Raw genomic sequence first — 52,984 nt, 5'->3', positions numbered from 1 at the left:
AGTTTGCCATCTTTAATAACAAATATCCTATCTGCATCAACAATTGTCTTTAACCTATGAGCGATTATGATTAAAGTTTTACCCTTAACTAGATTTGCCAAGGCGTTTTGTATGAGAGCTTCATTTTCAGGATCTATATAAGAAGTTGCTTCATCTAAAATTACGATTGGTGCATTCTTTAGCATGGCACGAGCAATAGATATTCTTTGTCTTTCTCCTCCAGATAGATGACCTCCACCTTCTCCAACTCTTGTATCATAACCGTTAGATAGATTCATAATAAAATCATGGCAGGCAGATTTTTTACATACATCTATAATTTCTTCGTTAGAGGCATTCTTATTTCCAAGCCTAATATTTTCCTTTATAGTCATATCAAAGAGGAAATTGTCTTGGGATACAAAAGAAATAAGTGAAGACAAGTTTTCGAGCGACACATCTTTTGTTTCTACTCCGCCAATTTTAATAGATCCCTTATCTACATTCCAAAATCCAGCAATAAGTTTTGCTATTGTGGACTTGCCTGACCCAGAAGGACCAACGAGTGCTGAAACATTAGATTCTTTTATTTCCATAGAAAGATTATCAATGACTTTCTTTTTTCCATCGTAAGAAAAGTCTACGTCTTGAAGTTCTATATTATAGGATTCTATTTTTTCTCCCTTGTCGATATTTTCTAACTCTCTTGAATCTAAAATCTTTCCTATTTCAGAAGTTATAGTTGATATTCTTGACATATCATCCATATAGTTCATGATTTTTAAAATGCTAGAAACCGTAGCAAAGGATAAGACGATTAAGGTAATTAAATTTCCTAAATCAATACTTCCATTTATATAAAATAAAATCCCAAAGGGTATGATTGTAATAATTCCCATAGGAGAAAGTAATCTACCTATGGCAACCCTATTCATAGATTCACCCATCCAGTTATAATAAAAGCTTGCATTGTCATAAACTGCATCAGCATATTTTTTATAAGATGATTCGCTTTGATTAAAGGTCTTGATTACTTCTATCCCATTTATATACTCAACAATAGAATTATTCATATGTTGACCAATGGCAACTGACTTTCCAAACATTTCCTTATAATGAGCATTCATAACAGACATCATGGTAGCCATTCCTACCACAAATGGAATTAGTGATAGCAAGGTCAATCGCCAATCTAGTGTAAACATGTAAATAAACAATAGAATAGGTCCTACTAAATTTGCCGTAAATTCTGGCACTAAGTGGGCAAGGGATGTTTCCATAGAATCAACTTGCTCAACTATAATATTTTTTAATTCTCCAGATGTTCTTGAAAGAACATCTCCCAGTGGCATCTTAAAAAGTTTCTTAGAAATATCATTTCTAATTTCTCCTAATGAATTAAAGGTTGCGGTATGGGAAATACTTGTTGATATTCCTGCCGCCACTTCTTTAATAACAAATGTTATTAAAATACTTATGCAAAGTGGAGTGTATAAGCTCATATCATTTGCACCATTAATCAAATTTACAATAATTTTTGCCATGTATATATAAGAAAAAAGCCCAGCCACTACCCCTACTATTGCAAGTAGTACAGAAATAAAATATGAGCCTTTTCTTTTATTTACATATTCTTTTACTAAATTCACTTTAAAACCTCCTTTAGTAATATTTTTAAATAGTTTATTATATTTTTTTTATTTCAGAGGGCATTCTATTAAGCTCTCCAATCATCATTGCTATTCCAGCTAAAATCATAATTAAATCTACAAGAGGTTCAGCAAACCATACTGCCTTAACTCCAAATGTCATTGGTAGAATAATCATGGCAGGTACGAATAAAAATAACTGTCTTAGCATTACTATTATGCCGGCTTTTTTAGCGTTTCCTATTGATTGGAAGAATGTTATAGTCATTACCATTACGCCATATAGGATAAAGATAGAATAAAATAGTCTAAAGTTTCCTATTCCCTGAGTTATAATACTTTCTTCTACTCCAAATAAAGAAAGAATATTCTTTGAAAATGCTAATGCTGGTATCCAAAATATTGATGCAAGAACTAATCCTCCGATAGAAAATACTTTCATAGCTTCTTTTACTCTGTCGTATTTTTTCGCTCCAAAATTTGTACCAACTACAGGTTGTAAACCTTGACTCATTCCCCAAAGTGGAATGAAGGAAAAGGCATATATTCTAAGTGTTGCTGCCATCAAGATAGCATTTGTATCTCCGCCATATTTAAATGACATTTTATATAGCATTGTTTGTTGAATCATAAATAAAATTTGCATCATCATAGCAGATGACCCTACGCCAAACATTTCTTTTTTTATTTCCTGATCAGGTTTGATTTTATTTATTTTTACTGCTTTACTTTTATATTTGAAGTAATGGAGTGTTATTATCGCTTGAACAAATTGTGCTGTAACAGTTGCAAGTGCAGCCCCTTCTATTGCGTATTTTCCCATTAATTTCATTAGAATTGGATCAAGAATTATGTTTAAAAAAGCCCCTAGCCCCATAATGAGCATTGCTTTTTTCATTAATCCTTCTCCACGCATAACCATGTTTGCTGATTGAGTAAAGTTTACAAATAAAGAACCAATGAAAATTACTCGTAAATATCTGATACCATATTCTTTAATTTCTCCACTTGCTCCAACCATATCTAAAAAATGTGGTGCAAGTAAAATTCCGCCTATTGTAATAATTGATGAGAATAGAATAACCCAAAAGATTAAATTCCCCATAATTTTATCAACTGTTTTTTGGTCACCCTTTCCTATAGCTCTTGATAAAACTGATGCTGAACCTACACCTATGAGTGTAGATACTCCACTATTAAAAAAGGTAAGTGGCATAGCTACACCACAAGCTGTCATTGCAGTTTGTCCTATAATATTTCCTGCAAAAATTCCATCCATTAATGGATAAAGACCTATTACTATCATTCCTATTACAGCAGGAATAGATAATTGAAAAAGTAGTTCTATAGGTCTTTTGCTTAATAATTGTTCTTTCATATCTTGTTTCAAAAAATCAACTCCTTACACAATCAGTCCAGCTTTAATAAATTTCAAAATTTCTTTTTCATGTCCCTGAACATATACTTTCTTATATCCATCTTCTTCAAGCATTAACACAGAATTACAAACTTTAAAAATAAGTTCTATATCATGAGTTATTATGGCAAAAGGATATATTTTTGAATATCTTTTTATTATTTCAGAAATATCATTCATTCTCTTGTAATCTAAACCTGACGTAGGTTCATCTAGAATTATTAGTTTTCTACCACTTAAACAAGCAGTTAATAGAGCAAGTCTTTGTTTTTGTCCACCAGATAGATTTTGTGGATGGTCATACCTATTTTCCCAAAGGTCAATATGTTTTAATTCGTTTCTAAGTCTATTTAAATATCCAACGTCATTAATTCTATCTTTTTGTAAAAGCTCATTTTCCACCGTATCAAAAAATATTTGGTATTCTACATCTTGCATCATATAATAAGAGTTTCTTAATCTTTCTTTTTTATTTCTCCCAAAGCTTGTTTTGCCTTTAAAGTTTAATAAACCAGCTAAAGATCTTGCAAGAGTCGTTTTACCTACTCCATTTTTACCTATAATCGCCATTATCTCATTTTCACATAAGCTTATATTTAAATTTTTTATTAATTCTTTTTTACCAATAGAAATACCAACTCCTCTTATATCCTCAACTACATTTTTGCAATTATCAATATTTTCAGATAGCAAAAAATTATAGTTAGTTGTTCTTAAAGAGTAATTTTTACAATCCTCTTCTGTTAATTCATCTTTTTTAAAAACTTTTTCGATTTTACCATCTTTCATATACAAAAAACGATCATATAAATCATTTAAATAGAACAATCTATGCTCAGATATTATTATCGTTTTTCCTAAGGATTTTAATTTTTCAAGAATATTCTTAAGTTCGACTATTCCCCTATAGTCTAAATTTGATGATGGTTCATCAAAGAAAATTATTTTAGTATCATAAACAAGAGTAGATGAGATAGCAACTTTTTGCTTTTGTCCACCTGATAAAGAATTGATATTTCTATATTTTAAATTTTCAATTCCCATCACACTCAAAGAGTCATCAACTCTTTTCTTTAATTCTGAAAGATCCATTCCTAAATTTTCTCCAACAAAGGCAAGCTCATCCTCAACAATATTTGCGAAAAACTGATCTGTTGGATTTTGAAATACATTTCCTATATATTTTGCCAATTCTCCATTGTTATATTGCGAAATATTTTTTCCTAAAATAGATACTTGTCCATATAATTGTCCTTGATAATGATTCGGAATTAAACCATTTAATATTCTTGTTAGCGTAGTTTTTCCACAACCAGATAAACCACTTATAACAACAAGTTCCCCTTCTTTAATATTTAGCTCTATATCTTTTAAAATTACCTTATCATTTCCGTCATAAGAGAATTTTTTAATATCTGCTTCTATTACATTCATATTGACCTCCACAATAAGAAAATAGCTAAAAGTAAGAATACGATATCAAAAAATTTAAAAGTTATTTTATGATAATTAGTCCTTTCCCCTCTATATTCTGCTCCTTTAGATATAATAGATGAAGTCAAAGTTTCACTCACTTGCAAACATTTATAGATAAGAGGGATGAAGTAAAGTTCAAAAGACCTAATAGGATGGAGGGGACTTAATCTTAGTCCCCTTACCTTCATGCCATTCTTTATTTCTTTAAGCCTTAACCCCATTTCTGATATAAACTTCATTCCTATCACTATGCTTAGAGCAAAAACATTTGGAATGTGTAAAAACTTAAGTGAACTCATCATTTTAAGTGGTGATGTATTCACAAGAATACCGCCAATAATAAATATCGGAAAGAGTTTTAATACGATTTCTACAAGACCTAAAATTGCATTTCCACCTATTCCTAAGTCTATAATAGTTAATGTTTTGCCAACAATTAACAAGATAAGAACTGTTGCTAGTTGTTTAATAAATTGTTTTAAGGAAAAAGTTAAGGTTAGAAACATTGATATTCCTATCATAGTATAGTAACCAATATCATCTGTTATAAATAATATAATCGAAAACGCTAAAATTAAAACAAATAAGATTATAGGATTTACAAGACAGTTGTCATCTCTCCTTATGTTTTCCATTACAATATTCCTGATTTTTTACTCTTTTTAAAAAACTTATTATTTATATATAATCCAAATCTTCCTGCTATTAATACCAAGACGATATTAATGCCTATTGAGATTAGCATTGCCTTTGGTGTAAAAAAGGCATCCATAAAGGCAGCCTGTTCTTTTGTAAATACGCTAAAAACTTCAACAATTTTTTCTGGTCCAAGTAGTCTTACAAATGTCATTGCGTGCATTGAAATAACAAACATTCCAGCAGATAATGCTAAGGCAACTCTATTATCATTTTTATAGTTACCTATAATTAATTCTGCTACAATAGCTGCGATGGCATTTACTATAAGCATTGGCCAATATCCACTTAATGCATAAAATACACCCAGCAACATAAAAAATATAAAAGCTATTCCCCTTTTTTGTAATTTTTTAGCCATAATTATAAATGGCGGAGCTACTACAAAGGAAGAAAATCCTGCCGCTATATATAAGGATAAAGTTCCTAACATTCCTGTGGCCGTTGATACAGCCATGTTTAATATAAACGCCACTACTGTAAAAATTGTAACTTGTACGATATCTTTTAATTTCATATAAACCTCCAATTTAAGATATGTTTTTTCTTTCTAAGTAAACCCTAAGATTTACTTAGCATTATTATCTAAGATAATTCCTATCATTTTTTTTAATGCAAGTTTGTTCTTCACAAAATTTTCTCTTGCATTTAGAACTTCACAACCTAGAATAAATGTGTTAATAAAATCAGTTATTAATTCAATAGCTTCACTTAATTCACCTCTTACATCTTCATCAAATAACATTAAAATACTATCAGATGATGATTTTTTTAGTTTCTTATATAAGTCTTTTAACTTATCGTCATGATTTAATTCCTGCAAAAACATTGCATAAATTGAAACATAGTCACTCTGATATAGCATTTTTTCTAAAATAATCTCAGATAAAACTTCGCTAAAATCCTGACTTGTTTTATTCATCTCATCATAGATTATCTTCTCTCTGTATTTATTTCCTTCTAACATAATGTCGTATAAGATTTCATGCGTAGAACCATAATGATGATACAAGCCACCTCTAGAAAGCCCAGTAGCTTCCATAATGTCATTCATAACGGTATTTCTAAATCCCTTATCCAAAAAAACTTTAATAGCTGCTTGTCTAATCTGCTTTTTTCTTTCATCAGCTTCCATTTTCATTTCATAAATAACCTCCAAACCGACATACTTGTCGGTATTATTGTATCAACTCTGATAATCATTGTCAATAGCTTCGCTTATACTTCTTTATTAATTTCTTTAAATGCGGTATAATTAACAGAAATTAATAAACGCTTAACGCTTATAACTTTAATAGCAAGCACAGTAAGTGAGTACCCACTTACGAAAAATTGATGAAGCAGAACCTTTATGGACTGCTTCTTTTTTTATCAATTTTACCTTGTTAGGGAGAGCCCTAAGACCCTAATAATTTATGATAAGGAGATATACTATGGATAATAGAAAAAGAAATAATCAACTAAAAATATATTTAACAGATGAAGAAAAGGAGGTTTTTGAAAAGAAAATGAAACTTACAAACTGCAAAACTATGTCCCACTTTCTTAGGAAATGTGTATTAGAAAAAGAGATTTATGTTGTAGATTTAGAACCATTTAGAAACCTACAATGGCTACTTTCGAATGCAACAAATAACATAAACCAGATTGCAAAAGCAACTAATACAACTGGTGTTATTTACAAAAATGAAATTGAATCAATTAATAAACAGATAGAAAAATTATCAAGAGAAATATGGCAGATCCATTCCCTACTTCTAAATAAATCAAAAGAAAGTTCTGGTGATTAGTATGGCAATTACAAAAATACATCCTATAAAATCAACTCTAAATTTGGCAATAGATTATATAACTAAGAGTGAAAAAACTGATGAAAAAATCTTAGTATCTTCATTCAAATGTCATCCATCTACTGCCCATATTCAATTTATAAAAACACGAGAAGACAATGATACTAAAGGTACAGTTTTAGCTAGACATTTAATCCAATCTTTTCTACCAGGAGAGGTTGATCCTATAAAAGCTCACGAGATAGGAATGGAATTGTGTAAGAAAATTTTAAAAGAAGATTATGAATTTGTTCTTGCAACTCATATAGATAGAGGGCATATCCATAACCATATTATTTTTAATAATGTTAATTACAAGACTGGTAAATGCTACCAATCTAACAAAAAATCTTACCACAAAATTAGGTATCAAAGTGATGAATTATGTAAAGAAAATAAGCTTTCAGTCATTGATGAATATTATGAAGCTTACAAAAGAAAATATAAAACTGCTGGTAAATCTTGGTATGAGTATGACCAAAACAAGAAAGGAAATTCTTGGAAATCTAAATTGCAATTTGATATAGATAGAATGATTAATAAGTCTAAATCGTGGGAAGAGTTTTTAGAAAATATGAAATCTCTTGATTATGAAATTAAGTTTGGTAAACACATTGCTTTTCGCCATAAAGATAAGCAAAGATTTACAAGAGCAAAGACTATCGGAGAAGATTATACCGAAGAAAAAATCAAAGAAAGAATAGATTTAGCTATTAAAAACAAAGCTAATCCTACTAAAAAGCGTGTAGGAAATGTTATTGATATATCTACTAATAAAAAAGCTCAATCCTCTAAAGGTTACGAAGTCTGGGCAAGAAAACATAATATAAAAACAATGGCTGACTCGATAATTAAGCTTAGAGAACAAGGAATTAAATCAATTACACAGCTCGATGACCTGATCAAAAAATCTGCTGATGATAGACAAGATTTGTTAGATAAAATAAAGAAAATTGAAAATGAGATGAAGAGTTTATCCCAAGATATGGAAAATATAAATACTATAAATAAGTATCGTGAAATCTATAAAATCCATAAGAAAAATCCTGATTATAAGCAATTTGCAGAAGAATATTATAGTGAACTTTCCGTCTATAAAATAGCCGCTAAAGAGATCTTAGAAAATTATAAAAAACTACCAAACACAAAAGAAATATTAACGAAACTCGATGAATTGCAAGAAAAAAAGAACACCCTTATGCAAGAGTATTCTTTGAATAAAGAGCAATTTTCCAACCTTGTTCAGTATAGGAAAAACTATGAAAATTATTATGGGAAGGAAGTGGAGAGATAAAAAGCTATAAGCGAATAAGCCTATAGCTTTTTTAAGATTATTTACAAAATTTTACTCTAAACTTATTATCTTACTTAAAGAAATCCTACTAGATGACTAGCAAACATTACTATAGGAAGTAATAAGATCAAAAGGACATTTAACGCCATAAAAAACTTATCCTTTTCCTTTACCCCAAATATTAAACCAACCACAACATTTTATGTTTTTTAGCAAGATATCTTATAATTCATTTATATTGTCAGTTATGGACATCTTATTAATTCTCTTAATAGGTTTATAAGTTGAAAGAATTACTGAAATCAATATAAATCCTATCGAAATCATTGCTGGCAAAATTGGAAACTGCCAAACAGCATAGGAAAAGTGATTTTCTATCAGTTTTGTGAAGATAATTTTATTCAGTAAAACACCAACTATAATCCCTATAAAACAGCCAAAGAAACCATAGGTTGCTGATTCAACTTTAATCATTCGCTTAATTTGAAGATTGTCCATACCAACTGCACGCATCATTCCATATTGTTTTATTTTTGATGATACGCTTATGGATATGCTGTTGATACTATTTAATAGACTTACAAGACCGATAATCGCTATGAAACCATATACAAAAAACATAAATGCCATATATGTTCCTGTTGTCTTTTGTTCTCTACGATCATTTATTGTATTCTTGTTCCCCATAATCTTTTGAACTTCATTTATACTTTCATTTGAAAAATTCTCATCAGTCTGTAACATGACTAAGTTATATCCATTTTCATTTGTTATCTGTTTGAATGTTTCATTTGAAGTTATTATTGTAGTTTTACCTCCAGTTTCACCATCGCTAGTAAATGGATCATATTTCAATAGTCCAGCTATTTCAAAATCTTCTCCTTTAATTTTTATTTTATCTCCAATTTTATTATTGCTATCTCTATCCCAAGTAGATAAAACACAATGGCTATTGCCAAATACATTCGATAAATCACTTTTTCTCTTTAGGGCTTTATCTTTTTTTAGACTTTTTAAATCAAAATCATCATATGAGATAATATCTATTTTTTCTCTACGGTTAGATTCAGATTCTAAAATTGCATTTACATCAAAAGCGCTTCTTCTACCATATACATTTTTTACTCCATCTACTTCTTTTAATTTATTCAACAAATTTGGATCAATATTATTTGAAATATCCTTACTTGTAATTTCTATATCCGCCCTGGCAGAAGATTGTGGCATGATATAATTTACAAATTGTCCGAAAACTATAAATGTTAGAAACAAGATAATACTTAATGCAAAGGAAGCTGACATTAGAAATAAATTCTTTTTATTTTCTATAGCATGATTTATTCCTAGTGATTTTTCAATATGAAAGAATCTATTATTTACTAACTGTTCATTTCCTATATTAGATTCTGTATTTCCAGAAAGAGCCGCAATTGGAGAAATCCTAGAGGCTTCTTTCGCAGGTTTTTGTGCGGCAATTAAAACACTTGCAAGTCCTACCAGAACACCTGCTAGAATACCAGTTACACTTATTGTAAAAATAGGTATGTTAGAAAATTCTTCTCCAACTATATATCTTAGTCCACCACAAAGAATCCAAGTTGAAACAACACCTATTAACGTACCAATGGGAATAGCTGTTTTGCACCAATTTAGTGACTCTAACCTTACAAACTTTTTAATCTGACCTTTGCTCATCCCAAGAGAGCGCATCATCCCAAAAAACTTAGTTCTTTGAGCAACACTATTATTAATACTTCCAGAAATCATTAAAGCACCAGCTACAAGTATCAAAATAAATAATAACATAGCTACAGGAATTAAAGTTTGCCCCAAGTTACTTTTTAATACATCGTTGAAACTAAAACCAGTATGCTTTAACTTCAATCTATCAATTTCCATTCGTAAGCCAATTTCAGCCATACTAAAAATTGCTGTTACCAAAAATACTGAAATAGCTATGCACATTATAGTTAAATGATTCTGTTTTTTACGAATTTTAGCTGATATTGGAATTAAACTAAGATAACTTTTCATTTGTAACACTTCCCTGATCAACTAGTATTCCATCTGAAACTCTTAAAACTCTATCTGCTGCTTGAGCTATCGAACGGCTATGTGTAATCATAATTATAGTTTGTTCATATTTCTGTGAAGATTCTTTTAGTAAACTAATAACCTCTGAACTATTTTTAGAATCTAGGTTTCCCGTTGGTTCATCCGCTAGAATTAGAGAAGGTCTTGTTATAAGTGCTCTACCTATAGCAACCCTCTGTTGCTGACCACCAGAAAGTTCACTTGGCAAGTGATTCTTTCTCTCTTGTAGTCCTAATATATTTAATAGTTCTTCAAGATACTTTCTATCTGGTTTCTTGTAATCCAATAAAACTGGAAAGATTATGTTTTGTTCCACAGTTAACTCTGGAATCAAATTAAATCCCTGAAAAACAAAACCTATACTTCTGCGACGAAATACTGTAAGCTCGCTATCTTTCATTGAAAACAAATCTTTATTATTAATAATAACCTTACCTTCAGTAGGAGTATCTAGCGCACCTATTATATTCAGTAGGGTACTTTTCCCAGAACCTGACTCTCCTACTATCGCTATATATTCTCCTTTATCTACAGAAAATTTAATATCTTTTAAAGCATGCACTGCATTGTTGCCTTTTCCATATATTTTAGAAACAGATTTAACTTCTAATAAACTCATAAAACACCTCGATCTTATTCTATTTATTAAAGAATAACACTCCATTCCTACAATTAAATTACTAAAATCCTACAATTTTGTAGGATTTCTAAAAGTTAATATAAAAGTAGTCCCATAACCTAATTCACTAGAAACTTCAATTGTGCCTCCATGTCCTTCGATGATAGACTTTGCTAAAGGTAGTCCTAAGCCTATCCCTTGCGAATCTGTTAAATGTCTACTTCTATAGAAACGCTTGAAAATATGGTAAAGATCATCCTCATGTATACCAAAGCCATTATCAGTAATTTTTATCTGTAAAATCGACGAGAATTGTTCCCATTCAATTTTAATTACATCACCGCTTTTAGTATGGTCAAAAGCGTTTTTGACAATATTATTTATTGCTTCCAATAACCAATCTCTATCACAAATAAGATTTATTTTTTCATCTCCAGAAATTTGTAGATGTTTTTTTTCACTTTTTGCACGGTATGTAAAGTGGAGTTCTACATCTTTAATCATTGCATACACATTTTCATTCAATTTTTCAAGAACAATAACACCTGCATCAAACTTAGCTAACTTCAAAAGGTTTTGTATTAATGTATTCATTCGATTAAGCTCATGGTCTGACGCTTCACATAAATCTTTAATTGGATAATCTTTATCAACCTCATTAAAAATAAGTTCATTATATATGTTTAAAGCTGCTAATGGTGTCTTTAGTTGATGAGATATATCAGATATAATATCTCTTAGAAATTTCTTCTCTTTTGTTTCATTCTTGGCTCGGGCATTTAATATTGAAGCCATCTGATTTATGGAATTAAATAATCTGTAAATTGTCCCTTCTTTGTCAGAATCAATCTGAACATTATGATTGCCTTCAAGATACATATTGATTTGTGCTTCTGCATTTTCTATAATTTCTTCTTGGCGTTTTAAATAAAGATAAAATATACCAGGTGTCAAAAAAATAAAAATAAGACTTATAAAAATTGAAGGAGTAGAAATAGTTTTAAATTGTCTCCAAATAAATATTTGCACCAATAAAGCATATAAAAAATTAACAATAAATATATACTTGAAATATCTTTTATTGTTTTCGTCTGAAAATACTGACATCATTGTTTACCTCAACAAGAAACGTTCCACCTATATCCCAGACCTCTAATAGTTTGTATCATTTTGGGATGGCTAGGATTGTCTTCAATTTTCACTCTAAGTCTGCGAATATATACAGTTACGGAATTATTGTCTATATAATTATCATTAATATCCCATAATTTCTCTAAAATTTGATCTTTAGATAGGACAATATTGGGATTTTCCATTAAGAAGCAAAGTAACTTATATTCGCCACTCGTAAGATCTAAAGCGTGACCATTTTTATAAGCAACACTTTCTGATAAATGAATTTTTATACCATTTGATTCGATATTTTGGTTATTATATTTTTCTGTTCTCCTAAGAAGTGCATTTATTCTTGAGATTAAAATACTTAATCTAAATGGCTTAGTTATATAGTCATCTCCACCAATATCCAGACCCATAATTACACTTGTTTCTTCGTCAGAGGCTGTTAGAAAAATAATAGGTACATCAGAGTTTTCTCTGACTTTTCTGCAAAATTCAAACCCTGATCCATCAGGAAGAGATACATCTAAAATTAATAATTCATATTTGTTTTTTGACCATAAATCTAAAGCTTCGCTTATAGTTCTAGCTATATCAGCGTCAAACCCTTGCTTTTCAAAAGAAAATGACAACCCATAAATAAGGCTCTTGTCATCTTCTAATAGTAATATCTTGTTCATATAAAATCTCCTAAAAATCATTAAATCTATGTTAGATTATACATTATAAGTACAAAAATACACTCTATTTTATAATATCACCATTTTCAGTATAAGTAAAAACAGACCCATTACGGATCTGCTATTTGTCGATATCAATTTCAATTTCAGACTTGAATATTACTTTAAGCATTTCATCATAAACCACTATCTTATCCACTAGTTTCCTTACCAATTCTTCATCATAGCTTTCTATTTCTAATTCTTGATTGTCTAAAAACTCTTCTAATTCCATTAGTCTGCTTTGTTCATTCTTCTCTTCCGCCATTTCAATGAGTATCTTTTCTTTTTCATTTCTTAACTCTTCTACTCTGTCTGCAAGGTCTGTGTAGTCTTTCTTGGCATTAGCTACTTTTAAAAGTTCTTCTTGCACTTTCAACATTGCTTGGTCTATTTCTTCTATTCCACTACTTCCATAACCTGTGATGACTTTTTCAATATTCTCTTTTATTATTTCTTTTAATTCACTGCTTTCAGATATAAGTTGATTAATGGCTTCTACGGCTGCCTCTTGTAGGTTTTCTTCTCTTATGGTTCTTGCTTCACATGCTTCTGGTCCATGGGTTACTCTTGTACAGCATCTCCAAACGGTGTACTTTTTCCCTCTGTTGTTCCAAGCAATTCTCCTGTAAATATCCCCGCATTTAGAAAGGTATTTTAGAGCATCTTGTAAATCTTGTGCTGTTTCTTGTTAATATTCTTCAATTAACATCTCGAGTTTTTTGTTACTTCATTTTTTAATTCTTCTGATTCAACAACTCGTAAATTTTCATAATTTTTAACTGGATTTGCTTCGCACGGAGTTTCCATAGGAAAAAGAGTTCATAGGAACTATGTTCAAAATCAACACACATGATGAAATAGTATCTATTATTTTTTTCAACATTAAATCTTCTTCACTTTCTATTTTATTTTTCAATTATAATAAGTTAGCAAGATATTCAATCTCCATTTTTATACCTAAGAGGATTCTTATAATTTATATTCGTGTCTCCTTGTAACCCTAATTTATTAAGCTCTTATTTAATTGCATGAGTAAATACTGCAAACTTAAATAAAATCAAAAAATTTTAACAAAATCTCTTTGTTTTAAACTCTCTAAATCTTTTTTCTTATTTCCATAAGCTGAAAAATTGGTATAAATTTTATTCCCATCGTCATCTTTTTCTAAGTCCATGGTTGTTTAACATTATTCCTGTTATCAGGTAAGTTATAATCTTTTATTTGTTTTTCAACTTGCTATACTCACCTCCACACCCTATGCCCAAAAACATAGAACCGATTATCCATGCATACTCTGTTTTTCCTGTTTTATATGACATGTATATTGATAATATAAGTGTAATAAATGAGATTATTGCTAATATAAGCCATAAGTTCTTTTTGTCCATTTTATTCCTCCAAGATTTTTAACTCATCATTTCTATTCTTATTCTATATTCTTTTGACTTCAACTTCAGCTAACTTTTGTGAATATTATTTATTATCTTTGCTATATAATTTTTAGTCATTGAAAATACTCCATCACTTATTCTTTGAATTCCTTGTTCAAGAAAAATTATTACTATAATACTATTTTAACTTTTCTTTTACTTTAGAAATTGCTCTTTACTTCAATCTTATGTAAAACTCAGATAATGATACCCCTAAATGAATCAAAGAATGTTAAGCATGTCTTTATCTTAGTTAGCCTGATATTTTTGTTCTTCTTTTGATGATCTAATTAAAAAATCTGCTGATGATAGACAAGACTTATTGGATAAAATAAAGAAAATTGAAACTGAAATGAAGAGTTTATCCCAAAATATGGAAAATATAAATACTATAAACAAGTATCGTGAAATCTATAAATACCATAAGAAAAATCCTGAAGACAAGCAATTTGCAGAAGAATATTATAGTGAGCTTTCAGTCTATAAAATAGCGGCTAAAGAAATTTTAGAAAACTATAATAAGCTACCAAATACAAAAGAAATACTATCCAAGCTCGATAAATTGCAAGAAAAAAAGAACACCCTTATGCAAGAGTATTCTTTGAATAAAGAACAATTTTCCGACCTTGTTCAGTATAGGAAAAACTATGAGAATTATTATGGAAATGAAGTGGAGAGGTAGGACTGCTTAACTACCTCTTTTACATTTATTACTTTTCCCACTCGAATAAAATATTTAGTTCATTATATTCTTCTGAATATTTTTCTTTGTCCATGATTACTCCTCAATATATTTTATCAATGATTCATTGTCTACAGTTTTAGCTATTACAATCTCAATAATTGCCGCTAATACATGAATTAATATTAGATAAGCCAACACATATATTAAGTTAAAATTATATTCGAACTTCAATACCATATCTCCGATTATATCTATCAATGTTTTCCCTATTATCCCCCCTAGTATAATTGAAATAATATTAGATATTACTATTATTATTTGTGTTTCAAATATTCTTGATAGTATAAAATGTGATTTTTTCATCCCTAGTGCCATCATAGTTCCTATTTGATTTTTTCTTTCAATAAATGTGGTTATGGATAAATTAATGACATTAAACAAAGCAAATATCAAAAAAACACACGTAAATATCAGTGATGCTAACAAAATTGTTTTGTATTGCTTGTTAAGCTCTTTTACATAATCATCAACTTTATTGAATTCAAGTAATTTATTTTCTGACAAGATGTTTCGAACTTTATCCTCTATAATATTCATTTTTTTCTTATTTATAGAGTCCTTTAATTTTAATGAAATAGAATTGTTAATGTTATAGTCGCATAATTCTTCTAATTTTTTTTCTGGAATACCAAATATATATTCTGAACTTGTATCGTTTAAAATAGCGGATATAGTAAAATCTTTTTCATCAATATGTCCATCTTTCCCTCTAAATTTTAACCTAATAGTGTCCCCTAACTTTGGACTTAGTTTATACACATCTTCAAAAACATTGTTAGCATTATTAACAATCAAATCATTCTCATCTTTTATATCTCCCAATACTAATTTAGTCTTTAATTTATCAATATCAGTTTCTTTATATCCCACAATAGTTGTAACCTGATTGCGTATATCATTCTTTTCTATATCAAAATTTACCGTAGTAGCTTTTTCAATATTAATACGATCAATCTCATCTATTTCCTTAATTTTTGATATTAATTTTTCATCAATTGGATTGTTTTCGGCTTGTGTAAAAGCTTTTTTATAATTGCTTGCATTTATATCATCTGGTTTATACTCCATAAATTTAAATGTGATATTATATTCACCTAATTTGAATTTAGTATTTTTAGCTATATCTTCAGTCGAAATAGAAGAAAAAACACCTATCATAGCAATAAATATTACACTACATAACGCTAAAGATATTAACGTAAATATAGAACGCTTTTTATTCCTTTTAGCATTTAACATACCTAGATATAAAGGAGTAACTTTTTTAGAGCTATGCCTTGGAGCTATAACATCAGTATAAGAAGTATAACTCATTGCTTCAACTGGAGAAATTTTAGATGCGTAATTTGCAGGTCTTAATGTAGAAATACAAGCAATTGTGAATACAAAGATGACTGTTGCAATAAAAATCAAACCATGTATCTTGAAATCAAAAGTTCCTGGTCTAATCAATATATTTACCAAAATTCCCAATAATCCACCCACTATTCCTGAAGGAATTGCAATAAACTGAGCCTGTCTTATTATTAATTTTTTTAAATCTTTACGCTTTAAACCTAGCGCTCTTAATTTACCAAGTTCATTGATGCTTCTATTTATAGATATATAATATATTGAATATAAAACTAATGAAGTTGTAATTGAAAGCAATAGCAAAATAAGCGTAAGTTCTATACTAGCATCACTAATTTTTTGATTATTGGAATAAGTAAAAAACTCATTGTAAATATTAATGTTTTCTTTAGGAATTTCAAACTTATCTCTTATTTCATTAGCTTTACTATAAGCAAACTTCTCTGACTTATCTTTCAAAAATATCATAGAGGAACTTACTTTTACTTTTGAATTCTTAAAATAATTTTCCGATACGTATAAATTAGCCTGACTCACTTCCATATCCCTATATGCTATAGATGATATAGTAAATGTTTTTTCTCCAGAATTATCATCGACTTTTATTTCATCTCCGATTTTCAAACCATATTTGTCTGAAATAGATTTTTCTATCATAATTTCATGTGAATCTATTGGCAATTCACCTTTTATTGAATCGAAATAATTATTATTGTCTAAATAAATTACATTAGTTGGAGATCCTTGAAATTTTACTTGATCAATAATATTTAACGTAACAATTTTATCTATGCTTCTATCTGATTTTATATCATTAATTTTATCAGATTTATTTAATACTGTTATTTGAGGCATGTATTTTGTAGTCTTATGTATGCCAATTTGATTTGATGCAGAAAAAGAAAGTGTCAATGACAAAATAAATGCGGAAAAGATTATTGTTAAACCTATAAGGAAATTTTTATTTTCTCCTCTTATATACTTAGTTGCCAATCTACTAATATAATTCATTATTTTGATAACCTCCCATCTTCAAGACGCACTATACTTGCATATTTATTCTCCAATAAATACTCAACTATATTTTGATCATGGGTAATTAAAATAATTGTTTGGTTAAAATTTCTATTAGTTGAAACAAGTAAATCAATAACATTTTTACTATTTTTGCTGTCTAGATTCCCAGTAGGTTCATCTGCCAATAATATACTTGGTTTTGTTATTAAAGCTCTTGCAATAGCAACTCTTTGTTGCTGTCCGCCCGAAAGTTCATTTGGCATTTTTTGTAATATATCTTCGATACCTAAAGTATCAACTATTTTATTTAGGTATTTCTCATCTTCTACAAGTCCACTAATATTAAGTGGAAAAAGTATATTTTCTTTTATATTCAATATATTTATCAAATTAAACCTTTGAAAAATAAACCCAATATTTTTACTTCTAAATTCAGTCAATCCATTATCGTCTAAATCCGCTAAATTTATACCATTAATTTTTATACTTCCGCTTGTCGCTCTATCCAGCCCTCCTATTATATTTAGGAGCGTAGATTTACCACTACCAGATGCTCCTTGGATTATTAAAAAATCGCCTTTCCCAACTTCTAAATCAACCCCATCCAAAGCCTTTACTTGATTATTTACTGTTCCATAATATTTTTTTATTGCTTTTATATTTAATAATTCCATATTTATCTCCTCCACATGATAACAATTTATTAGAATTATGTTTCAATTTTAGGTCTAGTCTACTACACTTTTATTATATACCAAGACTTCCAATAGCACAACCTCTACACTTAAAGAAGCCAAACACCCTTTTTTATATAAGTATTAGCTTTAAATTTATGTTTATAATATAATACATAATATTTATTTAGTATTTTATCTATTTCCCTAAAAACAAATTTATTTTATCATTATTTACAAATTTTCTAATTTATATTTAAACTATAAATTGTATATTTAAACAAGGCATTAAATCAAATAACTATTGACTATTTTGAATTTATTTAGTATAATTTGATAACTAATTTTATTAATAGGTGGGTTTTATTTTGATTAAAAATCACATAAAAGAATATAGAAAAAAAGAAGGATTGACTCAGTATGAACTAGCACAGAAAATCGATTTAACTAGAAGAGGTGTGATATATTTAGAAAACCATGCCAAAGATGTAAATCTTAGTACGGCAATGAAACTTTCTAAAGTTTTAAAAGTCTCTATCGATGATCTTTTTGAAATGGATGATTAATCCTAAAAAAATGAGGTAACAAATATATTTTTTGGTTGCCTCATTTTTTATTAAAAATATTTAGAACCGCATTTCCCCATAATTAAGTTTATTCGTACAATCTAGCTAAATATTTTATTAAAATATAGTACCTATTGTATTTTTTTGCTATAATAAAATTATATACTAGCAGGAGATTATAATAATTTTTAATTGAACCTGTAAATTAAGCTTTTTACTTAATTTTACAGGTTTTTTGTTTTACATATTTTTAAGGAGATGATTTTTTATGGCAAACAGATATAGAAATAATGGAATATATTTAATGCTTTCAGATGAGGAATTAGAACTATTAAATAAAAATACAAGGCATCTAAGTGTAAATCACTCATGCAATTTATTTTGAAATGTATCTTAGAAAAAGATATTTATGTACTAGATATGGATGTCTTTCGTGATATGTCTACTAATATAAGTCGTACTTCAAGTAATATAAATCAAATTGCTAAAAGGGTAAATAGCACTTCTTTTATTTATAAGGATGATATTGATGATTTGAATAAGTTACTAGAAAAGCAAGCTAGAGACATTTTATTTGAAATTTTTTTGTTAAATAAACTATCTAATATTTGATTTACAAGCATATATTTTACTTTTTTATTTTAAAAGAAGATGATACCGCATCAAGAAAAGTTTCTCTGTTTTTTAAATTATGTAGATGTGCCAAGCTATATAAATATTTGTTAATCGTTCCTAATTATATATGCCTTTAATTAAAATTTTTGAATGTCCTCAAATTCTATAAGTCTTATTTTATTCTCTTTAATCTCCAATATACATGGTATGCTATTGATACCATAGTAATCTAAGATCCTATTAAGCTCAGTATTGTTAAAATATTCACCTATGTCTAAATCTACGACATTCTTAGATAAATCATGTTCCTCACTTTCTTTTTTCACTAGCTCTATTCCATTGCTTATATAATGTAAACAATAAGGACAATCTTTTGATGTTAATAGATATATACCATCTTTTTTACCTATATCTTCCCATTCTATTTGATTCAGCTGCCTTTTCTTTATTTCATAATTAGATAATTGATAAAATTGCTCATAGTTACTAATATTAAATTTGAAAAGTTTAAATATTGCCAAAACAATAACTACTACATATATGCTTTTAATTACTTTTTTGTTCTTCACTTTTTATACCAGCTATTTGAAAAGTAAATTTCCAATGAACATAATAATTGGAAAAGATAATACCAATAACAAGTTCAAAAAAACAAATAGTATAGATTTTCTTTTTATGGATGATATCAAACCAATTATTCCAAGTATAGGACATATAAAAATCGTACTTATACCTAAAGGTTTCAATTCTGTAAATTTATTTAATAAATCTACAGGAAGAATATATGAAATAACAAACACTATTATACCGAGTACAAATGTGTATTTTCCTATATTAGTTCTTAGCATCCAACTTGCCCCACAGTATTAAAATACGTTCTAATTGCCCATGCTACTTTAGCCATTGTTCCTGACATTTCACTTTTATGTTCATCGATATAATCTACCAAGTCTTTATTACACTTACAATTTTTTCTTAATGTTAATGACCATTTGTAGCATTGATCATGTCTCTTGCATCCTTCATCTAGTACATCAGTAGCAGGCTTATTTGAATCTTTTCCACCATATCCTGGTCCACAATAGTTCCCCCATATTGGTAACTCTATTGAACGTGTACTGTAACCTCTAGCATTGGATCCTGAATAATTAGAACTAACTGATTCTAACAATAATCCCTGCTCAATGACTTCTGAACTTTCATCATTATCTTGAGCTTTTTGATAATTAAAATATAATCTGTCATTATCTACAATAATATACTTTTCTACCTTTTCTCCTACTTTTTCAACTTCATTGTAGCTAAAATTTTCTCCATCGGATGCAGCTACATTATTATTAGGAAAAATAAGTACACAAATAGCCAGTACAAAAATTAACCCTAAAAATATTTTTTTAAATTTTTCTTTCATTACATATCTCCTTTAGCCCTTACACTTTACTATCTTGTTTCTAATTTAACTTTATAGTATTTAGAAATTTATTTCAGCTAACTTTTGTGAATACTTTTATATTGACGTATTTTTATCAAACATTAAAAATATAACGTCACATATTCCTTGTATTTCATGGTCATAAAAAATTATTACTATAATACTATTTTAAATTTTCCTTTTTATTTTAGAAATTGCTCTCTACTTCACTCTCATGTCAAGCATATCTTTATCTTAGTTATCCTGATACTTTTGTTCTTATTATGATGTATAAACCGAAATGAAAAAATGTAAATATTATAAATAAATATCATGAGATTTATAAATACAACAAGAAAAATCCTGAAGATAAACAATTTGCAGATGAGTATTATAGTGAACTTTCTGTCTATAAAATAGCCGCTAAAGAAATTTTATAAAACTATAAAAAATTACCAAATACAAAAGAAATATTATCCAATCTCGATAAACTGCAAGAAAAAAAGAACACCCTTATGCAAGAGTATTCTTTGAATAAAGAACAATTTTCTGACCTTGTTAAGTATAGGAAAAACTATGAAAATTATTATGGGAAGGAAGTGGAGAGATAAAATGCTATAAGCAGATAAACTTATATCTTTTTAAGATTATTTACAAAATTTTACTCTAAGCTTATTATATTACTTAAAGAGATCCTACTAGATGACCTGCGAACATTGATATAGGAAGTAATAAGATCAAAAGGATATTTAATAACATAAACAACTTATCCTTTTCCTTTACTCCAAATATTAAACCTATTAGTCCAATAATTGGGCAAACAAACATTGATGTGATTCCGGTTGGCCTTAAACTTGTATAGCTTTCAAATATACCTACTGGAAGTAGATAAGAGATCACAAATATCACAAGTCCGAGTAGAAATATCTTCTTGCTTATTTTTCCTTTCATAAACACTCCTAATAAATTTTTAATTAATTTAATTATATACAATTAATATTTTTTAATTTCTTCAAATTCAATAAGTTTTACTTCATTATTTTTAATCTCCAATATACATGGTATAGTATTAATAGAATAATACTCTAAAATTTTATTAAGATCAGCATTGTTAAAATATTCATCTATATCTAAATCTACGATATTTTTAGATAAATCATGTTCTTCGCTTTCTTTTTTTACAATATCTATTCCTCTACTTATATAACGTAAACAGTAAGGACAACCTTTTGATGTCAATAGATATACCCCATCTTTTTTGCCGATATCTTTCCATTCTATTTTATTTAGCTGCCTCTTCTTTATATCATAATTAGATATTTGATAAAATTGCTCATAGTTGCTAATATTTAATTTAAATAGTTTAAATATTGCTAAAACAATTACCACTAGATATACAGCTTTGAGTATTTTTTTATTTTTCATTTTAATACCTGCTATTTAAAAAGTACATTTCCAATACACATAGCTATTGAAAAATACAATATCAATAAAAGTTTAAAAGTGTGAATTGTATAGATTTTCTTTTTAAGGAAAATATCAATCCTATTATTCCAAGAACCGGACATATAAATATTGTACTTATGTCCAAAGGTTTTAATTCTGTAAATTTATTTAATAAATTCATAGGAAAAATATATGATATAACAAAAACTACTATACAGAGTGGAATTGTGTGTTTCTCTAAATTAATTCTTAGCATCCAACTTGCCCAACAGTATTAAAATATGTCCTAATTGCCCATGCTACTTTAGCCATTGTTCCTGACATTTGACTTTTATGTGCATCAATATAATCCACTAAGTCTTTATTACATTTACAATTTTTTCTAAGTGTTAAAGACCATTTATAACATTGATCATGCCTTTTACACCCTTCATCTAGTACATCAGTAGCCGGCTTATTTGAATCTTTTCCACCATATCCTGGTCCACAATAATTACCCCATATTGGTAACCCTATTGAACGTGTACTATAACCTTTTACATTAGATTTTGAATAATTGGAACTAACTGATTCTAACAATAATCCTTGCTCAATGACTTCTGCACTTTCATTATTATCTTGAGCTTTTTGATAATTAAAATATAATCTGTCATTATCTACAATTATATACTTTTCTACCTTTTCACCTATTTTTTCAACTTCACTATAACTAAGCTCCTCTCCATCAGCGGCAGCTACATCATTATTTGGTAAAATAAGTACACAAATGGCTAATAAAAAAGTTATTCCTAATAATATTTTTTTTAATTTTTCTTTCATGATATATCTCCTTTACAATTCTTGTTAAATTCTTAATATCCTTCAACTAAATTTTCTTAATAATATATACTTAGATGCATTATATCCTCCTCCCTATAATTCAAATTTATATGCCATCTTATATATTTAACTTTAGAATATTTTAAATTTAATTTCAGCTAACTTTTGTGAATATTTTATTACAATAGATTAGTTCAATTTTCATAGTACAATTTACATACTTATATTTTTATCATATAGTCTGCAATACTTTTTTCACTATCATCATGTGTAATTATGATAATTATTTTATCTTTCGATATATTATATATATATCTAAGAACTTTTTCCTTATTTATTTCATCCAACCCCGCAGTTGGTTCATCTAATATTAATAAATCAAATTTTTTTATAGTATTCCTTAATATATCTAGTCTTTTTATTTGACCCCCAGAAAAATTACTATTATCTTTTTTTATTATTGTATTCCACTCTTTATCTTTTTTTATTATTTCCTGGTAAATATTAAGTTTTTTGGCAGTTGTTAATATTTTATTCTTATCTTCATTCACTAATAATAGATTATTCATTATACTATCATTATAAAATATCGGAAATTGCATAACATAGGATATTTTTTCTCTATATTTATTTTTATTTATATTATTAAGATTAATATTATTTACTAATATTTTTCCATCGTATTTATCAAGAAATCCACAAATCAAATTAGCAATTGTTGTCTTTCCTTGACCACTTTTACCTTCTAATGCATATATGAATCCCTTATTTAAATTAAAATTTAAATTCTCAAATATTTTTATGTTTTTTTTATATTCAAAAGTAACATTTTTAAACTCTATATTTTCTATATTTTCAATCCTATAATTTAGGTTTTTTTCATTTTGATATTCCATGAATTGATTTAAATTTTTTAATGATTCTTTCGCTATATAATAATCATTAAAAAAATCAGATATGTGCAAAATAGGGGAAGTTAACATTGCTTGATAGTTCATTAAAGCTAACATTGTGCCTACAGACATTAATCCATTTGTAATTTTACTAGCTCCCATAATCCAGATAAAAATAATTCCTATAAATTGACAGCAAAATGTCAATGCCCCATCAAATAAGATTAATTTGTTCCTGTTTAAAATTTCTTTTTGATATTTTGATGTAGATGAAATAGCTTTATTAATAGTATAATTAACACAATTATTTAACCTTGAATTCTTCCAATTACAAAATATATCTTCAAAAATAGATATTAAGTCCGAATAACATTTTAAAACTAGCGAGCTCGATTCTTCAATTAATTTTCCGTAATAATTAATAATTACTGGAATTAATACTAAAAAGGAAATATTTATCAAAGTTACTTTTACATCAATTTTAATCATAAATGGAATTACAAATATTAACAAAATTGTGTCTGAAAATATCATTATTAAATTTGAAACTCCAAATTTTTTTATTGTTTCTATATCTTTATCTATTTTTACTTGTATATCACTATAATTATTTTCTAAATAATATTCATTATCTATTCTATATAATTTTTCCACAATACTACACTTCAAATTTGATGCTATAAGCTCTGATATACATTGAGTAAAGTATTCTATTAAATTTTTGCCAATATAACTAACAAAAACTAAAAATAAGAATATTATTAATATTTTTCTATTAATCGAAATATTATTAGCTTTTGATAAAGAGTCAATTAAAATCGCTTGACATTTAGGTCTAAACAGAGAAGATATAGCAGAAATAATAATAACGCCAAGCAAAAGTATATACAATATTATCATTTTCTTTTCAATGCAATATTTTTTTATAAATTTAAAATATAAATTTTTTTCTCTCATATAACCCTCTTAGAATATTTTTATAAAATCTAACCCTTTATTCTCAAATTCTCTTAAATAAATTTCAAAATCTCTAACGTTATCTATTTCTACTTCACTAACTACATTTAGATCATATTGTAACGCATTTTTAAATAAAAAATCTAAAAATTTTAGTCTTTCATTAAAACTCATCTTAACATAGTTTTTATTAATAAATAATGTATTGCTCTGATCAATACGCTCCTTAAATTTATAATTTTCATAGTCATTAAACACTTTATTATTTTTTATATCTAAAAGATTTATTAATTCTCCTCTTGGTTTAAATGAAATTAATAAATCTTTATTTTTTAAAGTTAGTTTTTTCCCAGTTAACATTTTTTTAGAAAGGACACCAACAATTTTTGCACATAAATAACTATTCCCCGTAAATCTCTTACCTTTTAATAAAACATCGTTATATTTGAAACATATATTCTTCCCAATTTTATAAAAATTATCATTTTTATAAATATAACTATATCCACAAATACTAGATTCTACACCCATGACTAAAGGGCTACTTGCAATATAAGTTTCTGGATTATTTGAGTTATCAAATGAAGACACAATTAATATTCCTTTCTTTTTTAATTCTCCTATTAATTTATCTATTATTTTATTCTTTATAACTCGATTTGTTCCTAGACTAACATTAATTATATCTACATCCATTAATAAACACTTTTCCAAAGCCCAATATAAATCCCTTAATTCTCCAAAATTATTTAAATTGAGAATCGGTAAAATGACAAATTCTATATTTCTTTCACAAGAATCGCCTAATTTGTTTTTTATTAAATCAAGTATTATTTTTGTGTGAAAATTATTAATATTTTGAATTTTACTATTATTAACTGTTATTATATTTTTTTCTTCGTCGTTTCTGTAATAACCATCTATTATCCCTATTTTTATTTTTTTCATACTAAATATACCGTATTTATAAATTTAAAATTCCTGTTTTTTTAATATATGAATAGCCAGGAATAAAGATATGAAAACAATTATTATAATAGAAGCCATCTCCCATATTTTATACGGATTATTAGCATTGAATATTAAAATATATGCTGAACTCCAAGGCAATATATATGGTATAATATTATTAGCTTGTAAGAATCCAACAGACAATAGAATAGTAATCGCTCCTGAAATAAAGGACACTATATAATTCTTCTTTTGAGCTATACATACTACTATATTAGGAATTAAGATAAGAAATCCTAATATCAATGTTTTTAAATATATAATAGATAAATATTCAATATAACTAGAATATTCAAGATTTTTAAAAATAACTAACCCACCAATTAATGCCATTAAATAACTACATATTGTTATTATTAAATGTAAACTAAACCAAATAGCAATTTTACCTATAATAAAGTCAAATCTATTTTTTAAATATGCAAGTAAGTTTTGTGTAATATTATTTGAATACTCTCTTTGAATTATTAAAGTTATAAAAATTATGCTTATCATATGTAATAGTATAAAATTACCAATCAATATATTTGACCATACCCATTTTTCAACTCCTATTCTTCTAACTGACTCAGCCATAAAAACATCTTTAAAAACTATAAAACCTGTCAATATAATTGACGCATATATAGAACCCAAATAAATCTTTGTCCCTTTAATTTTTAAAAATTCTCTATTTAATCTTTCCAATTTTGGCACCTACCATTTCTTCAAAATGCTCTTCTAGAGAAGTTCGTTGAAAATATATCTCTGAAATTCTGAATTTATTCTTATATATTAAATCTAAGATTCTTTCGGAATTTATAACTTCACCTTGAATGACTAACGTTTGTTCATAAATTTTATAAAAATAATTTAATTTATATTTTTCGAGCATTTGTTTTATTTCTTTTGGATTATTAGATTTTACTATAAGTTTATTCATCTGTTGTATATCAGACATATTAAAACTTTCTACAATTCTCTTGTCGTATAGTAAATCAATTTCATCTGCTATCTTCTCGATTTCTGGCAAATTATGACTTGATACTAAAATTGATTTTCCAGAATAAGTCAATTTTTTCAATAAATTTCTAATTTCTATTATTCCAGAAGGATCTAGCCCATTAAATGGTTCATCTAATATTAATAAATCTGGATTAGCTAATATAGCTCTGGCTAAACCTAATCTTTGTTTCATTCCTAAAGAATAATTATCAAAAATCACATCAGTATACTTATAAAGCCCAACTTCTTTTATCACTTCACTTATTCTTTCGTTTTTAATATCTAATAACGATGCAAAAATTTTAAGATTATCAAAAGCAGATAAATTTGGATAAAATGCAGGATATTCTATTAAAAATCCTAACTTGTTTTTCCCTTTAAATTTAAAATTAATTTCTCCTGAATCTATTTTTACCAAACCAACTATACATTTCATTAAAGTTGACTTTCCTGCACCATTTTCACCTAATAATCCTACAATTTTCCCCGAATCAATTGTTAAATTAATATTATTTAAAATTGTTTTTTTGTCATATGATTTTGTTAAATCACTTATTTCTAAACAACTCATTCCAAGATCTCCTTTCTTTCAAATCAAGTATGTAATTCTTAGACTTCCCAGATATAAATTCTTTTAAATTTTCCTTACAACTTTGTTGTTTATCATAATTAAACAATGAAAAAATAATTAATTCTTTAAAAAATTCACAATTACAACGTTTATTTTCACCATAACTAACTCTTTCAGCATAACAATTACCTCCACAAAAATATTTTATTTCACAATTATTGCAGAATAAATTATTACATAAATTTAAAGGGCTTAAATCAACACCACTCAATAATTTTTTCTCATTAATTTCACCATCAATTATATTTCCATATTTAAAAAAATCTTTTTCTAAACTATGGCACGCATAAACTTCTCCTTCTGCATTTATTGATATAGTCTTATTCCCTGCAGAACAATTTAATTTAGGCCTAATTATCGGAAATAAAAAATTATGTATTTTATGCGATATATTTTTAACTGTAGCGAAATGACAATATATTTTATAATACAGATTATTCACTTCTTCTTCCTCTAGTAAAATGCCTTTATTTATCATCGCTTTTCCAATTGGTGCCACTATCTTCAAAGATATATCTACATCTTTATTATTGCAATAATCTAAAAAATTTATCACTCTTAATATATTTTTCTTAGTAACAACATAAGAAAGAGCTACCTTAACATTTCTCTTACGAAATTCATTTATACAATTATCTAACCATTTAATCATCGAAATATCTTCGAATAAATTTTCTACGCTTATAATGATGTAATCGATATTTTTTGCAATATCATTTATATTATTTTTATTAATAAGCAAACCATTAGTTGATAATATCATTTTATACCTGGCATCCTTCAATTTTAATATGCTTAATATTTCAGGATGCTTTAATGGTTCACCTCCTGTCAAAACAAGCCTTTTAAAATTTATGCCCTTTAACCAACTAAAAATTATATTAAAATTTTTTAAATCTACATATGGTTCAACTATATTATTAGACGAAGCAGAACAACAAAATTCACACGATAAATTACAATTGTTCGTTATTTTAAGATAAATTGTGTTTTTATTATTATAGTTAGTATCAGTTAAAAATAACTCTTCATTTTTTTTAGTTAAGAATCCATCTTCTATAAGTAACTTTTCTATTTTATGTTTATGAGATTCTATTTCTTTTATTTTTATCTTTACATAAGACGAATTATATATATTATATATAATAATATATCCTTGGCTTTCCAAAATGTATGTTCCTTCAGTTAACTTCATTAAGTTTTCTCCATTTATCAATTATTTTATTGCTTATTCTATTATTTATTTTATACATTTCACAAAAAAAATTCGGTACGCCACATTCTTCTCCTGTTATTTCTTCATTTAAAAAAACACAATCAGGAACGTGGCAATATTCTTTTAAATCGCACTTCACACACGTACTATTAAATTTACGTTTATAATTACCATAAGGTTTGACTTTGTACTCTATAATTCCTGCATCTACATCTCCTATAACTGCTTTTTCTAATGATTGACACATTCCACAACTTAAAATTCTACCATCAGCTTTTATAGTAAATTGTATAATCCCCCCTCCACAAAAATAATGTTGTTTCGGATTAATTATAGCTTGGATACCTTTTTCTAAAAAATCCCAATAGTAAGACTTATCTTTATTACATAAATTAAAATAATATTGAGCACATTTTCTCAATTCTACCTCTAAAATATCTAGTTGTTTATCATCCCAATTATAAGTAACATCCAAAGAGGAAGATATTTTTTTAAATCCAATATTAATAATTTGTACAAACGATTTGAAAAATTCTTTATAATTGTTTTTTGAAATTACCATATGAGCAATGCATTGATTTTGAAAATCCTCAGGATAACTATCTATTATGTTGTCTATGTTATGCTTTATTAACTGAAAAGAACCTTCACTAGTATTTCTAAATGTCCTATTTTTATTCTGTGTTTCTTCACCACCATCAATACTAATCCCTAGCAAAAATTTCTTTTCCATTAAATATCGAAAAACTTCTTTGCTCAATAAAGTTCCATTAGTAACCATTGAATATTTAACATTTATATTGCTTTTATCAAATTTTTCAACTATGTATTTAATACTTTCAATTTCTAATAGGGGTTCTCCACCTGAAAATTCAATGGTCGCTTCATTCTGTTTTAAATATCTAAGTCTATTTCTAATTAATGCTATTCTCTTATTTAAATCTTGAATATTCAAAGATTTTTGATTTGCTTTTTCTAAAAAGCAATAAGAACATTCTAAATTACAACTATTCGAAACTTCAATATCACAATAAATCATATACCCTCCTCTATTTCAAAGTGTAAAACATTGTGAAAATCGCAAAAAATATATAATAATAATATAGTAAAAAATGTTTTTTTATATATCATTTAATACTCAAAGATTATAATAATATACAAAAAGCTAACTATTCCAATAAAGTACAATTCCCTTAACTTAAGCTTTTAACTAAGTTTTAAGTTAAGGGAATTTAAGTACAGGTTCTTGAATTTAATTATCACATGTCATAAAACAACTACCCAAACAATCTTGTTCACATCTTCTAGAAGCTGTTTGACAAGTGGCATATCCTTCGAGTTCATAATCAAATTCTTTTTCAACGTTAGCATCAGAGTCACAAGAAGTTAAAACTTCTTTATTTTTTAGATCTTCACTATTTTTCATATTTTCACCTCCTTTATATCAATATTTATCTTAATAAGTAAAACTTATTTAGATACCAATTTACAAACCTTCTATTATAGATAATTCTTTTTTACTCTTTATTATGTCAACTAATTTTTTAAATTCATAATCATTATTTAAAATTAACGTTGAAATTATATCTTTCATCAAATAATATAAAATTTTTTCTTGTACACACATTCCATACGGCGGAACATTTAATTTTCCATTAATGCTTAAATTAACAAATGAACATTTCAAACCCATACAAAAACGTTTAACCTCACACTCTTTGCACTTTTTGTAAATTTGATTATTTTTATTAAAATATTTTTTAATTATCTCACTAAATTTTTCAAATTTTACACCAGTCCAAATATTTCCTATCTGAAACTCTTCATCCATAGAATATGCACAAGGATATAATATACCATCAGTATCTACTATTACACTTCCTAAACCAGCATTACAATACACGATATTTTGATTTTCAAGAATATAATTTGTATAATTACCATCAAATATATCTAAATATATGCTTCCTCTGTTTTCAATGTAAAGATTTTTGAGTTTAGTAAACTGTTTTTCAATTTTGAATTCTTCTCCTATCCAATTACTATAAAAATCTAATGATAACCTAAACTTTTTATATCCTAAATTCATTAGAAATCTTATATTTTCATATAAAGAATCTACAGTGTCTGGTGTAATAGTTAATCTCAAGAAAATCTTATTGGGGCCTACAATATTTCTTAATGTTTTTAACCCTATTATTGTTTCATCATAACTACCTTCTCCATTCAAGAAAACTCTATTTTTATCATGTTCACTCTTATTCCCGTCTAAACTAACTGTTACTTTAAAGTCGTGTTCATTTATAAAATTAGCAATTTCTTCATTAATGAGAGTGCCATTTGTTGTTAATTCGAATTTTGAATCTTTATTTAATGCATTTGACTTTTTTTCAAAATAATAAACCATTTCTTTCAAAATATCAAATTGTAATAATGGTTCACCTCCATGAAATCTTAAGGATGAAATACTATCAAATTTATTATATTTATCGAAATAAAAATCAATAGTTTCAATAGCAGTTTTTAATTTCATGGATTTATTGGCTTTATTTTTTTCATAACAATATTTACAATTCAAATTACAAGCATTTGTTAGCATAACTTTAATCAAATAATCACCAACCTTATTCATTTAACTGAACATCTAGATATTCAATTAAATTATCTTTTGATTTCTTTTTATCACTTAAAGAAATTTCCTTTCTTATATTTCCATTATCTATAACTATCAAATATGGAACTTTATTTTTATCAATTTTTACATCAACATTTTTAGGATTAACTTTATCAATATTCAGTTCTCTTATATAAATTTTTTCATCATTAGCTATTGTTTCAATGTACTTATTAAAGTCTTTGTTTTCATCGTTTGTTATATACATACAATATTTTTTTATATCTTCTCCTCGGTAAAAATCTCTATACCAGTCTTTATCTTTCCTAAGATTACTAAATATTAATATTACAAAAACAATTACGCACGTAATTAATAAAATATTAATTCCTTTTTTGTTTTTTTTCATTCTATCTCCTTATAAATATAAATTATAAATCCAATTTCTTATATGTTAAGTTTATACTATCTTAATTTTAATTTCAGCTAACTTTTGTGCATATTTTTTATTTTTTCTATTTTTACACTTTCTAAAAATATAATTTTTTATTATATGCTATTTTTATATACCATTAAAAATATATCATCACATATTTTTTGTATTTCATGATCGTGAGAGATCATCACTACAATATTATTCTTGCTTTTTTCTTTTATTTTAGAAATTACTTTTTTCTTCATTTCATTATCTATACCAGATAAAACTTCATCTAATAAAATCAAAGAATGCTTGCTAAACAACATCCTCGCTAACTGGACTTTTTCTTGTTCGCCTTTTGATAAGGAATCTTTTATGCTTGCTGTATTAGATTTATCTATTATTTCTAATCCTAAGAATTTAATTGTTTTTTCTAAATTCAATTCACACATTTCATTTTGCTCTAATAATGTGATATTAGATTCTAGGTTATCACGCAATATAAATGGTTTGCTTTCTATAAATAAGACTTCATCTCTTAAATCTTCATCTTTAATATCACTTATTTCGATCTCATTTATTAAGATTTCACCTTCATAATCGGTATAAAGTTTACTAATTAGGTTAAAAATTGTTGTTTTACCAGATCCATTTTCTCCAACTATTCCATATAAACCAGGTTTCGATATTTCGAATGAAAAATCTTTCAATACGTATTTATCATCATATTTGAACGAAACATTTTTAAATTTAAGACTAGTTACTTTTGATAATTTCTTTCCATCAATTTTCTTTTCATTGTCATGATCCATAATTTTCCTATATCGTTCTAAATCTACGATAACTTCATTAAAAGATAAGTTTAAATCACCAATTTTTTTAATTGACGAATGTAACTTTTCCATATAACTACTAAAGGCAACAATATTTCCCAATGTCAAACTTCCTAATATTATTAATTTTGCTGATATAAATAATATTAGAGAACTTAAAATAATAGTTATTAAATCTTGTAAACTTGTTACAGTCATATTTATCTTCAAATTCGACATAGATACATTTTTTAAATTCTGAAGCCTATTTTTATAGTTTCCTTTAAATATTTTTTCTAAATTATTTAGTTTTATTCCAGTTAAATTTGAAATCGTATCTATTAGATAATCTGAATATGCATCTAATTTAGTAATATAGTCTCTTTGTTTACTAATAATAGTATTTTTGAATATATAGTTAATTCCGTAGGTCAATGGAAGTAATATAATCGCAATTATAAATAACTTTAATGATATCCTAATCATAATATAAGCAGATATAAATATGCTAAACATAATCATAACTATGCTTGAAAAAAAGTCTATATAGAAACTAACTATTTTATCACCTGTATTTTCTATTCTGCTTACAAGTTCCCCTTCACCATACGAATTTAAAAATTCATATCTCGTATCTAATATTTTAGCGAACATCGCTTCTTTTATACTATTTGAACAATCTATAGATAATATATTGCCTATCCATTCCTCCAAAATACTGCTTAAACTTTGAAATATATTTAAAAATAGACTTATGAGAATAAACTTTAATACTAATTGCAATTCTTTTATTACTATCAAATCAATAATTTTCCCAAATACATAAGGAATCGCCATACTCGCTATTATTCCTAATAGTATGACTACTATTAAATATATAATTTTCTTTTTCTGTGGTAATATAAATTTATCAATTATTTTTTTGTGTTCACTCCAATCAAACATATTATTCATCTACTAAATATACTTTCCTAGATTTAAAATCAATTGACCAAAAAGAATTTTCAGTACTTTCCCAAATATATTTATCGGATGTATCTCTCCACCATTTTTCATATTCTTCTACTATGTTTTTATAATCTCTATCGACTTTTTTATAAATTTCTTGACTTTCAGATAAAATTTTCAACAAGTTTTCTAATGCTATTTTCTTTTCAAGAAGCTCTTCTATATTACTACATTCTTCCTGTGTTAATGTTCCAACTTCTTTCAACTTAGCTATCCTCCAAGTATTTTTTGTTTAAAATTCCATTTACAGGATTTTTTTCTAAAACATCAATAAATGGATCTAAATAATTTAATGGTTTTATATGTCTATCAAACTCCATTAATTTCGCCAGTTTTTTCTGTAATTCATAAGATACTCTATATTCAATACTAGATTTTACACATGAGTTTTTAGACGGTATATTAACTTCATTTGTATTTATATAATTTTCAAAACTACAAGAATTACAATGACAAACACTGCATTTATCGCAAAGTGGTGAATATTCTTCAGAGTATAAATGCCTATTATATTTCTCTTTTATTCCGTCTTCTAAGCTTCCGATATAATCTAAAGGATACTTATAATAAAATTCCGGACAAACATAAAACTTTTCGTTGCTTGCAAGGGTATAAGAATTTAATCCACTATCACATAATTCTTTTTCTTCCATAAACAATTCATCAGTAATTACATTTAGTTCTTTAATTATTCCTTTATTCACATACTCATAATAAATATAATCAGAAATACTCTTTAGTTGTTTTTCATATAGGATAAAATCAAATTGTTTATCGAAATCTAATATATTTAGATTAATCCTGTTAGTCTTATTGAATAATTTTGTTATAAAAGTCTCCATATCACTTAAACATTTAGACGATATATTTAGTATTATATTTTCTTCTAATTTCATATTTCTTATAAACTCTTCGTCATTAGGATATTCAATTGTAAGGATATAGTTATTAGTTATTTTTCTTATACTATCTTGATTTCTTATTGAGCAATAGTGAAAAATATTATATCCTTTTAAGTCTATCTCTTTGAAATTTAAATTGAGTCCATAATTACTATGCATGAATACTGGTCTTAGAAAATTATTTTTAGCATATTCTAACCCTTGTGTTATAGTTTCATTAGACATAATAGAAGAATCACTTCTATTTTCACTACTAGCACAAGTTTTTACAGTCGAATTAGACAACAAAAAATACAGTTTATCTCTTTCTTCGTTATTAATCTCTCTTTCAATTCCATACCTATTATGTAGTTCTGCAAAGTAGTAGTTATTTGCTCTTACTCTTGCTTTATGCATTTTACAAATATACTTTGCTTTTTGAAAATTTGTGTTACTATATGCAGAATCATAATTATGACCAAAACATGAAGTGCATCCACTTGCAATTCTACAGTTAAGACACTCTTCATCAGATTGAAGTTTTGTATTTAACAGATAATAAGGTCTTATTTTATCAAAATCTATACCATTTACCACATCACCAATTACAACTTCTTTTTTATTGTTAAGCGAATAATCTTTATATCTCATACATGGATACAATAATCCATCAGGACCAACTGCTATCATCTTTCCAGCACCACATGAGCTAGTTTCTAATATTTCTTTACTATTTGGAAAACCTATAGATTCATCAAACAAAGTACAAGAATATTTATCAAATAGCTTATTTTCCAGAATATAGTCTGCCAATTCAATTAACTGGTCTTCAAAAGTTTTTTCATCTCCCTCTTGCCAAACGTCTTCAAATACTACATTTGCTGCTACATCAAATATCCCTAATTCCCATAAATGAATTATGCTATCTTTTAAATATTTTAAATCTTTACTTGAAAAAGTAACTTTGGTGGATGCTTGAAATTGATTTTTATACAATTCTATGTTTTTGATTATTTCATCATAAGAACCCTTTCCATTTGGGAAAACTCTGTGCATATCATGTTTTTCTTTTATCCCATCCAACGTAATTGCAATTTCGAGTTTTCCTTGATTTTTCTTTATAAAATCTTGTACTTCTTTACTAGCATAATTAACCCCATTTGTCGTTATATTAATCCTATAATCCCAATACCATTCATCATTTAGTAAATATGTTTTTAGTTTAAAGTAATCACATATTTGATCTATTAATTTTATTTCAAGTAGTGGCTCTCCACCTATAAAATCTAATATAACTCCTTTGGGTCTTATTATTTCTTCTGATAGTACATAATCAATAAATTTCTTAGCTACATCAAATGACATTTTCTTATTTGAAGATTTATGTTTAATATAACAATAACTACATCTCAGATTACAATCTTCAGTTACAATAAAAGTTAATGTCTGAGCAAGACCATCTTTCCAAATATTAATTTCTTTTCCAAGTTTATAGGTCGTCTTATTTTCTATCATCTTTATTTAAATTATTATCAAATGCACTATGTGAATATTTAGGGTGCTTAGCAGCATTTTTTGCTGTACAACTATACCTACAAGTATTAGTACATGATAATTTACACACATTAAAAGGAGTAATTTCTCTTCCTGCCATATTATTTTTTAGTTTACTTGAATAATTCATTACTTTATCACCTTCAATTATTATTAATCCTTTACTTTTTCTTTAATTTTATATTTTTTTAACTTTCATTTCAGCTAACTTTTGTGAATAAAAAAAAGCACTAGGAATTAAAGTCCTAATGCTTATTATTAAAATGAATCTACATAGCCTAGTTCTCTGACCTTATCTATCATTTCTTGATAATTTCTAACATTTAATTTTTGATATATTCTAGATAAAGATACCGCCAAACTTCTAACATTTGTGTTAAGTTCTTTAGCTAATTCTTTCCTAGACATGCCATTTGAATACAATCTCACTATTTTTAATTCATATTTCGTCAACGATTCTAACATATAATTTTCTTCAGGAAATATTATCTTATCTTTTTCTACAATACTTTTAATATATTGTATTAAATTTTTAGTATCTTCTTCTTTAGAAATAAAACCTCTACATCCTATTTCTTTAGCTCGTTTTATATAAAATTCTAATTTATATGCAGTTAAGATAACAATTTTAATTTCCTTATACTTTTCTATTAATTTTTCAGCTAGATCTAAGCCATTTACTGTTCCTTCAATACCCGTTAAGTTAATATCTATAAGTAATAGATCATAACTAAGAATTGATTTATCTGTATTAAGTTTTTCAATACGGTCTATTATATCTGCAGAAATAGATTCATCTGTTTCTAAGCTCATTTTTAAAGAAGTAGCTACCATTTTATGATCTTCTATTAACAAAATTTTCATTTACAACTCTCCTATCTAATGGAATTTTTATTTTAAATTGCAGGTACGATTCTTCTAATTCTTCATTATTTTTAAATATTTCATATTCAAATACTCCTCTGTATTGTTTTAAATTCAGCCTTAGGATATTTAATCCTATATTGCCTTCTTTAATTTTATCTTTATCTTTTATATAATCTCCAACGTTTGTAACTGTTAAGTAAATTATATTTTTTTCTACTTTCAGATTAATATTAGTGTTGTAACCTTTAGAATGCTTAAACGCATTTATTAATAACTCATTAATACACTTATATACTAGCTCATCATAAGGTGATGAAAGTCCAATATCTTTTTTACATTCAAATTCAATAAGCATCTGTTTACTTAAATACATATCTTCTAGATCTGATATAAGTTTATTATATGCATCGTACAAAGAACTGTACTCTTTAATCTTAGGATTAAATGAATCAATTTCATGTCGAATTAAATCATTCAATTTATCTAAATTCTGTAATATATAATTTTTGTCTGAACCTGACAAATTATCTTCAATCCATCTACGTATAGCTATTATAATTTGAAGTATATCATCATGTAAGAATGTCTGAATTTTTAAAATATTAAGTCTTTCAATTTCTCTGTTTCTATATATTTCAACATAATAACTATCTAATAATTCATCAAAAGTAACACTTTGATGTTTCTTATACTCCTTATAACTTCTAAATTCTGCTAAATATATAAAAAAGTAAAAAGATAATAAAGTAATATCTAATATAGAAATACCAACTAAATATAGCATTACAAATAACACAATATAACCTAAAAATAGGTTCCTCATGGCTTTGATAAATAGTTCTAATCCTTTTCTTACATCCGTAATCATAATTTTATATAGTAATACCGACTCCATTGATAAAATTGATAGTAGTAGGTACTCACTAATTGAAACAATCTCAATACTATTGATTTTTTTGTAAATACAAAAAGAAATAATAAAACATATTTGTAAATATAAAATTACCCTTTTATTATTATGTCTTATTTTTTTATCTAATATATAAGAAATACTAGGACTCATTAATAAAAGAATAACTACATATTTATATATAAAATCGGATAATGAATAATTATAATTCATAGTTAAAGCTGAAATAGAAAGAATAATAGTTATAATTAGTTTTTTAATACTTAACCTATATGTTGAACATGTCAACGCTAAATTTTCTAACAATAATAAGCTATATATGATTAATTCTATGTGTTTTCCTATTTGTAAATTAACTAGTATTGTATCTTCTGCACATATAAATATTATAAATATAATAGTCAGAATACTATGCCTTAAAATGAATTTTTTATCAGAATTTAATATTGTAATAACATACGAAATAAAATTTACAATACTCAGCAAAATTATTATTATAATCCCTATATCTTTTCGTTGGTAATACTTTATAAAAGGAATTATAGGTATAAATAAAACAATTTGTAGTATAATGTGAGCAATCAAAATCAAATCTTTTCTTTTCATAATTTTTCCTTATAAATGTTGATAAACACAAGTAATCGTAACTCTATAATATAGACAATGCGTGATTTTATATCAATATTCTTCTAATATTATTATATACTATATTTCAGTATAAATTAGTTATTTCAGTATCTGTTATTCTACCTACTGCTTTTTAGTTATTTTTAACTCTTTTATTTATTGTAACCATATCAATAATAAATCTCAGCTAACTTTTGTGTATTAATATCTATGATAATGATATAACATCATTATACAGTCTATTAAAATTTAGCAAAAAAATAAAGGCAGTCCAAAGACTGCCGATATTTATCTTTCTGCACCTTTGCTATGGTCTTTCTTAGTTGACTTAGTTTTGTCATCTATCTTAAAGCTTTTTATTTGCCCTAATATGGACTTTTTATCCTTGTCTTGACTCTTTACTTGTTCTTTTGCTTTTAAGAGCTTAGAAGACAAAATACGAACATTTTTATGTTCCTTTCCGTTGTTATCAATGCTTGTTTTTACTTGACCAAATATTTTAACAAAATCTCCTTGTTTTAAGTCCTTTAAATCTTTTGTCTTATCTCCATAGGCTGAACAATTTGTATATACCTTATTTCCATCGTCATCTTTCGAAACAATTGAAAAGTTACTTACTTTAAATTTTTCTCCATTTGCATTTTCTCTTTCAAGATTTTCTACTTGACCTGCTATATTACCCACGAGATTTATGAGGTCGTCTTTTTTTTCAAGTTCATTGGTATTTTCAACAATCTTACCTTGTTCTTTCATATCATCTATCATATAGTCAAAGTCATCACTTAGTAGACCTGTTGTGTCATTGTTCATATATAAAACATAGACTTCTTCAAGTGCCTTTTCATCAGTAACGCCTTTTTCTATGCTCACAAGTGCTTTTATAAAATCCTTGTAATTATCATTCATCATTTCTTCTAAGTTTTCTCTAATATCTTTGTATTCCATAGTTTCCTCCTTGTATTAAATAAGGAGAGCTTTTCGCCCTCCTCTATCTTTCTTGTCCTTTTTCACTTTTTTCTTGATTTTTATCTTTTTCTTCTTCCGATTTGAATTTTGAAATTTGTCCTAATATTGATGGTTTCTCTTCTCTTGGGTGAAGATTATCCTCTACATCATAAGTTGATTCAAAGTAATCACTATCTTTAAAATCATTGTCATACCTATCTGGTATTCCATCATTATCAAGATCTTTTGCTAGTGGATCATAGAAATTTCCATCATCATCTATTTCCAGTCCTAGAGCTTGTTTTAAATCTTCTTCATCTACTGATACCAGATCGTCAAAACTTGACATCTTTATGGCTTCAGTCATATCTTTAAAAGCTTGTGAATTAGATATATCTTCTTCTACAAAAGATTCTGTTCTAATAGTAATATTATCTACATACTGAGTCCATGTTTTTTCTTCCAAATTTACCTCATATTGGATAGAGTGCTTACCATCAGGTGTTTCTGTATAGGCAAGTCCTATATGGCTTAAATCTGGGTATAGTTTGTCAAAATCGTCATAGCTATTAGATTCTGAAAACTCATAGTTAGAATAATCGACTATCGCCCTCTTTAAATCTTCTAATAATGGTGATTGGTTTTCTAATTCTTCTACTTCTCCCATATCTAAAAGTTTATTAATCTCAGCTAGTCTTAGTGTCTTATCCCTTAACTCATCTGCTTTTTCAAATGGTTTTGTCAATTCTACTTTGGCATTTTCTAAAGATTCTTTATAGTTTTCAAGGTTTTGATTTAACCTCTCAAGCCTTGCAGGCATTCTTTCAATGGCATTATCAAGTCTTGTTATATTACCATCAGTAGAGTTTGAAAACTCTCCAAAGTATTCTGCTTTTCCTAGAAGTTTAAATGTATGAGTATTAGTCATAAAGTTATATGAAACTTGTAAGTCTAAATTTCTATATTTACCAATGACTTTGCTATCATTTATCTTTACCTTTTTTATTTCTTCTAATAGCTTCTCTCCAGCTTCTTTCTTATCTAAAATCTTATTTGTACCAAGACTGATTGAAGTAAATTTGTTATCTCCTTCTCCTAATTTCTCAACACTTGCAATATCTTCTTTAACTGCTTGTATTTCCATTTCAGTTTTTAAAATACTTTGAGGATAAATCTTATTTACCTTATCTTCGAGCTTATATTTATTAGACTTATAGTTTGCTTCCAGCATCTTTAGTTTTGTAACTTCGTTATCTAAATCCATTTTTTCTTTAATTAGAGGATTGCCCGTAGCTAAAGCTTTAATTTCTGAATATGATAGACTTGCTTCATCGACATCTTCTGCAACACGCACAGGCGTCTTGCTTGTCATAATTTGGGATATGAATTTCTGCTTATTTTCTATTGTCTGCCATAAATAGGCATCAAAGGTGTTTTCTGTTACATATCTAAAGATATTTACCTTATCATTTTCATTACCTTGACGAACAATTCTACCACTTCTTTGCTCTAAGTCAGATGGTCTCCAAGGGACGTCTAAATCGTGTAAAGCAATTAGTTTATTTTGTACATTTGTACCTGCTCCCATTTTTTGAGTAGAGCCTAATAAGACTCTTACTTCTCCTCTTCTAACCTTAGAGAACAATTCATCTTTTTGTTTGTCTGTATCTGCTTCGTGAATAAAGGCTATTTCTTCTTTAGGTATTCCCATATTCACTAGCTTATTTCTAATATCATCATAGATATTAAATTCTCCATCTCCTTTTGGTGTAGACATATCTGAAAACACTAATTGTGTCGATGAATTTTCTTTTGTCTTATCCCAGATCGAAAATATATTTTTTACACATACATTTACCTTTGAATTAGGATCATCGGGAAGTAGTGGATTTATTAACCTTTGGTCTAGGGCAAGTTTTTTACCATCATTTGTAATCTTTAACATGTTATCTTCTGTTGGCTCGACTTGATTATTTCTAACTGCGTCAGCTCTTTCTGAAATAGCTTCTAATATTTCTTTTTGTTCCTCAGTAGGTTTTGTTTTAATAACTTCAAAATTTGCTTCTGGCACTGGCAAATTTAACATATCTGAAGTTTTTATATCTGCTACTTCTTTAAACATAGACATCAACTCTGGCAAGTTATAAAACTTTGAAAATCTTGTCTTTTGCCTATATCCAGTGCCTTCTGGAGATAATTCAAAGGTGTTTTCTGTTTCTCCAAAAGTAGAAGCCCAAGCGTCAAAATGTTCTAATCCTCTTGCCTTTAAATCGTCATACTGAAGGTATCTTTGCATGGTATAAAGCTCTGTCATTGAATTTGATATTGGTGTACCAGTAGCAAATACAACTCCCTTTCCATCTGTCATTTCATCCATATACCTACATTTCATATACATATCCGAAGACTTAAAGGCTTCACTCTGACCAATACCCGCAACATTTCTCATCTTGGTATGCAAGAATAAATTTTTGTAATTATGAGCTTCGTCTATAAATAACTTATCTACTCCTAGTTCTTCAAAGGTTATTACATCATCTTTTTTAAAGTCATCATTTAGTTTTTCAAGTCTTACCAAGAGTTTCTTCTTTGTCTTTTCCAGTTGTTTTACAGTGAAATTTTCCCCTCTATTTCTTTTATTCTCGTCAATAAAGGAAACTATATCATCTATTTGGTCTTGTATATGCCTTACCTGGTATTCCTTGGACATTGGTATTTTTTCAAATTGAGAGTGTCCTATGATGACTGCGTCATATTCTCCAGTTGCAATCCTACCAATAAATCTTTTTCTATTTTTAGGTTGGAAGTCTTTTTTATCGGCCACCATAATGTTGGCTGACGGATATAATTGCATAAACTCTCTACCAATTTGAGTAGTTAAATGGTTAGGAACTACAAATAATGACTTACTTGCAAGTCCTAACTTTTTAGATTCCATAGCAGAAGCTACCATTTCAAAAGTTTTTCCTGCTCCCACAACATGGGCAAGTAGTGTATTTCCACCATAAAGAGTCCTTGCTATGGCATTTTTTTGATGTTCTCGTAGTCTGATTTCAGTATTCATTCCATCAAAAGTTAAGTTAGAGCCATCAAATTCTCTATTTCTAATTGAATTGAATTTTTCATTATAAATCTTTTCTAGCCTATATCTTCTACCAGGATCTTCAAATATCCAATTCTTAAATTCTTCTTTAATCAGTTCTTGCTTTTGACTTGCAAGCATAGTTTCTTTTTTATTCAATACAGAAGTCTTAGACCCATCATCATTTATTACTTGGTCAAATACCTTTGTATCTTTTAGATTAAGGGCATTTTCAATTAGCTTATAGGCATTCACTCTACTTGTACCATAAGTCATATTAGCAAGGTCATTAGTCGAGTCAACACTTTTACCTTCAATGTTCCATTCACTTGTGTGTGGTGAGAACCTAACATTTATATTCCACCTATCATAACCTGGTGTTTTTAAAAGATTAAAAGTAAAGTCTTCTATATCTTTTTGAGGTATCCATGTTGCTCCTAGCCTTACATTTATATCAGAAGCAGTGAGTTCTTCAGGCATAACTTCTTGTAATTTTTCTCTTTGATATTTAAGTTTGCCTAACTCGTTCAATAATGTGTCTTTCTTTTCAGAAGGTGCTAAATCTATTACATTTTCAATTTCTCCGATATATGAATTGAGGTAGCCAATTTTTTCTCTGATATTACCACTTAAATATTCATCAGCCGATACATATGAAAAATGAAATGGATCGTCATTGTCAAAGTTCTCAAAGGGCATTCTGTTATTTATTAGGTCTGTGTCCTTAATATCTAAAAATATCTCGCCCTCAAGTTCACCAATTAAGGTGTCCCTATCTTTATTAGTGATAGATTCCATATATTCAAAGTCTACATATCCTTTTTGTGAAACTGATAAGACTAAGGCTTCAAGGGAAGTATCTACATGGTCTACTACTTTTGCCTTTGTTATTGTTCTTTTTGAAAATATATCACTCTTAGCTTTGAAATTATCCTCATCATCAAGTATTTCTATTGATGATACTAAAGGAAAGTTTGAGTCTTCCTTTAAGGCTCTGGTGTTTGATAGGGAGTTAATAAAGCCATGTTTCTTTGAAAAGTTATCATAGACTTCATTTAACTTTGCTTGTGATTCTTTTATTTCTTCATCAGAAAAATCGTCCTTTTGTTTTTCTATTACATCTTTTAAAGCATTCATTACATCAAGGTAATCTTTTATCTTTTCTTTATTTTTATCTGATATATTCTGCTTAATTAAGACTGAGTTTTCTCTTAGGTAGACTTCTTCGTCAATAATAGTATAAGAAAAATTTTTAACATCATCTGTTGCTGGAAGACTTAATTCTTCATCTTCCAATAGTTCGACCTCTTCATATTTTGAATTTGAAGATATTTCCTTACTTGCAAGATCCATTAAATCTTTTAGATTTTCGTCTTCTCTTTCATCACAAGTAATTGTATTTCCAAATCTTCCAGATACTTCTTTCATATCCCCTAATACCATTTGAGGATTATCTACAAAATATTTGTTGTAAGTCAAACCCTTTTTATCAGTTGCTAGATGAATCCAATCGTCATCTCTTTCTATAACTGAATCTCTCTTCTTTAAAAAAATAATATCTGAAGTAACTTCTGTACCAGCAAGTCCTTTAAATGTTGTATTAGGTAGCCTCATAGCTCCTAAAAACTCACATCTTGCATTAATATATTTTCTAACAGATTCATCTTTTTTATCCATAGTTCCAGACGAAGTTATGAAGGCAATAATTCCTCCATTCCTAACCTTATCTATTGACTTTGCAAAAAAATAATCGTGAATCAGAAAGTTATTTCTGTTATATTCACGATCGTTAACTTTAAAATCTCCAAAGGGAACATTTCCTATTACCAAGTCAAAGAAATTATTTGAGAAGTTTGTTTCTTCAAAGCCTTTAATTTGTATATTAGCTTCAGGATAAAGTTCTCTTGCTATTCTTCCGCTTAGACTATCTTTTTCTACTCCATAGATTTTAGACGCTTTAATTTCATTTGGAATATTACCAATGAAGTTACCGACTCCTGCCGATGGTTCAAGAATATTCCCTGTCTTAAAACCCATATCTGTTAGAGTCTTATATATTCCATCCATTACCTCTCTAGGTGTATAAAATGACGTTAAAGTAGACTCTTTAGCATTCAAATACTCTTCATTTGTTAGATTTTCCTTTAAAATATTTCTTGCTTCAAGCCATTGTCCTCCCTTTTCTTCATCAAAGACATCGGCAAGACCACCCCAACCTAGATAATCAGCAAGATAGGCTTGCTCATACTCCCTTGGACTCCTATTTTCATTTTCAAGTCTTTTTAGCATTTTAATAGCTTTTATATTTTTATCTAGCCTTTCTGATGGTGTTAGGTATTCTGAGTAGATATGATTTTTTAAGTCATAATTTCTAGCAAAACTTAGTCTTTCCTTATTAGGTTCATAGCCTAGATTTTTTAACTCTTCTTTACCCCTCAATAAGTTTTCGGCTGCTTCTCTTGGAACATTGTATCTATCCATCATTTGGTCAATTTCAAGATTGTGGTTATCTATAAAGCTTTCTTGTTCTACTTGTCTTTCAATTTGTTTTTCATGCTCAGATAATTTGTATATCTCATAATTTCCACTATCTAAAAGGTCATCAATCTTTCTACTTTCTTCAAATGTTTCGCCCTTATATAAAGGAAATTCTTCCCCATTAACTTCTGCTTTTGTTCCAGTTTCAATCAAGTTAATTCCATCAAAGGTATTCTCATCTTCTAAAATAAATTCTTTACCAACTTTTACTGCTAGTTTTTCTGATGTTTGACTTAGATTTTCAAAGATTTCTTCAAGGTACGAATCGTTTCTATATGGAATTACTTCCGAACCCCTAATCATACCTCCCATATACTCCATATTGTCTCTGATAGTGACAGTTTTAAGTCCTCCACTTAGTTCATCAAAATCTGTAATAGTAAAGTCCTTATCTTTATATCTAACCTGATCGCCTATCTTAAATTTAGGCTCTATATTTTCTTTAGCTTCTTCTTGTAAAGATTTCTCCTCACTTAGTGCAACTTGTTCTTCTAAATATGAAAATTCACGCTCATTTACTTCTTCACCATCACCAAGGTCAATCCTATAATGCTCGACAACTTCTCCGTCTACATAGTGGTCAAAATAGAATTTGAAATATCCGATATAATCATCAGTCATTTCTCCAAACTCATTTTCTCCAAGAGTTTGATTATGGTCTTTAACATCTATATCTTTTTGTCTTAGGACATTAATTAAGTCTTTAGTTACTATCTGCCCACTATAATCTGGAATTAATTCGTGGTTTTCATTAAATTCTACAATCCAATAATCTTTTCTATTTTCATTTTTGTCATCAAAAAAAGAAGCTTCATCAGCTTCCTTTTCTTGACTTATTTCATTTTCTAAGCTTCTACGTATTCCTTGATTGCCATTTTCTTCACTGTTGCCATCAAGTTGTTCATCTGTCCTTGGTATTCTTCTGGATTCTCTCTCATCATCTTCTCTGTCAATCCTTGTGCTTTCATCATCTTGACTTTCTCTCTCTTGATAAAGTCCACTGCCTGATTCTGAATTTCCTTCAGATGATTCAAAAGTGTTTTCTCCTCGTACATTTCCTGAAGTTTCTTCCAGTTCTCCATGTCCTCGCTCCCTACTAGGTAAGACAGTCTTTGAACTGCGTAAGTCGGATTCGGAAATCTCTCCATAAATTCCAGATCCTTCTCCATCATATCCAAGGTTTTCTCTTCGATCTTCATTGCTATTTCTTCTGTCGCTTCCATCTGTGAAAACTCGTCCATCTCTACTTCTTGACCTATCATCTCGTCTATATAAATCATCTTGACCTCCTCTATCTTCATTTATATTTTCTATATCTCTATTATAGTCGGCAGCGACCCTTTCTGTCAGCAGCCTAGCACGATCTATTTCCTTAGATTTTTCTATTGTGCTATCTATAATATCTTCACTAACCCTTGATATTACAAGACCTATCTGTTCTAAAGAAATTGTATTAATCCTAGAAAAATTATTTTTTAAATTTTCCATGTCCATAGGATAGATAGTATTAAACCTATTAGCTACTGCATAGGATATTGAGTCTCTCATAAACTTTTCAAAACTCAGTTTATCCTCTATATCTATCCTCAAATCAGCTAGAGCCAAATTAATATATTCATCTCCATAAATTCGACTTAAAGAAAATATATTTTCATTAAGTAAATCACTAGCTTCAAATGAAAAATCTCTTATTATTTCTTTTAAAGCCTCGTTATGGTTTTCGTGGTCAAACTGCCATAAGCTAACCTCATTAATATTCCTATCCATTGATGTGGTTTGACTAATATCAAAAATGTATGAAATTCTTTGATTTACATCACTTCCAACTAAAATTGGAATACCCTTCTCTCCTCTCATAACAACTCTTCCAAAATATTTTTTCCACATGTCAAAAGTCGCACAAGCTCTAGCTTCGGGTTCCTTGTTATATATACTCAATTGACTAGAAAAATCATATTTCTGATTATTACCTATAACCTTTAAGAGTTTTAAATATTCTTTTTCATCTTGTAACACTTCATACTTTATTGCTTCTTGTATATTCTTAAAATCATTTACTTGCATCTTCTACCTCCATTCTATGAATTTCTTTTATAATAACCATTAAAACATCAACCACAATAGAATTGCCGGCCTGCTTATATAGTTTGCTTGAAGTGCAATTTTTTCTTCTTGGATGTGCGTCTTCTAGTTTGTTAATATCACTGTCATCAAAACCCATGAGTCTTAAACATTCTCTTTCTGTTAAATACCTATACTTACCATTTCCAATATCTATTATTCCAGAATTAGGAACTCTCATCTGTTTTGTAGAAATAGTATAAGTAAAATCTTTAATCACTTTTAATCGCCCTCTAAAACTGTTATCTATGCCTTTATTTAAAAATTTGAGCATATAAGGTTGGGTCATTGTATAAAGTTCACTTACATTCTTTTCTAAAAATTCACTTAGTGGTCTTGTTTCTTTCCTCTCCAATTTATTAAAAGAAAAGTTATTTGCTCCAAGACATGAAACAACAAATATCCTTTCTCTTTTCTGAGGAATTCCAAAGTCCATTGCATTTAATATTTCATACTTGCTTTCATATCCAAGGTCTTCTAGCTCCTTTAGATAAATAAAAAAGGAGTCCCTCATATTTCTATCAAGGACTCCCTTTACATTTTCCCAAATTATCCATTTAGGTTTTTCTTTCATTTCTTTAATTATTCTAATTGTTTCAAATAGTAAGCTTGATCTAGTTCCTGAATTCTTTACTCCTCCCTGCTTTTTTCCTATTCTTGAAAAGTCTTGGCAAGGACTTCCATGCATAATTAAGTCTATCTTTTCATTAGGAGCTTTATATCCTACTACTGATTTTGGCTTATAGTCTTCTCCATAAAGTGCGTTGTATGATTTAACACAAGCCTTATCTATTTCTACATAATCAACAACTTCATAAGGTATCTTTAAATTAATAAAAGCCTTTCTAATAGCACCTATGCCGCCGAAAAGCTCTAATATTTTTACCTTATTCATTTAGATTATTCTTGTACCTATCTACAAGCTCCCTTATACTATCTTCAATTTCTCTTAAAAAGTCTTCTTTGTCTACTTCGCCAGAACTAATCTTTGCAAGTTTCATTTCCCATTCAGATGTTGTTTCTGCTGACTTAAACTTATCCTCTACAATCGATACAAGTCTATTGCCTTTTTCTGTTACAAGTAAGTTTTTCTTATCTCTTCTTATGAGATCCTTGTGGATAAGATTTTCAATAATTCCTGCTCTTGTAGCTGGTGTTCCTAAGCCTTTTCTTTCTACTTCTATGTCTTTATCCAGCGATTTAATCCCTGCATTCTCCATAGCCTTTAAAAGTGTATCTTCATTATAATGACTTGGAGCTTTTGTAAATTTTTCCGATATATTTTTAGAAGTTAGCTTAATTTTATCTCCAGTCTTTACATCTGGTAATTCATTTTCTTGTCTTTCCTTTCCATAAGTCTTTAGATATTTTGTATAACCTTCATCTATTACAGTCTTACCACTTGCATTAAAGTTAAACTTGTCATATTCATATCTGATTTTTCTACTAGATTCCTTTGAGTTATCCGAACATGAAGAAAGTAATTTATTCTTAATTAGATTATAGACTTTACTTTCTCTATCAGATAAATCTCTAGCTTTTCCAATACCTGATATAGTAGGAATAATCGCATAGTGGTCTGTAACCTTAGATGAATTAAAAATAGACTTAAAGTTTGATTCGTTGATTTTAAAATCTTCTTCAAGTCCTTCTAACAATTCTCTCATAGTATGAACCATATCATCGGTTAAATACCTGCTATCTGTTCTTGGATATGTGATTAGCTTTTTTTCATACAGACCTTGTGCTAGATTTAAAGTATCATTTGCTGAATACCCAAAATATTTATTTGCTTCTCTTTGTAAGGTTGTGAGATCATAAGGCTTATCTGGTTTTGTGCTTATTTCTTTATCTTCTACCTCTGTAATAACTATTTCATCTTCTAGCAGATTTAATAGTTGTTCTGCAACTTCAATTTTATCAATCCTATCTGATACAAGTTTCAATCCTTTATAAGATAGGTCAACTGTATAATATTTTTGCTTTTTAAATAGGTTTATTTCACTATCCCTTTTAGCTACTAAATATAGGGTTGGTGTTTGTACTCTACCAACAGAATATGTTTCCTTGTAAATGCAAGAATAAAGCCTACTTAAATTCATTCCTACCAGCCAATCCGCAATAGCTCTTGCACTTGCCGATCTATATAAGTCTTCAAAGTTTTCTCCGTTTTTAAGATTCCTAAAACCATCTTCAATAGCCTTGTTTTCCATTGAAGATATCCAAAGTCTTTGAATTTTCTTCTTACATTTAGCTTGATTATATACAAGCCTAAAGATAAGTTCTCCTTCTCTTCCAGCATCACAAACATTTATAACTGTGTCGATTTTCTTATAGTTTAAAAGCTTCTTTAAAACTCCATATTGTTTCTTAGTGCTTTTAGATACTTCATAAATATATTCTTCTGGGATTATAGGAAGAGTGTCTATCGTCCATTTCTTCCATTTTTCATCGTGTCTTTCTGGACTTGCCATTTGAATTAAATGACCTACACACCAAGAAACAATGTATCCATTCCCCTCATAATATCCGTTTTTTCTTGTTCTTGCTCCAATTACTTTTGCAATTGTAACTGCTACGCTTGGCTTTTCTGCTATTACTAACTTCATTAATACCTCCATAAATAAAAAAAGAGCGAAAGATTTCTCTCTCGCTCAAAATATTTCTCCCGAATATTGTCTTATTTTCGGGAGAATTCTATTTTCTTTTTTAACTTTATTTGTTTACTTTCCAATATCCATCTTTAGCACTACCTATATACTCGATTGTTTTTTCATCTGTGAGAATTTTTAAATCTCTTTCTATCGTGCTTACAGACACCAATAATATATGAGATAATTCAATTGTTGTTATATTTGAATTTTCTTTCATAAGTTTCACTATCTTATTTCGTCTATCTTTTGGTTTTAACTTTTTACCGTCATTTTGACCTTCATTTTCACCCTCATTTTGCCCCTCACTTTGACCGTCATTTTGAGTGACATTTTGGGTGTCATAATTTAAATTCTTTAAAATTGTAGTAAATGAAGATTCTGTTGACTTAAACTCTGGTTTTAATTCTTCTTTATAATTTTCTTCTGCTTCATAGGCTTCTATAATTTTTCTAAGTCCTGATCCACGTCTTTCCATTAAATCCATTCTTGCAAATACATCTGCTATGATTGGATTTCTTCTTGTGGAAGATACATTTAATGGATTGAGATCCTGCACGAAAGTTCCGTCATACATACCTCCAGGAGAATATATTTCTAATCTGTCATCATAAATATCTACATGAACTTCACTGCCAATTACTGAATAATCTCTGTGGATTAATGCATTGACTAGAACTTCTTGAACTGCCCTTTCTGGATATTCTGGATATTCTATTCTATAGACTGGACCTTTTTTCCACATCTTTTTTGAATTTCTTTTCACAAAGTCCAAAGATGCTTTTAAAAGATAAATTATATTTCCTTCAAATTCTATATCATCTAAGGCATCCATTCGACCATTGGCTTTAGTAAGCCCATTCCACCTAGTACAAAATACCCTTGACTGATAAACTTGATAGTTATCTGCAAATAAAGCTCCTGCTATGGTTAGATTTCCATCATCATTTATAAGTCCGAAAGATTTCAAATCTTTTTCTTCAAAATTTTTTCCCGTTCTTTCTTTGTACTCGATTTTAAGTTCCTTAAAGCTTACATCTTCTAGTTTTTTCTTTGATTGAAGTGAATCGTAACTTATATGTTCTCCCTTTAGTGATAGATTAAATAGGTCTATTCTATTTGCAGGGACACTTTGATTTCCTACTCTTTTATAAGCAGTTCTGCTTCCACCATCTACTACAAAGTATGGAGTGTTTTTCCCGGCAAATACACTTAAAATCAATATAACTTTTCCATTAAGTTCCTTTATTTCCATATCAAATTCTGGATTCGGATCCATTTTAATTTTTATGATTTCAGAAATATTTTCGGAAACTTCTTGATAGTCACTAAGTCCAAGAATTGTGTTATCTTCTTTTACTCCAAATATTAACTTCCCACCTCTACCATTAGCAAAGGCTGACACAGATTTTAACCAAGACTTTGGCTTATTTATTTCTAATTTTTCTTTTTTATCATATAGATTTGTTTCTCCAAGATAGTCTTTTAAGTTCAAAGTATCCCTCCTCTCTGGCAAATATTATACTTAATTATACCATATTTTTGTATTATTTATTCGATGATAGAAATTGAGATTTATAATAGTTCATCGTCTTCATCTAAAGATTCTTCTTGATTTTCATCATTATCAGATTCATCTTCTGACTCACTAATATAATCCTCATCATCTTCTTCAAAGTCTTCCAACATTTTATCTTCCTTAGCTTTGACTACCTTAAAGTAATATCCTGCTCCTACAACTCCTCCAATTACAAGTGCAATAATTAGAAATGAACCTATCCCACTTTTCTTTTCTTCTTTTACTGGAACAGTCTTAGGTTCTTCTTTTTTTACTTCTTCTTTCTTAGGTTCTTCAACTTTTATAGTATTTTTATCTTCTGATTCAATCATATTAAGTAGGTCTTGCTCTCCTACTTCTGTTAATAACCTTACATTATCTTGATTTGACGAGTGATCCACTATTAGGTGCATAGTTTTTCCACTTTTAGTTTGAAATGTTAAAAATTGTCTTACATCTACTGGATTTTCTTTATCTTTCTCTTTTTCTGTATCTCCACTTGGTGTAATATCTTTTCCATTCCTATCTACATTTTCAATTACTGAACCTCTTGCCTTATTTTCCTGTGTTGCTAGACTATTTACTGCCTTTGTATTACCACCTTTTACAAGTGGTATTTTCTTAGGAGGATTATTTGAAGGATTATTTGAAGGCTTATTTGCTTCACTTGTGTTTCCTGGTATTCTTGGAACATCTTGATAAGGAATCTCTTCTTTTGATGGTGTAAAAACATCATCTTTCAACATTTTTTCAAATTCTTCCTTTTGTGGTTCATAGATTGATTCGTTTTGACTTTCTATCTGTCCTTCATTTGTCATTGCAAATGTATTTGCTGGTACTGTAAATGTAAAAAGGAGTAACGCTATGGCTACTCCTCGTTTAATGCTTTTATTCATTTTTCTATCCTTTCTTATTTGACATTTTTAAATACATAGACTGCTTTTCTAGCATTGTCCCATTCTATTGTTTGGTTTTTACCATCTTTAATATCTCCATGACTTGCTCCAAAGGCTTTAGCAATATTTGAAATTGAAGCATGAATTCTTCCATTTATAATCACTGGCTTAACATCTGAATTGTAGACTTTTCCATCTGAATCTTTCATAACGCCAGTATCAATATTTAGTCTTAATGTCTTTTTAGCCAGGATATTATTCTCTTTATTTGAGAAAATAGCTTCACGAGTAGAGTTATCATACTCAACATTAAAACCTAGAGTATAGGCAATATATCTTACTGGAATCATAGTTCTTCCTTGGTCTACATAAGTTTTTACATCCATATAGACTGTTGTCTTACCATCTTTGTTAATAATGTTATAAAAGTTTTTGTCTACTTGGAAAACTGCAAATTCCTTTTCATCTTTAACTTGTTTTTTACCTTGTTGTTCCTCTTGCTTTTTCATCTTGTTAAGATCAAATTGATTTATAATATTCTTGTCATCAGCTTTTAAAAGTTCGTCCCACTTTTTGTCTTGAGATTTCTCATCTTCTTTCTTCTCTTTGTGTTCTTTTTGGAGTTTTAGAAGTTCATCTAATTTCTTAGAGAAGTCTTGGTTTATATTTTTTTCTTTTTCATCTTTAGCCTGCTTTTCAAGTTCTTCTTTAGCTTTTTTATTTGCTTCCTCGATTAACTTCTTTGCTTCTTCAATTTTCTTATCTAATTCTTCTTTTAGCTTTTTAATTTCTTCTTCAGAAGCTTTTTGTTTTTCTTCTAACCCTTTAATCTTCTCTTCT

Annotated in this window: 43 protein-coding genes and 6 pseudogenes; 6 read left to right on the top strand and 43 right to left on the bottom strand. The window is 27.9% G+C overall.

The window, feature by feature from the left end:
* The 6 genes from ABDJ34_RS05120 to ABDJ34_RS05095 all read right to left on the bottom strand — a co-directional run.
* The coding region (locus ABDJ34_RS05120) for an ABC transporter ATP-binding protein (protein ID WP_412701595.1) at positions 1-1,628 on the bottom strand (1,628 nt) is incomplete at its 3' end.
* 37 nt (positions 1,629-1,665) lie between these two features.
* Positions 1,666-3,018, bottom strand: a complete 1,353-nt coding sequence (locus tag ABDJ34_RS05115; protein ID WP_412701594.1) for an MATE family efflux transporter — start codon at positions 3,016-3,018, stop codon at positions 1,666-1,668.
* A gap of 12 nt (positions 3,019-3,030) precedes the next feature.
* Positions 3,031-4,479, bottom strand: coding sequence for an energy-coupling factor ABC transporter ATP-binding protein (locus ABDJ34_RS05110; protein ID WP_412701593.1), 1,449 nt, complete (start codon positions 4,477-4,479; stop codon positions 3,031-3,033).
* Positions 4,476-5,156, bottom strand: coding sequence for an energy-coupling factor transporter transmembrane component T family protein (locus ABDJ34_RS05105; protein WP_202229771.1), 681 nt, complete (start codon positions 5,154-5,156; stop codon positions 4,476-4,478). Before ABDJ34_RS05105 ends, ABDJ34_RS05110 begins: the two co-directional genes overlap by 4 nt.
* Entirely contained in the window at positions 5,156-5,734 is a 579-nt protein-coding gene (locus ABDJ34_RS05100) for an MptD family putative ECF transporter S component (RefSeq protein WP_005956598.1), read from the bottom strand. The genes ABDJ34_RS05105 and ABDJ34_RS05100 overlap by 1 nt, the downstream gene beginning before the upstream one ends.
* A 51-nt stretch (positions 5,735-5,785) precedes the next feature.
* Positions 5,786-6,358: a TetR/AcrR family transcriptional regulator gene (locus tag ABDJ34_RS05095; protein ID WP_041250625.1), complete on the bottom strand. Its 573-nt coding sequence runs from the start codon at positions 6,356-6,358 to the stop codon at positions 5,786-5,788.
* Positions 6,359-6,650: 292 nt separating this feature from the next.
* Here ABDJ34_RS05095 and ABDJ34_RS05090 point away from each other — a divergent pair, with 292 nt between their 5' ends.
* Complete coding sequence (locus ABDJ34_RS05090; protein WP_412701592.1) at positions 6,651-7,007, top strand: plasmid mobilization protein; 357 nt, start codon at positions 6,651-6,653, stop codon at positions 7,005-7,007.
* Position 7,008: 1 nt separating this feature from the next.
* Positions 7,009-8,340, top strand: coding sequence for a relaxase/mobilization nuclease domain-containing protein (locus tag ABDJ34_RS05085; RefSeq protein WP_412701591.1), 1,332 nt, complete (start codon positions 7,009-7,011; stop codon positions 8,338-8,340).
* Between the two features lie 222 nt (positions 8,341-8,562).
* Here the strand turns inward: ABDJ34_RS05085 and ABDJ34_RS05080 are convergent, their stop codons facing one another.
* From ABDJ34_RS05080 to ABDJ34_RS05050, 7 genes and pseudogenes are all read right to left on the bottom strand, one after another.
* Positions 8,563-10,374, bottom strand: coding sequence for an ABC transporter permease (locus tag ABDJ34_RS05080; protein ID WP_412701590.1), 1,812 nt, complete (start codon positions 10,372-10,374; stop codon positions 8,563-8,565).
* Entirely contained in the window at positions 10,358-11,053 is a 696-nt protein-coding gene (locus ABDJ34_RS05075; protein ID WP_412701589.1) for an ABC transporter ATP-binding protein, read from the bottom strand. The genes ABDJ34_RS05080 and ABDJ34_RS05075 overlap by 17 nt, the downstream gene beginning before the upstream one ends.
* Positions 11,054-11,122: 69 nt before the next feature.
* Positions 11,123-12,163, bottom strand: a complete 1,041-nt coding sequence (locus ABDJ34_RS05070) for a sensor histidine kinase (RefSeq protein WP_412701588.1) — start codon at positions 12,161-12,163, stop codon at positions 11,123-11,125.
* An 8-nt stretch (positions 12,164-12,171) separates the two neighbouring features.
* The gene (locus ABDJ34_RS05065) at positions 12,172-12,852 is read right to left on the bottom strand and encodes a response regulator transcription factor (RefSeq protein ID WP_316498205.1); all 681 of its coding nucleotides are present in this window, start codon (positions 12,850-12,852) and stop codon (positions 12,172-12,174) included.
* A gap of 121 nt (positions 12,853-12,973) precedes the next feature.
* Entirely contained in the window at positions 12,974-13,273 is a 300-nt protein-coding gene (locus ABDJ34_RS05060; protein ID WP_239540925.1) for a hypothetical protein, read from the bottom strand.
* Between the two features lie 117 nt (positions 13,274-13,390).
* Positions 13,391-13,525 (bottom strand): annotated as a pseudogene (locus ABDJ34_RS05055) (recombinase zinc beta ribbon domain-containing protein); the annotation flags it as partial.
* A gap of 586 nt (positions 13,526-14,111) precedes the next feature.
* Complete coding sequence (locus tag ABDJ34_RS05050) at positions 14,112-14,282, bottom strand: hypothetical protein (RefSeq protein WP_205051461.1); 171 nt, start codon at positions 14,280-14,282, stop codon at positions 14,112-14,114.
* Between the two features lie 313 nt (positions 14,283-14,595).
* Here ABDJ34_RS05050 and ABDJ34_RS05045 point away from each other — a divergent pair.
* Positions 14,596-15,006 (top strand): annotated as a pseudogene (locus ABDJ34_RS05045) (hypothetical protein); the annotation flags it as partial.
* 96 nt (positions 15,007-15,102) lie between these two features.
* Here the strand turns inward: ABDJ34_RS05045 and ABDJ34_RS05040 are convergent.
* Both ABDJ34_RS05040 and ABDJ34_RS05035 read right to left on the bottom strand, forming a co-directional pair.
* Entirely contained in the window at positions 15,103-17,433 is a 2,331-nt protein-coding gene (locus ABDJ34_RS05040; protein ID WP_412701587.1) for an ABC transporter permease, read from the bottom strand.
* Positions 17,433-18,113 (bottom strand): ABC transporter ATP-binding protein, encoded by a 681-nt coding sequence (locus tag ABDJ34_RS05035; protein ID WP_412701586.1) that lies wholly within the window; start codon positions 18,111-18,113, stop codon positions 17,433-17,435. Before ABDJ34_RS05035 ends, ABDJ34_RS05040 begins: the two co-directional genes overlap by 1 nt.
* Before the next feature lie 368 nt (positions 18,114-18,481).
* Between ABDJ34_RS05035 and ABDJ34_RS05030 the strand changes: the two genes are divergently transcribed.
* Both ABDJ34_RS05030 and ABDJ34_RS05025 read left to right on the top strand, forming a co-directional pair.
* On the top strand, positions 18,482-18,679 hold the full coding sequence (locus ABDJ34_RS05030) for a helix-turn-helix transcriptional regulator (RefSeq protein ID WP_412701585.1): 198 nt from the start codon (positions 18,482-18,484) through the stop codon (positions 18,677-18,679).
* 268 nt (positions 18,680-18,947) lie between these two features.
* Positions 18,948-19,291: pseudogene (locus tag ABDJ34_RS05025) on the top strand (plasmid mobilization relaxosome protein MobC).
* 140 nt (positions 19,292-19,431) lie between these two features.
* Here the strand turns inward: ABDJ34_RS05025 and ABDJ34_RS05020 are convergent.
* From ABDJ34_RS05020 to ABDJ34_RS05010, 3 genes are read right to left on the bottom strand one after another with little or no spacing between them, the layout of a single operon-like run.
* Positions 19,432-19,863 carry a hypothetical protein gene (locus ABDJ34_RS05020; protein ID WP_004818328.1) on the bottom strand — a complete coding sequence of 144 codons (432 nt, stop codon included), beginning with the start codon at positions 19,861-19,863 and terminating at the stop codon, positions 19,432-19,434.
* Positions 19,864-19,875: 12 nt separating this feature from the next.
* Entirely contained in the window at positions 19,876-20,142 is a 267-nt protein-coding gene (locus tag ABDJ34_RS05015) for a hypothetical protein (protein ID WP_004167056.1), read from the bottom strand.
* On the bottom strand, positions 20,136-20,705 hold the full coding sequence (locus ABDJ34_RS05010; protein WP_412701584.1) for a hypothetical protein: 570 nt from the start codon (positions 20,703-20,705) through the stop codon (positions 20,136-20,138). Before ABDJ34_RS05010 ends, ABDJ34_RS05015 begins: the two co-directional genes overlap by 7 nt.
* A 305-nt stretch (positions 20,706-21,010) precedes the next feature.
* On the opposite strand from ABDJ34_RS05010, the pseudogene ABDJ34_RS05005 reads away from it, so the two are divergent.
* Positions 21,011-21,316, top strand: a pseudogene (locus tag ABDJ34_RS05005) (relaxase/mobilization nuclease domain-containing protein); the annotation flags it as partial.
* Between the two features lie 73 nt (positions 21,317-21,389).
* Here ABDJ34_RS05005 and ABDJ34_RS05000 read toward each other — a convergent pair.
* From ABDJ34_RS05000 to ABDJ34_RS04880, 25 genes and pseudogenes are all read right to left on the bottom strand, one after another.
* Positions 21,390-21,656, bottom strand: a complete 267-nt coding sequence (locus tag ABDJ34_RS05000; RefSeq protein ID WP_000676624.1) for a hypothetical protein — start codon at positions 21,654-21,656, stop codon at positions 21,390-21,392.
* Positions 21,657-21,698: 42 nt separating this feature from the next.
* Positions 21,699-22,130: a hypothetical protein gene (locus ABDJ34_RS04995; RefSeq protein WP_412701583.1), complete on the bottom strand. Its 432-nt coding sequence runs from the start codon at positions 22,128-22,130 to the stop codon at positions 21,699-21,701.
* Positions 22,131-22,400: 270 nt separating this feature from the next.
* Positions 22,401-22,970 (bottom strand): hypothetical protein, encoded by a 570-nt coding sequence (locus tag ABDJ34_RS04990; RefSeq protein WP_412701582.1) that lies wholly within the window; start codon positions 22,968-22,970, stop codon positions 22,401-22,403.
* Between the two features lie 221 nt (positions 22,971-23,191).
* Entirely contained in the window at positions 23,192-24,820 is a 1,629-nt protein-coding gene (locus ABDJ34_RS04985; RefSeq protein WP_412701581.1) for an ATP-binding cassette domain-containing protein, read from the bottom strand.
* A 9-nt stretch (positions 24,821-24,829) separates the two neighbouring features.
* Positions 24,830-25,768, bottom strand: coding sequence for a S8/S53 family peptidase (locus ABDJ34_RS04980; RefSeq protein ID WP_412701580.1), 939 nt, complete (start codon positions 25,766-25,768; stop codon positions 24,830-24,832).
* A 24-nt stretch (positions 25,769-25,792) separates the two neighbouring features.
* Positions 25,793-26,527 (bottom strand): ABC transporter permease, encoded by a 735-nt coding sequence (locus tag ABDJ34_RS04975; RefSeq protein ID WP_001125177.1) that lies wholly within the window; start codon positions 26,525-26,527, stop codon positions 25,793-25,795.
* Positions 26,502-27,386, bottom strand: a complete 885-nt coding sequence (locus tag ABDJ34_RS04970) for an ATP-binding cassette domain-containing protein (RefSeq protein WP_004026777.1) — start codon at positions 27,384-27,386, stop codon at positions 26,502-26,504. The genes ABDJ34_RS04975 and ABDJ34_RS04970 overlap by 26 nt, the downstream gene beginning before the upstream one ends.
* On the bottom strand, positions 27,364-28,641 hold the full coding sequence (locus ABDJ34_RS04965; RefSeq protein ID WP_412701579.1) for a radical SAM protein: 1,278 nt from the start codon (positions 28,639-28,641) through the stop codon (positions 27,364-27,366). Before ABDJ34_RS04965 ends, ABDJ34_RS04970 begins: the two co-directional genes overlap by 23 nt.
* On the bottom strand, positions 28,628-29,701 hold the full coding sequence (locus ABDJ34_RS04960; protein WP_412701578.1) for a radical SAM protein: 1,074 nt from the start codon (positions 29,699-29,701) through the stop codon (positions 28,628-28,630). The genes ABDJ34_RS04965 and ABDJ34_RS04960 overlap by 14 nt, the downstream gene beginning before the upstream one ends.
* Before the next feature lie 213 nt (positions 29,702-29,914).
* Positions 29,915-30,088, bottom strand: a complete 174-nt coding sequence (locus ABDJ34_RS04955; protein ID WP_004818372.1) for a hypothetical protein — start codon at positions 30,086-30,088, stop codon at positions 29,915-29,917.
* A gap of 60 nt (positions 30,089-30,148) precedes the next feature.
* Positions 30,149-31,273 (bottom strand): radical SAM protein, encoded by a 1,125-nt coding sequence (locus ABDJ34_RS04950; protein WP_412701577.1) that lies wholly within the window; start codon positions 31,271-31,273, stop codon positions 30,149-30,151.
* 13 nt (positions 31,274-31,286) lie between these two features.
* Positions 31,287-31,685, bottom strand: a complete 399-nt coding sequence (locus tag ABDJ34_RS04945) for a hypothetical protein (RefSeq protein WP_412701576.1) — start codon at positions 31,683-31,685, stop codon at positions 31,287-31,289.
* Between the two features lie 140 nt (positions 31,686-31,825).
* On the bottom strand, positions 31,826-33,460 hold the full coding sequence (locus tag ABDJ34_RS04940; RefSeq protein ID WP_412701575.1) for an ABC transporter transmembrane domain-containing protein: 1,635 nt from the start codon (positions 33,458-33,460) through the stop codon (positions 31,826-31,828).
* Positions 33,453-33,719: a CXXX repeat peptide modification system protein gene (locus ABDJ34_RS04935; RefSeq protein WP_115597355.1), complete on the bottom strand. Its 267-nt coding sequence runs from the start codon at positions 33,717-33,719 to the stop codon at positions 33,453-33,455. The genes ABDJ34_RS04940 and ABDJ34_RS04935 overlap by 8 nt, the downstream gene beginning before the upstream one ends.
* A 1-nt stretch (position 33,720) precedes the next feature.
* Positions 33,721-35,910, bottom strand: coding sequence for a radical SAM peptide maturase, CXXX-repeat target family (locus ABDJ34_RS04930; RefSeq protein WP_412701574.1), 2,190 nt, complete (start codon positions 35,908-35,910; stop codon positions 33,721-33,723).
* Entirely contained in the window at positions 35,897-36,079 is a 183-nt protein-coding gene (locus ABDJ34_RS04925) for a hypothetical protein (RefSeq protein ID WP_019035320.1), read from the bottom strand. Before ABDJ34_RS04925 ends, ABDJ34_RS04930 begins: the two co-directional genes overlap by 14 nt.
* Positions 36,080-36,207: 128 nt before the next feature.
* The gene (locus tag ABDJ34_RS04920; RefSeq protein ID WP_412701573.1) at positions 36,208-36,813 is read right to left on the bottom strand and encodes a response regulator; all 606 of its coding nucleotides are present in this window, start codon (positions 36,811-36,813) and stop codon (positions 36,208-36,210) included.
* Positions 36,785-38,332 carry a sensor histidine kinase gene (locus ABDJ34_RS04915; RefSeq protein ID WP_412701572.1) on the bottom strand — a complete coding sequence of 516 codons (1,548 nt, stop codon included), beginning with the start codon at positions 38,330-38,332 and terminating at the stop codon, positions 36,785-36,787. The genes ABDJ34_RS04920 and ABDJ34_RS04915 overlap by 29 nt, the downstream gene beginning before the upstream one ends.
* 309 nt (positions 38,333-38,641) lie before the next feature.
* Positions 38,642-39,298, bottom strand: coding sequence for a DNA-binding protein (locus tag ABDJ34_RS04910; RefSeq protein WP_412701571.1), 657 nt, complete (start codon positions 39,296-39,298; stop codon positions 38,642-38,644).
* Between the two features lie 43 nt (positions 39,299-39,341).
* Positions 39,342-45,179 (bottom strand): annotated as a pseudogene (locus ABDJ34_RS04905) (helicase-related protein); the annotation flags it as partial.
* 1,789 nt (positions 45,180-46,968) lie between these two features.
* Complete coding sequence (locus ABDJ34_RS04900; protein WP_054252254.1) at positions 46,969-47,934, bottom strand: DNA cytosine methyltransferase; 966 nt, start codon at positions 47,932-47,934, stop codon at positions 46,969-46,971.
* Entirely contained in the window at positions 47,927-49,648 is a 1,722-nt protein-coding gene (locus tag ABDJ34_RS04895; RefSeq protein ID WP_412701569.1) for a DNA topoisomerase 3, read from the bottom strand. Before ABDJ34_RS04895 ends, ABDJ34_RS04900 begins: the two co-directional genes overlap by 8 nt.
* Before the next feature lie 106 nt (positions 49,649-49,754).
* A complete protein-coding gene (locus ABDJ34_RS04890; protein WP_412701568.1) occupies positions 49,755-51,185 on the bottom strand; it encodes an ATP-binding protein in 1,431 nt (476 codons plus the stop codon).
* A gap of 80 nt (positions 51,186-51,265) precedes the next feature.
* The gene (locus ABDJ34_RS04885; RefSeq protein WP_412701567.1) at positions 51,266-52,144 is read right to left on the bottom strand and encodes a CD1107 family mobile element protein; all 879 of its coding nucleotides are present in this window, start codon (positions 52,142-52,144) and stop codon (positions 51,266-51,268) included.
* Positions 52,145-52,158: 14 nt separating this feature from the next.
* Positions 52,159-52,984 (bottom strand): annotated as a pseudogene (locus ABDJ34_RS04880) (leucine-rich repeat protein); the annotation flags it as partial.

Source organism: Finegoldia dalianensis (assembly GCF_046255015.1).
GTDB lineage: Bacteria > Bacillota > Clostridia > Tissierellales > Peptoniphilaceae > Finegoldia > Finegoldia magna.
The sequence above is the reverse complement of the archived record's forward strand: the minus strand, read 5'-3'. Positions and strand labels throughout refer to the sequence as shown.

Bases quoted from the DNA above. Each gene is read 5' to 3' on its own strand.
- ABDJ34_RS05010 (WP_412701584.1), bottom strand. From the start codon at position 20,705: ATGAAAGAAAAATTTAAAAAAATATTTTTAGGGTTAATTTTTGTACTG.
- ABDJ34_RS05015 (WP_004167056.1), bottom strand. From the start codon at position 20,142: ATGCTAAGAACTAATATAGGAAAATACACATTTGTACTCGGTATAATA.
- ABDJ34_RS04960 (WP_412701578.1), bottom strand. From the start codon at position 29,701: ATGATTTATTGTGATATTGAAGTTTCGAATAGTTGTAATTTAGAATGT.
- ABDJ34_RS04925 (WP_019035320.1), bottom strand. From the start codon at position 36,079: ATGAATTATTCAAGTAAACTAAAAAATAATATGGCAGGAAGAGAAATT.
- ABDJ34_RS05070 (WP_412701588.1), bottom strand. From the start codon at position 12,163: ATGATGTCAGTATTTTCAGACGAAAACAATAAAAGATATTTCAAGTAT.
- ABDJ34_RS05085 (WP_412701591.1), top strand. From the start codon at position 7,009: ATGGCAATTACAAAAATACATCCTATAAAATCAACTCTAAATTTGGCA.
- ABDJ34_RS04915 (WP_412701572.1), bottom strand. From the start codon at position 38,332: ATGAAAAGAAAAGATTTGATTTTGATTGCTCACATTATACTACAAATT.
- ABDJ34_RS05040 (WP_412701587.1), bottom strand. From the start codon at position 17,433: ATGAATTATATTAGTAGATTGGCAACTAAGTATATAAGAGGAGAAAAT.
- ABDJ34_RS04900 (WP_054252254.1), bottom strand. From the start codon at position 47,934: ATGAATAAGGTAAAAATATTAGAGCTTTTCGGCGGCATAGGTGCTATT.
- ABDJ34_RS04985 (WP_412701581.1), bottom strand. From the start codon at position 24,820: ATGAGAGAAAAAAATTTATATTTTAAATTTATAAAAAAATATTGCATT.
- ABDJ34_RS04965 (WP_412701579.1), bottom strand. From the start codon at position 28,641: ATGAAGTTAACTGAAGGAACATACATTTTGGAAAGCCAAGGATATATT.
- ABDJ34_RS05105 (WP_202229771.1), bottom strand. From the start codon at position 5,156: ATGGAAAACATAAGGAGAGATGACAACTGTCTTGTAAATCCTATAATC.
- ABDJ34_RS04940 (WP_412701575.1), bottom strand. From the start codon at position 33,460: ATGAATAATATGTTTGATTGGAGTGAACACAAAAAAATAATTGATAAA.
- ABDJ34_RS04895 (WP_412701569.1), bottom strand. From the start codon at position 49,648: ATGAAGTTAGTAATAGCAGAAAAGCCAAGCGTAGCAGTTACAATTGCA.
- ABDJ34_RS05075 (WP_412701589.1), bottom strand. From the start codon at position 11,053: ATGAGTTTATTAGAAGTTAAATCTGTTTCTAAAATATATGGAAAAGGC.
- ABDJ34_RS05060 (WP_239540925.1), bottom strand. From the start codon at position 13,273: ATGTTGAAAGTGCAAGAAGAACTTTTAAAAGTAGCTAATGCCAAGAAA.
- ABDJ34_RS05065 (WP_316498205.1), bottom strand. From the start codon at position 12,852: ATGAACAAGATATTACTATTAGAAGATGACAAGAGCCTTATTTATGGG.
- ABDJ34_RS04920 (WP_412701573.1), bottom strand. From the start codon at position 36,813: ATGAAAATTTTGTTAATAGAAGATCATAAAATGGTAGCTACTTCTTTA.
- ABDJ34_RS05000 (WP_000676624.1), bottom strand. From the start codon at position 21,656: ATGAAAGGAAAAATAAGCAAGAAGATATTTCTACTCGGACTTGTGATA.
- ABDJ34_RS04990 (WP_412701582.1), bottom strand. From the start codon at position 22,970: ATGAAAGAAAAATTAAAAAAAATATTATTAGGAATAACTTTTTTATTA.
- ABDJ34_RS05050 (WP_205051461.1), bottom strand. From the start codon at position 14,282: ATGGACAAAAAGAACTTATGGCTTATATTAGCAATAATCTCATTTATT.
- ABDJ34_RS04955 (WP_004818372.1), bottom strand. From the start codon at position 30,088: ATGAAAAATAGTGAAGATCTAAAAAATAAAGAAGTTTTAACTTCTTGT.
- ABDJ34_RS04995 (WP_412701583.1), bottom strand. From the start codon at position 22,130: ATGAAAAATAAAAAAATACTCAAAGCTGTATATCTAGTGGTAATTGTT.
- ABDJ34_RS05090 (WP_412701592.1), top strand. From the start codon at position 6,651: ATGGATAATAGAAAAAGAAATAATCAACTAAAAATATATTTAACAGAT.
- ABDJ34_RS04945 (WP_412701576.1), bottom strand. From the start codon at position 31,685: ATGAAAAAAAACAAAAAAGGAATTAATATTTTATTAATTACGTGCGTA.
- ABDJ34_RS04910 (WP_412701571.1), bottom strand. From the start codon at position 39,298: ATGGAATACAAAGATATTAGAGAAAACTTAGAAGAAATGATGAATGAT.
- ABDJ34_RS04930 (WP_412701574.1), bottom strand. From the start codon at position 35,910: ATGATAGAAAATAAGACGACCTATAAACTTGGAAAAGAAATTAATATT.
- ABDJ34_RS05080 (WP_412701590.1), bottom strand. From the start codon at position 10,374: ATGAAAAGTTATCTTAGTTTAATTCCAATATCAGCTAAAATTCGTAAA.
- ABDJ34_RS05110 (WP_412701593.1), bottom strand. From the start codon at position 4,479: ATGAATGTAATAGAAGCAGATATTAAAAAATTCTCTTATGACGGAAAT.
- ABDJ34_RS04980 (WP_412701580.1), bottom strand. From the start codon at position 25,768: ATGAAAAAAATAAAAATAGGGATAATAGATGGTTATTACAGAAACGAC.
- ABDJ34_RS04885 (WP_412701567.1), bottom strand. From the start codon at position 52,144: ATGAATAAAAGCATTAAACGAGGAGTAGCCATAGCGTTACTCCTTTTT.
- ABDJ34_RS04970 (WP_004026777.1), bottom strand. From the start codon at position 27,386: ATGAGTTGTTTAGAAATAAGTGATTTAACAAAATCATATGACAAAAAA.
- ABDJ34_RS05035 (WP_412701586.1), bottom strand. From the start codon at position 18,113: ATGGAATTATTAAATATAAAAGCAATAAAAAAATATTATGGAACAGTA.
- ABDJ34_RS05095 (WP_041250625.1), bottom strand. From the start codon at position 6,358: ATGAAAATGGAAGCTGATGAAAGAAAAAAGCAGATTAGACAAGCAGCT.
- ABDJ34_RS05100 (WP_005956598.1), bottom strand. From the start codon at position 5,734: ATGAAATTAAAAGATATCGTACAAGTTACAATTTTTACAGTAGTGGCG.